Origin of the sequence: Bradyrhizobium sp. SZCCHNR2028 (assembly GCF_032380995.1) — a bacterium.
In the GTDB taxonomy this organism is placed as follows: Bacteria; Pseudomonadota; Alphaproteobacteria; order Rhizobiales; family Xanthobacteraceae; genus Bradyrhizobium.
Genome location: NZ_JAUHJF010000012.1, coordinates 113,905 through 169,664 on the forward strand (window position 1 = coordinate 113,905; position 55,760 = coordinate 169,664).

Sequence of the window (55,760 nt, forward strand, 5' to 3'; positions counted from 1 at the left end):
CTCCTCATCTCTGGACGGCGAGTTTAGGCGCGGCTAACATTCTCTCAAAATGAATACTTGAGAACTCTGCCATCGCAGATTCAAAACGGAGATTGGCCGTGGAGCTGAGCGACCTCCAGACTTTCGCGGCTGTTGCGCGCACCGGCGGTATCACGCGCGCGGCGGAAGCCCTCAACACGGTGCAGTCCAACGTGACCCAGCGGATCAAGGCGCTGGAGGCCGAGGTCGGCACCGCATTGTTCGAGCGGCACAGCCGCGGCATGACCCTGACCAATGCCGGACTGCGCCTGCTGCCTTATGCCGACCGGATCGCGGCGCTGTCGCGCGAAGCGCTGCTCGCGGCGCGCGACGACGGCGATCCCAAGGGACCGCTGATGATCGGCTCGATGGAAACGACCGCCGCCGTGCGGCTGCCGACGCTGCTCGCGGATTTTCATCGACGCTTCCCGGCGGTCGCCCTCGGCCTGCGCACGGCGCCAACTGCCGAGCTGGTGGCCGCAGTGCTCGACGGGACGCTCGAGGGTGCCTTCGTGGCCGGCCCGATCGACCATCCCGATCTCTCGGGCATCATCGCCTTCGAGGAAGAGCTGGTGCTGGTGACGGCCCGGCGCTTCGAAAGCCTGCCGGCTCTGCGTGCGGCGACAACGGCGTCCGGTCCGACGGCGCTGGTGTTCAGGGCCGGCTGCACCTACCGGCAGCGGCTGGAGCAGGTCTTCAACGATTTCGGCTGGCCCGCGGCAGCGCGCATCGAGCTCGGCACGCTCGACGGCATGATCGGCTGCGTCACCGCCGGCATGGGCGTCGCGCTGTTGCCACGCGCCGTATTGACGCGCAACGAGATGATCGGCAGCGTCAGCCTGCACACGCTCGATGCAGTTCATGCAAAGGTCGAAACACTGTTCATCCATCGCCGCGCGGCGCATCGCAGCAGCGCGCTCTCGGCCTTCATGGCCGGCCTCGCCGGCCGGGATCACGACATCGCGGCTTGAGCGGATTCACCCGGAGATTGTACTGAACGTTGCCGGCGAGCGTCACATTCCATTGCGCGAAATGACGTTCTCGACCATGAAACGCGGCCATTTCGACCGATGCGACTTTCGGGCGCTGTGCAGCGCACGCGCGCGAAAATAATTTTGTCGCGCCATCCTCTACTACGTTAGGATGTGGCGCTGGCCAGCGCGAAACACAACAAACGTCAACATGTCGGAGGAAATGCGATGCGCAACGCGTTCGTGTTGTGCTGCTCGATTGCCATGATGGGTGCGATCGGGACGGCCAATGCCCAGGACAAGACCCCGGATTGGACGAAATCGAAATGGGGCCCACAGGACGAGATCGGCGCGGCCAACTACATCACGCCGGAGCTCGTGGTCAAAGCCGCCTCGCTGGTGAAGACCGGCAAGACCTACCCGCTCGGCATGATCGTCGATTCCAAGACGCCGGCCTATCCGCCGCGTTCGTTCAAGATCACCGTGGTGCAGCCGGGCCAGGCCGGAATTCCCGGCCTCGGCCCGAACAAGGCGACCTACAATGACGACATCGTCGAAGGCTGGGTTGGCGTCGGCAGCCAGATCGACGGGCTCGGCCATCTCGGCATCGAGCACGTCTATTACAACGGCAACAAGCTGCTCGACTTCGCCGATCCGACCGGCCTGAAGAAGCTCGGCATCGAGAAGGTACCGCCATTGGTGGCGCGCGGCGTGCTGCTCGACATGGCCGCCTATTACAACACCGACGTGGTCAAGGAAGGCACGGCGTTCAACGTCAAGGAGATCGAGGAAGCTGCCAAGAAGCAGGGCGTCGAAATCCGCCAGGGCGATATCGTGATCTTCCACACCGGCTGGCTTGGTTTGATCGGCAAGGACGACAAGCGTTACGGCGCCGGCGAACCCGGTCTCGGCGTCGAAGGCGCCAAATACCTGACCTCGAAGGGTGTGGTCGCAGTCGGCGCCGACAACTGGGCGGTGGAGGCGATCCCGTTCGAGTCGTCGAACCTGTTCGAGGTGCACCAGATCCTGCTCGCCATGAACGGGACCTACATCCTGGAGAACATGGACACGGCGGAACTGGCCAAGGACAAGGGCTACGAGTTCCTGTTCGTGCTCGGCCAGCCACGCTGGCGCGGCGGCGTCCAGGGCATGATCAACCCGATCGCGATCCGTTAAGCTCCGCCGATCTCCTCGTGAGGGCGTGCCGGGAGCGCCGCGCCCTCACGAGGAGTCGGGAATCGTCCTGCGAAAGCAAGCCTTGGACAAGGAGCCCGCCACAGGCGCGCCTGAAGCTGGCCGACAGAGACCAGGGTCGGGGGGGCAGTCGATCAAGCCGCCCCTATCGGTCGTTAATGGAGGTAGCCGAGCAACAAGGCGCTCGCCATGTCTCGCGCACGCGGGGCGAGCGCCGCATCCGACAATTCGCCCGCAGTCCAGAAGGACAACACGCCGCGGAAACTGAAGGCGAGTTGCTCTGGAAGGCAGCGCAGGGCTTGTTCTCGCCGGCCGGCCCTCAGTCCCTCTCCCTTCCCCAAGGCCAGTGCCCAGAAGGCAGTGGATCGGGACAGCGTCTGACCGGGCGAAGCCTGGGCGGCACCCAGCCATCCCATCACGGTCCGGTTCACGTCTGGATTCTCCAACATCACTGCCACCGCCGTATCAATAGCCAATAGCACGCGGGCATTTGCATCTCTCGATGGTGGCGCGGCGGCGTACCGCACCTCCATGGTGTCGATCCGACGTATGGAGAGAGCCTGCATGATCGCGGCCTTGTTGCCGAACTGATTGAACGGCGTCGCGAAGCTGACCCCCGCCTCAGCGGCAAGGTCCCGCATCGAGAAATCGGCCCTGCCCTGACGAAGAAGCCGCTCTGCGGCATCGAGGACGTGCCGACGAAGCGGCTCGCCTCTCATGCCACTGGATGAATGTTCGGTCTTGCCACGTGCCATGCAGTATCTATATCATGATATAGATAACCTTGTCATGCGGAGTTGTACGATGGCGGCTGCCGATTCGAAGATCTTCCTCATCACTGGCGTCAGCTCGGGCTTGGGCCGAGCGTTCGCAAAGGGCGCGCTGGCCGCCGGCCATCGGGTGATCGGGACCGTGCGAAGGATCGGCGATGCCGAGGCTTTTGCCGCGCTTGCAGCGGGCAAGGCTCATCCTCTCGTGATCGATGTTACCGATTTCGATGCAATCCCGGCTGCGGTGGCAGAGGCCGAGAAGCAGATTGGCGCGATCGACGTACTGGTGAACAATGCCGGCTATGGTCACGAGGGCACGCTGGAGGAGTCCTCGCTCGACGATCTGCAGCGGCAGTTCGCCGCCAACGTGTTCGGCCCTGTCGCGATGATGAAGGCCGTGTTGCCGGGGATGCGCGCGAGGCGGCGCGGCCATATCGTCAATGTGACCTCCATGGGCGGCTTCATCACCATGCCCGGGATCAGCTTCTATTGCGGCAGCAAGTTCGCGCTGGAGGGCATCTCGGAGTCGCTCGGCAAGGAAGTGGCCGCCTTCGGCATCCGCGTCATTGCGCTTGCGCCCGGTCAGTTTCGGACCGATTGGGCGGGACGGTCCATGGATCGCACGCCGCGCAGCATTTCCGACTACGACGCCGTCATGGATCCGATTCGTGCCGCCCGATTGGCCAAGAGCGGAAACCAACCCGGCGATCCCGCGAAGGCCGCACAGGCATTGCTTGCCCTCGTGGAAGCCGAAAAACCGCCTGTACGGCTGTTCCTCGGTGAGGACGCGCTGGCCCTGGTCGAGCAGAAGATCGAGGGCATGAAAGCCGAAGTGAGTGCCTGGAACAAGCTCTCGCGCTCCACCAGCTTCGCTTGATGATCCGAAGCCGGCGCATCCGGGAAAGACTGCAACGCTCGACATCTGGGCCGGTCGACTCGCGTGCGCGAGCTTCATCGGGGCGGCGAAGCGATGCACGCCCTCACCTGCTGGCTCGCCACGCGCCTGCGTGTTAAGCGCATTGCCATGCCCGCCCCCACTCTCCCCCTTGTCGAAGCCGCCGGCCGCTGGCCCGAGCGCGGCGCGCTCGTCGGCCTCGATCTCGGCACCAAGACCATCGGCGTCGCCGTGTCCGATCCCGATCGCCGGCTCGCCACTGGCGTCGAGACGATCCAGCGCAAGGCCTTCAAGGCCGATGCCATCAGGCTGCTTGCCATTTGCGCCGAGCGCAAGGTGGTCGGCTTCGTGCTCGGCCTTCCCATCAACATGGATGGCAGCGAGGGGCCGCGGGCGCAATCGACCCGGGCGTTCGCGCGCAATCTCGCCGGCCTTACCGACTTGCCGATCGGCCTGTGGGACGAGCGGCTGTCGACGGCGGCGGTCGAGCGCGAGTTGATCGGCATGGATGTCAGCCGCGCCAAACGCGCCGAGGTGATCGATACGCATGCGGCGATCTTCATCCTGCAGGGTGCGCTCGACCGGCTGACGACGCTGCGCCGCTCGGGTCAGTAGTCGCATGGGCCCCGTCATCGCGGCGCTGGCGCCGGTGTTCCTGCTGATCGTGGTCGGCTTTGGCCTGCGGCGCAGCCTGATGCGGCTCGATACCCAGTGGCACGGGCTGGAGCGGTTGACCTACTACGTGCTGTTCCCCGCCCTGCTGCTGCAGAGCCTCGTCAAGGCGGATCTCAGCAAGGTGCCGGTGGCCGGCATCGGCGGTGCGCTGTTCCTGGCGATGCTGGCGATGTCCGCGCTCTGCCTCGCCCTGCGGCCGCTGCTCGCGCGCGCCGGCGTCGACGGACCGGCCTTCACCTCGATCTTCCAGGGCGCGACGCGCTGGCAGACCTACGTCGCGCTTAGCGTATCGGCCAGCCTGTTCGGCCCCACCGGCCTTGCGGTGGCGTCGGTCGCGATGATCGCGATCATCCCGATGGTCAACGTGTTCAGCGTCGCGGTGCTCGCCCATTATGCCTCGCCGAACCGCCGCTCGTTCCGCGAGATCCTCGCCACCATCGTGCGCAATCCGCTGATCTGGGCCTGCGTCCTCGGCCTCGCGCTCAACGTCGCGCGGGTGCCACTGCCTAAACTCTGGCATGATGCCGCCGACGCGCTCGGCCAGGCGTCGCTGCCGATCGGCCTCCTGGTGACCGGCGCCGGCCTGCACTTCGAAGGTTTGCGCCGCGCCGGCCCGGCCGCCGCGCTCGGCGTCGTGCTCAAGCTGGTCTTGATGCCCCTCCTCGCGATCGGGCTCGCCGGATGGTTCGGCGTCACCGGCCCGAGCCTCGTGGTGGTCGCGATCTGCGCGGCGGTGCCGACCTCGCCGAGCGCCTATGTGCTGGCCAAGCAGATGGGCGGCGATGCGCCGCTGCTGGCGCAGATCATCTCACTGCAGACCGTGCTGGCGGCGCTGACCATGCCGCTCGCGATCGCCTGGGCGAGCTGAACACCGCGCTCAGGAGTGGCCGCTGGCGAGCCACATGGTCTGCACGGTGGCGGCGAGGTTGTTGAGGCCATGCAGCACGACGGTCAGCCAGGTCGAATGGCTGACCGAGCGCAGATAGCCGAACCACAGGCCGAGCGCGAGCACCTCGAGGAAGAAGTACCAGTCATACTGCAGATGCATCGCGGTCCAGACCAGCGACGACAGGACGATCGCGCCCGGCACCCGCAGAAACGAATCCGACCAGCCGCGATAGAGGAAGCCGCGCGCGAACAATTCCTCGGACAGCGGCGCCGCGACGCAGAAGGCGAGCACCATCAGCCAGACCGTGCCGTCGCCCTTGGCCGTCTTCAGGACGTCCAACATGAAGCCCGGCGAGACCTCGCGCCCCGTCGCTCGTGACATCAGGTCCCAGGCGACGACGATCACCACCATGCCCACGATGCCGATGCCGACATACTTCCACGACGTCCAGCGCAGGCCGAGATATTCGGCGAAGGGCGTGCGGGTATGACGGACGGCGAAATAGACCGCCAGCAGCACGGCCGGCAGGCCCATGATCACCGACAGCGACAAGGTCAGCCCGCGGCTGGCGATGTGAACCAGCGCAGCGGCGTCGGTCGGCCCGTCCCGCATCAGCAGAAAATAGCCGACCACCGCAGCCTGGCCGGCGAACAGCGCGATGAAGATCACGAAGCCCCACAGCGCGGTCCACCAGAAGCCGAGCGTGCGCGGCTGGTGTTTCGCAGGCGCAACCTGTTGCGGTGGATTGGCCGGATCGAGCGAGTCCGCGACGGCGGCTTCAGGAGAATCGGTCAAGGCAGGGCGCGCTCCAGCAAGGCACGGATATCGGCGGGATCGAGATCGACCGCGCCATACATGCTCGGATGCACGGCGGCGAGCCGCGTGGCGGCGAACAGTTCGGCGTGAGCGGGCGTGACAGAATTGAGTGCGGCCGCGGCTGCCAGCAGCGCCAGCTTCTCGACCGCAAGCCGGGCAACGCGCTCGGAATCCGGCCGGCGGAAGCTGGTCTCGATGAAAGCGAGCGCCTCCGCCGCGCCGGGAAGCCCGCTGGTCTCTGCCTTCAGTTGCATCAGCACGTGCGCGGCCGCCTCCGCCTCGCGCGTCAGCGCCCGCAGCACGTCGAGGCACATCACGTTGCCCGAGCCCTCCCAGATCGCATTGACCGGCGACTCCCGGAAATGGCGCGCGAGAATGCCGTCCTCGACATAGCCGTTGCCGCCCAGGCATTCCATCGCCTCATACAGGAACGGCGACGCGCTCTTGCACACCCAGTATTTGATCGCCGGTGTCAGCAGCCGCACGTAGTTCGCCTCCCGCGGCGACAGAGGCGCACGATCGAACGCCTGACACAGCCGCATCACCAGCGCCACCGTCGCCTCGACATGGAGAGCCATGTCGGCGAGCACCGCCTGCATCAGCGGCTGGTCGGCGAGATGCTTCTGGAACACGCTGCGGTGGCGCGCGTGATGCAGCGCGTGCGCGAGCCCCGAGCGCATCAGGCCGGCCGACGAGATCGCGCAATCCTGCCGCGTCAATTGCACCATCTGGATGATGGTGCTGATGCCCCTGCCCTCGTCGCCGACCCGCTCGGCATAGCTGCCCGCGAACTCCACCTCCGACGAGGCATTGGAGCGGTTGCCGAGCTTGTCCTTCAAGCGTTGAAACTGGATCGCGTTCACCGAGCCATCCGGCTTGAAGCGCGGCATGAAGAAACAGGTCAGGCCACCTTCGGCCTGCGCCAGCACCAGGAAGGCGTCGCACATCGGCGCCGACATGAACCATTTGTGCCCCGTGATGCGATAGCCATCGGTCGTGCGCTCAGCGCGCGTCATGTTGGCGCGCACGTCGGTCCCGCCCTGCTTCTCGGTCATGCCCATGCCGAGCGTCATGCCGCGCTTCTGCCACCACGGCGCAAACGCCGGATCGTAGTCATCAGTCGCGATGACCGGCATCGCTCTTGCCAGCAGATCCGGCTGGGCGGCCAGCGCCGCCACCGAGGCCCGCGTCATCGTGATCGGACACAAATGGCCGCTCTCGACCTGCGAGGCGATGTAGAACTTCGCGGCGCGCACCACCTCCGAGCAGCCGCCGACGGGCTGGCCTTCTGCCGTCCATGTCGAATTGTGCAGGCCGGCCGCGGCCGAGCGCGACATCATCGCATGGTAGGCCGGATGAAATTCGACGACGTCTCGCCGAAAGCCCTTGGCGTCGAAGCTGCGCAGCTTCGGCGTGTTCTCATTGGCGAGCCGGCCCTGCTCGGCCATCTCGGCCGAGCCCCACAGCGCACCGAACGCAGACAGCTCCTGCTCGGCGCCAGCACCGCCATTGGTCTTCACCGCGTCGACCAGCGGCTGGTCTGCCGTGAACAGGTTGACGTCCTCGAATGGCGGCGACTGGTTGAAGACCTCATGGGTCGCGAAGGAAGACTGCGTCATGGCCGTGCCCTGCTACAGATCGATCATCGGCGCAGCCGAATGGGAAAAACATAAGTGGTCGCGCCAGCGCCCGGCAGCGAAAAGTGCCACCACTCCTTGGCATAGTTCACAAAACCTTGCCGCGCCATGGCCGAGAGCAGCTCATTGCGCCAGCGCCGCTGCTCGGGCGCCAATCCTTGCGCGGCGGTATGCGCCTTGGGATCTAGACAGTCGTAGCCGGTTCCCATGTCGACGCTGCCCTCGGGCGCGCGTAGCGCTGCGGGCGCGGTGCAGTCGGCATAGTCCTTGGCCGGATCGAACACCGCCGAATTGTCCGCCGCGAGCTCGACCAGCGTGAGATCGAGCGCCGCACCGGTCGAATGGCTCGAACGCACGGCGATATAGCCGAGACGGAACAGGTCCTGCTTGGCAATGCGCGGAGTGTAACGGCGACCGGCCGTGGTCTCGACGCCGTCCTGCGACCAGGCCAGCATCTCCGCCACGGCACGCACCGGCCGGTAGCAGTCGAGCATCTTCAGCGACAGGCCGCGCGGCCGCAGCTCGGCTTGGATAGCCTGCAGCCGCCGCGCCACGTCACGCGTCACGACGCATTCGGCCGCCTCGTAGCCCGGCAAAGGGCGGCCGACGAAATTGTTGCTGCCGGCATAACGGATGTCCTGAAGGATCGTCGGGTCGATGTCGCGGAGATAGACGAAATCGAACGGCAACGCGCCCGCACAGGCCGGCACGATCGCTGCCAGCAGGATCAGGGCATATCGGAGCGGACCTCCTCCGACGATGGCCCGCCAGCCGATGGTTTGGAGCCCCCTGAGAGGCTCGAAAGACGGAACGGGGGATAACTCGGAACCCCGGCTTTCGGCCTTGCCCCCCATGGAAACCGCGCCTATAGCTCTGGCTTTAATGGCAACCTCTCCGAAATCGACTTTCGTCCTCGGGCACCGGCATTTGCTGGGAATCGAGGGCCTTTCCGCCCACGACATCACCGGTCTCCTCGATCTGTCCGAGGAGTATGTCGAACTGAATCGTCAGGTCGACAAGAAGCGCACCGTGCTGCGCGGCCGGACCCAGGTCAACCTGTTCTTCGAGGCGTCGACGCGGACGCAGTCCTCGTTCGAGATCGCGGGCAAGCGGCTCGGCGCCGACGTCATGAACATGTCGGTGTCGTCCTCGTCCATGCGCAAGGGCGAGACCCTGATGGACACCGCGGTCACGCTGAACGCGATGCACCCGGACATCCTGGTGGTCCGCCACCATGCGTCCGGCGCGGTCGAGCTGCTCGCGCGCAAGGTTGACGGCTCCGTGATCAATGCCGGCGACGGCGCGCATGAGCATCCGACCCAGGCGCTGCTCGATGCGCTGACGATCCGCCGCAACAAGGGCCGCATCGAGGGGCTGGTGATCGCGATCTGCGGCGACGTGCTGCATTCGCGCGTCGCGCGCTCCAACATCCTGCTGCTGAATACGATGGGCGCCCGCGTCCGCATCGTCGCGCCCTCCACGCTGCTGCCGCCCGGCATCGAGCGGATGGGCGTCGAGGTCGCGCGCGACATGCGCGAGGGCCTCAACGGCGCCGACATCGTGATGATGCTGCGCCTGCAGCGCGAGCGCATGAACGGCTCGTTCGTGCCGTCGTCGTCGGAATATTTCCAGTATTTTGGGCTCGATCAGAAGAAGCTCGCTTACGCCAAGCCCGACGCGCTGGTCATGCATCCGGGACCGATGAACCGCGGCGTCGAGATCGAGTCCATCGTTGCCGATGGCGCACAATCGCTGATCCGGGAACAGGTCGAAATGGGGGTTGCCGTGCGCATGGCCGTGCTCGAAGCACTGGCCCGCAACCTGCCCAACGCGTGATACAGAAGTCGGGACAAAACGCCATGCTGACCGACCGCCGTCCGATCCTGCTCGCCAATGCGCGCGTGATCGATCCCTCCCGCGACTTCGACGGCCCCGGCGACGTGCTGATCGCCGACGGCGTCATCCGCGACCTCAAGCGCGGCATCGGCGCGGCCGGCGTGCCCGAGGGCACCGATGTCGTCAACTGCGCCGGCAAGATCGTCGCCCCCGGCCTGATCGACATGTGCGCCTTCGTCGGCGAGCCGGGTCTGGGCCATCGCGAGACCTTCGCCAGCGCCAGCCAGGCGGCGGCGACCGGCGGCATCACCACCATCATCTGCCAGCCCGGCACCGAGCCGGTCATCGACAACTCGGCGACCGTCGACTTCGTGCTGCGCCGCGCGCGCGACACCGCCATCGTCAACATCCAGCCGATGGCGGCGCTGACCAAGGGCCTGCGCGGCGAGGAGATGACCGAGATCGGGCTGCTGCGCGCTGCCGGCGCCGTCGCCTTCTCCAACGGCCACACCAGCGTGATGAACGCGCAGGTGATGCGCCGCACGCTGACCTACGCGCGGGATTTCGACGCCCTGATCGTGCATCACACCGAGGATCCCAATCTCGTCGGCGAAGGCGTCATGAACGAAGGCGAGTTCGCCTCGCGGCTCGGCCTCTACGGCATTCCGCCCGCAGCGGAAGCCGTCGTGCTCGAACGCGACATGCGCCTGGTGGCGCTCAGCAAGGGACGCTATCACGCGGCCGCGCTGAGCTCGATCGACTCGCTCGACATCCTCAGGCGCGCCCGCGAGGCAGGCCTCACGGTGAGCGCGTCGGTCTCGATCAACCACGTCACCCTGAACGAGAACGACATCGGCCCCTACCGCACCTTCCTGAAACTGACGCCGCCGCTGCGCACCGAGGTCGACCGCCGCGCGCTGGTCGAGGCGCTGGCCTCGGGCCTGATCGACGTCATCATGTCGGACCACACGCCGCAGGACGTCGAGGTCAAGCGGCTGCCGTTCGCGGAGGCTGCGAGCGGCGCGGTCGGCCTTGAGACCATGCTGCCGGCGGCGCTGCGGCTCGTACACAATGGCGAGCTGAGCTGGACGACCCTGATCCGCGCGATGTCGACCCGGCCCGCCGAGCTGCTCGGCCTGCCCGGCGGCACCTTGCGGGCGGGCGCGCCGGCCGACATCATCGTGATCGATCCCGACGTGCCCTGGATCCTCGATCCGGCCGACCTCAAATCGCTGTGCAAGAACACGCCGTTCGACGAAGCCCGCTTCACCGGCCGCGTGGTCCGCACCATCGTCGGCGGCCGCACCGTGTTCGAACATGTCTGACGCAAGGCCAAGCTCGGAAGGAGCGGTATGATGGGTTCCGAAGCCTTCCTGCCCCTCGCTCTCATCATCGGCTATCTCCTGGGGTCCATCCCGTTCGGCCTGATCCTGACCAGGCTGGCCGGCACGCAGGATCTGCGCAGCATCGGCTCCGGCAATATCGGCGCCACCAACGTGCTGCGCACCGGACGCAAGGGGCTCGCGGCAGCAACCCTGCTCGGCGACGCGCTGAAGGGCACGGCCGCGGTCATCATCTCCGGCTATCTCGGCGGCCCGAATGCAGCGATGATCGCGGGCCTCGGCGCCTTCCTCGGCCACTTGTTCCCGGTGTGGCTGAAGTTCCGCGGCGGCAAGGGCGTGGCGGTCTACATCGGTATTCTGATTGGCCTGTTCTGGCCCGGCGCCATCTTCTTCTGCCTGGTGTGGCTCACCACCGCGTTCGCGCTCCGCTACTCATCGCTCGCGGCACTCGTCGCGAGCGTGCTGACGCCGATCGTGCTGTGGGCTTTCGGTCACACCGCGCTGGCCGCCTTGTTCACCTTGCTCACACTGTTGCTCGTTTACATGCATCGCGAAAACATCAAGCGATTGCAGTCGGGCACCGAGAGCAAGATCGGGGCGAAGAAGTAATCACTCCGGACAAATACGGAAAACCTGTGTTGCGCCCTGATTTCACAGCGGCTGCGCAGCAACACCGGCGATTCATCAGCTAATAAGTTAACGCGGGACTCTGGCGTGAATCATGATTGCCTGTCATGATTCCTGCATGTGGTTACGCAAGACCAATTCCAGCGGTTCGTCGGCCACGCACGATGACCGTACTGATCAGGCTCCGGCGCAGCAGAAGGCGGCCCCGGCCCGATCGAATGCCAGCCTGCTGCTCTCGGCCGCCGAGATCTGGTCGACCGGCATCACGGCCGCTGCAGAACCAGCGCCGACGCCTGAGGCAGTCGCGCCTGCCGCGACGATCATGTCGGATGTCGCGCCGGCCGTTGCCGAGATGATCATGGCGGCCACGAGCGCACCCGTGATCAGCGAGACCAAGGCCGCGGAGACGCCCGAGCGAACGCTGGCGGAGACGATCGCAACGGTCACGCTGCCGCCACCACCCCGGACGTGGCCGCCGCGCAAGCTGTCGCTGGCCCTGCAGGGCGGCGGCACGTTCTCGGCCTTCACCTGGGGCGTGCTGGATCGCCTGCTCGAGGAGCCCGGTTGCGATTTCGACACCATCAGCGGCGCCAGCGCCGGCGCGGTCAACGCCGCGCTGCTCGCGAGCGGGCTCGCCAAGGGCGGCCGCGACGAAGCCCGCAACCGGCTCGCTTTGTTCTGGACCCGGCTGATGGAGGAGGCGTCGTTCCGATCGCTGTTGGTGATCGGCGCGTACTCGCCGGCGAGCAGCTCGGTGTCGTTCGGCGCGGGGCTGCGCGGCGGACGCGCCGACCCGCTCGATCTCGACCCGCTCCGCGACATCCTCCTCGAGACCATCGACTTCGACGCCGTGCAGGGCCCGGCCGCGCCCCGCCTGCTGATCGCGGCGACCCGGGCCCGTGACGGCCTGCCGCAGATCTTCCGCAATGCCGGCATCACGCCGGATGCGCTGCTCGCCTCCACCTGTCCCGCGCAACTGCACGCCGCTGTCGACATCGAGGGCGAGGCGTATTGGGACGGCAGTTACCTCACCAATCCGCCGCTGATCCAGATCGCGCATGAGTCCAGCGCCGCCGACCTGCTGGTCGTTCAGGTCACGCCCGCGCGCGACGGCAATGTCCCGATGACCTCGGCCGCGATCGATCGCCGTCTCGACCAGATCGCCGGCAATGCGGTCCTGAACGCCGAGCTCGCGGCGCTCGAATGGGCGCGCAGCGACGGCCTGCATCCGCCGCGCGTTCATCGGCTTGCCGCCGAGGACGAGATCGAGGCCCTGGCTCAGCGCGATGCGACCGATCTCGGCAGCAGCTTCATCGAGCTGCTGTACCAGCGCGGACGCGACGCCGCCGAGCGCTGGCTGCGCGAGGCTCCGGTCGGCACCACGCCGGCCATCCAGGGCGATCAGCCGGCGCTGTCGTCTCCGATATCCGCGTCCGAGGATGTGCGCGACGTCGCGCCGGCGTAGCGCGCCCTCTTCCCTGCGTCCTCGGGTTGCTCCATTCTAGTCCCCGGTAAAGGGGGCTTTGCGTGGATGCCATCAACACGACGATCGAGCTGAGCGACACCGAGCGGCGCGACCGGCTGCGCCTGATCCGGTCCGACAATGTCGGCCCGCGCACCTTCCGCTCGCTGCTCGACCATTTCGGCACCGCGCGCGTAGCGCTCGACCGGCTGCCCGATCTGGCACGCCGCGGCGGCGCGGCCGGAGCCGGCCGGATCTGCACGGTCGGCGAAGCCGAGGCCGAACTCGAAGCCTGCAAACGGCAAGGCGTCGAACTGCGGGCGCCGAACGAGGACGGCTATCCGCCCCGCCTCGCCACCTGCGAGGATGCGCCTCCGCTGCTCGCGGTGCGCGGCGCCCGCGAGACGTTGATGCGCCCGATGATCGCCATCGTCGGCTCGCGCAACGCTTCCGCCGCCGGACTCAAATTCGCCGGCCAGATCGCCCATGAGCTCGGTCAGGCCGGCTTCGTCATCATCTCCGGCCTCGCCCGTGGCATCGACCAGGCCGCCCATCGCGCGAGCCTCGGCAGCGGCACGGTCGCGGTGCTCGCCGGCGGCCATGACCGGATCTATCCGCCGGAGCACGTCGACCTGCTCGGCGCCATCATCAGTGGCAGCGGCGCCGCGATCTCCGAGATGCCGCTCGGACACGAGCCGCGCGCCCGCGACTTTCCCCGCCGCAACCGGCTGATCTCCGGCGCCTCGCTTGGCGTCGTCGTCGTCGAGGCCGCGCATCGCTCGGGCTCGCTGATCACGGCGCGCATGGCCGGCGAACAGGGCCGCGAGGTCTTCGCCGTCCCGGGCTCGCCGCTCGATCCCCGCTGCGCGGGCACCAACGATCTCATCAAGCAGGGCGCCGCGCTCGTCACCGAAGCCGCCGACATCATCCAGGCCGTCGGCCCGATCATGGAGCGGCCGCTGCCCTTTTCGCTGCGCGAGCCGGACGAGGAGTTGTTCGCCCCCGATCCCGAAAGCCACGACCGCGCGCAGATCACAGCCCTGCTCGGCCCGACGCCCGTCTCGATCGACGACCTGATCCGGATCAGCGGTCTGTCACCCGCCGTGCTGCGCATGGTGCTGCTCGAGCTGGAGCTGGCCGGCCGCCTGGAGCGCCACGGCGGCGGGATGGTGTCGCTCACCTAGCGCTCAGTCGGCATCCTTGCGTGCGTCGAAGTGCGTGCGTGCCCGCTCGATCTGCTCCTGGTGCTGGATGGCCCAGTGCCCGAGCGCCTGCACGGGCTGCGACAGGCCGCGGCCGAGATCGGTCAATTCATAGTCGACCCGCGGCGGGATGGTCGGAAACACCGTGCGCGTCACCAGCCCGTCGCGTTCGAGGCCGCGCAGGGTCAGGGTCAGCATGCGTTGGGAAATGCCGCCCACGAGGCGCTTGAGCTCGTTGAAGCGCTTCGGCCCGTCCTGCAGCATCATGATGACGAACACGCTCCATTTGTCGCCGACGCGCGCCAGGATCGAGGCGACGCCCCGGCAATCATTGTGCTCCGACTCCGCCGGCAGGTCAGGATCAGGGCTGTTCGCAGGTGTCATGGCTGTGCCCGAGTTTCAAAAATGTGCGTTCTTGTGGAGTTACAGCACAGTCACTCATAGTGCGCCAGTTACAAACCAATACCAAGGTGACTGACCGATGACCCAACTCCTTCATGTCGACTCCAGCGTGCTCGGCCCCCACTCCGTCAGCCGTCAGGTGTCCGCCGCAATCGTCGTGCGGCTCCGCCAGCTGACGCCGGACCTCGAGGTCACCTATCGGGATGTCGCCGCAGAACCGCTGTTGCATCTGTCGGGCGCGCATGTCGCGACCATGCGCGGAGGAGCGGCAGCGGATCCAGCCATCGAGGCGGACATCACGTCCGGTCAGGCGGTCCTTGAGGAGTTTCTCCGCGCCGATACCGTCGTGATCGGGGCTCCGATGTACAATTTCTCCATCCCGAGCCAGCTCAAGGCATGGATCGACCGCATCGCGGTCGCGGGCAAGACCTTCAAATATGGCCCGAACGGCCCGGAAGGGCTCGCCGGCGACAAGCGCGTGATCATCGCGATCTCGCGCGGCGGCCGTTATGGCGCGGATACGCCGATGGCCGCCTTCGAACATCTGGAGACCTATTTGCGCGGGGTCTTCAGCTTCATCGGCGTCAAGGATCTCACATTCATCGCGGCCGATGGTGTCCAGATCGGGCCGGAGCAGCGCGAGCAGGCGCTCGCGACGGCGCTTCAGACGGCCGGCGATCTCGCTGCCTGATCGAGACGGTGGCTGCCGCCGGCAGCCACCGTCTCTCACCGTGACGAGGCCTCGCCACAGGCTGCTCTCTGGCGCCTATCCCCGATAGATCGGCGCACCGGCCGGCGAGCTCGTGGCGCCGCCATCGACGAACAGCTCCTGCCCCTGGATGTGCGCGGCATCGTCCGACGCCAGGAACAGCACGGTGCTGGCGATATTCTCCGGCTCGCCGATATGGCCGAGCGGCGTGGTCGCCGCGATCCTTGCCTCGAACATCTTCTCAGCCTCGGGCGTCGCGACCGCGGCGCCCCAGATCGGCGTCCGGATCGCGCCCGGCGCAACCACGTTGACGCGGATGCCGCGCGGCGACAGCTCCGACGCCAGCACCCGGGCCATCGCGCGCACCCCAGCCTTGCTGGCGGCGTAGGCCGAATAGCCGGGATTGCCCAGCACCGAGATCACGGAGCCATTGAGGATGATCGAGGCGCCGTCCTTGAGATGAGGCAGCGCCGCCTGAACGGTGAAGAACACGCCCGTCAGATTGGTGCGGATCACCTGCTCGAACACCTCGGGCCTGGTTGCTCCGGCCGGGGTCGCGCCGGGGATGCCGGCATTGGCGAACAGGATGTCGAGCTTGCCGAAGCGCTCTGCGGCGCGGGCGGCCGCGGCCTCGGTCGCAGCGATGTCGGTGGCATCGGCCACCAGCGCCAGCGCGTTCGGCCCGAGCTCGCGCGCCGCAGCCTCCAGCCGCCCGGCATCGCGCCCGGTGATCGCGATCCTGGCGCCTTCCGCGACAAAACGGCGGGCGGTCGCAAGCCCGATGCCGCTACTGCCGCCGGTAATCAGTGCCGTCTTGTTTGCAAGCCTCACGCCCGCCTCCAAATGGTTGCATAATTAAACCGATAGACGACATAGGCCGATCGGTTTTATAATGCAACCACACAAGCGCGTGAGCAGACGCTGGTGCGGCCAGGCTACCAGCCGTCCCGCGGGTGACAGGACAAGGATGACGTGATGGTCAAGCGCACCAGTCTGGAAGGCGACGCCTGCCCGATCGCGCGGTCGCTGGATGCGATCGGCGACTGGTGGTCGCTGCTGATCATCCGCGATGCCTTTCTCGGCGTGCGCCGCTTCAGCGCATTTCAGCGCAGCCTCGGCATGGCGAAGAACATCCTTACGGTGCGACTGCGGGCGCTGGTCGATCGTGGCATCCTGACCACCGAGCCGGCCGCGGATGGCAGCTCCTATCGCGACTACGTGCTGACGCCGAAAGGCCGCGGCCTGTTTCCGATCCTGGTCGCACTACGACAGTGGAGCGAGGAATTCGACGAGCACCCGGACGAGATCGCCACCGCGCTCGTCGACCGCGCGAACCGCAGGCCGGTTCGCAAGCTGCTGCTGACTGCGGAGGACGGCCGGACGCTGGCGCCGGAGGAAACCGCTCTCGCCCCGCGCTGAGCGCGGCTGGCCGTCAGCAGAGCCTGTGGCGGCTGCGCAGCCTGAGATGCTCCTCGGCCTCCAGGTTCGCCATGCGCAGCAGGTAGTCGAGCATGTCGAGGTGATGGCGCTGCGCCAGATGCGACAGGCTGGCCGTCACCTCGGCGATCAGCGCCGCCGCGGCGTCGGGGTCCTCCACCGTCACCTCGACGTCCGGGTCGCTTTTGTCCACTGCCTTGGCCAACAACCGTCACCCAGCATAAGGAATTTGACGAAAAACAACCTCAAAAGAGCACGATTCTCATCGTGCTCCGTACAACCTGATAGGTACTTCGCCGGTCGAACGCAATCGCCTTTCAACATCCCTCGATTTGACAGGAACCCCCTCACCACCCATGTTCGGGTCAACGCAGCCGGCGCGAATCCCGCGAAGCCAGCTTCAATCCTTCCACTAAGCCATTGGAAATACATGAATATCGTCATCGTGGAGTCGCCTGCCAAGGCCAAGACGATCAATAAGTATCTGGGCTCCTCCTACGAGGTTCTGGCCTCTTTCGGTCATGTCCGCGACCTTCCGGCCAAGAACGGTTCCGTCGATCCGGACGAGAATTTCCGCATGATCTGGGAGATCGATCCCAAGGCGGCCGGCCGACTCAACGATATCGCCAAATCGCTGAAGGGCGCTGACCGGCTGATTCTCGCCACCGACCCTGATCGCGAGGGCGAAGCGATTTCCTGGCATGTGCTGGAGGTGTTGAAGGAGAAGCGTGCGCTCAAGGATCAGAAGATCGAGCGCGTCGTCTTCAACGCCATCACCAAGCAGGCCGTCTCGGAGGCGATGAAGCATCCGCGCCAAATCGACGGCGCGCTGGTCGACGCCTACATGGCGCGCCGCGCACTCGATTACCTCGTGGGCTTCACTCTCTCTCCCGTGCTGTGGCGCAAGCTGCCGGGCGCCCGCTCGGCCGGGCGCGTGCAGTCGGTCGCGCTGCGCCTCGTCTGCGATCGCGAGCTCGAGATCGAGAAGTTCGTCCCGCGCGAATACTGGTCGCTGATCGCGACCTTGGCGACGCCGCGCGGTGACACCTTCGAGGCGCGCCTCGTCGGCGCAGACGGCAAGAAGATCCAGCGGCTCGACATCGGCACCGGCGCAGAGGCCGAGGATTTCAAGAACGCGCTCAATGCGGCGAGCTACACGGTCGCGACCGTCGACGCCAAGCCCGCGCGGCGCAACCCGCAGGCCCCCTTCACCACCTCGACCCTGCAGCAGGAGGCGAGCCGCAAGCTCGGCTTCGCGCCGGCGCACACGATGCGCATCGCGCAGCGTCTCTATGAGGGCATCGACATCGGCGGCGAGACCACCGGTCTCATCACCTATATGCGAACCGACGGCGTGCAGATCGACGGTTCGGCGATCACCCAGGCCCGCAAGGTGATCGGCGAGATCTACGGCAACAAATATGTGCCGGAGAGCCCGCGCCAGTACCAGGCCAAGGCCAAGAACGCCCAGGAAGCGCATGAAGCGATCCGCCCGACCGACCTGTCGCGCAAGCCGGCCGATCTGCGCAAGCGGCTCGATGACGACCAGGCCAAGCTCTATGAGCTGATCTGGACCCGTACGATCGCGAGCCAGATGGAATCCGCCGAGCTGGAGCGCACCACCGTCGACATCATCGCCAAGGCGGGCGCCCGCACCCTGGAGCTGCGCGCGACTGGCCAGGTCATCAAGTTCGACGGCTTCCTCGCCCTCTATCAGGAAGGCCGCGACGACGAGGAGGACGAGGACGGCCGCCGCCTGCCGCAGATGAGCCCGAACGAGCCGCTCAAGCGACAGAATCTCGCGGTCACCCAGCATTTCACCGAGCCGCCGCCGCGCTTCTCCGAGGCCTCGCTGGTCAAGCGCATGGAGGAGCTCGGCATCGGCCGACCCTCGACCTATGCCTCGATCCTACAGGTGCTGAAGGACCGCGGCTATGTGAAGCTCGAGAAGAAGCGGCTGCACGGCGAGGACAAGGGCCGCGTCGTCGTCGCGTTCCTGGAGAACTTCTTCCGCCGCTACGTCGAGTATGATTTCACGGCGGATCTCGAGGAGCAGCTCGACCGCATCTCCAACAACGAGATCGCCTGGCAGCAGGTCCTGAAGGATTTCTGGACCGGCTTCATCGGCGCCGTCGACGACATCAAGGACCTGCGCGTGGCGCAGGTGCTCGACGCGCTCGACGAGATGCTCGGGCCCCACATCTATCCGCCGCGCGACGACGGTGGCGATGTCCGGCAGTGCCCGACCTGCGGCACCGGACGGCTCAACCTCAAGGCCGGCAAGTTCGGCGCCTTCGTCGGCTGCTCGAACTATCCGGAATGCCGCTACACCCGCCCGCTCGCCGCCGACAGCGAGGCGACGGCCGATCGCGTGCTCGGCCAGGATCCGGACACCGGCCTAGACGTCGTCGTCAAGGCCGGCCGCTTCGGCCCCTACATCCAGCTCGGCGAGCAGAAGGATTACGCCGAGGGCGAGAAGCCGAAGCGCGCGGGCATCCCGAAAGGGACGTCGCCCGCAAGCCTCGAGCTCGACTATGCGCTGAAGCTGCTGTCGCTGCCACGTGAGGTGGGCATCCATCCGGAGACGGGTCTGCCGATCATCGCCAATCTCGGCCGCTTCGGGCCGTTCGTGAAGCACGACAAGACCTATGCGAGCTTGGAGGCGGGCGACGAGGTGTTCGACATCGGCCTCAACCGCGCCGTCACCCTGATCGCCGAGAAGATCGCCAAGGGACCGAGCAAGCGCTTCGGCGCCGATCCCGGCAAGGCGCTCGGCGACCATCCGTCGCTCGGCCCCGTCGCCGTCAAGGCCGGCCGCTACGGCGCCTATGTCACCGCCGGCGGCGTCAACGCCACCATTCCCGGCGACAAGGAGAAGGACACGATCACGCTGGCGGAGGCGATTGCGCTGCTCGACGAGCGCGCCGCCAAGGGCGGCGGCAAGAAGGCCAAGGGCAAGGCTGCGAAGCCGGCCAAGGCTGCCGGCAAGGCCAAGCCGAAGACCGGCGGTGACGACGACACGCCGAAGCCGGCGAAAAAGGCCGTGGCGAAGAAGGCGGCCGCCAAACCGAAATCAGACTCCACCAGCAAGGCGCGTGCGCCCGTCGCCAAGGCCGCCAAGACCTCGGCCAAGCCTGCGACCAAGGCGACGCCCAAGAAAAGCGCCGGCAAGGCCCGCGGATGAGAAAATGACCCAAAAGCGCGACATCGGCTTCCCTTCGCGGGAGGTCATCGTCGCCTTCATCCGCGCCAATCCGGGCAAGGTTGGCACCAAGGACATCGCCCGCGCATTCGGCCTGAAGAATGCCGATCGCGTCGCGCTCAAGCAGTTGCTGCGCGAGCTCGTCGCCGACGGCACGGTGAAGAAGAGCGGCCGCAAGAAGGTCGTCGAGACCGCGACACTGCCGGCCACGCTGGTCGCCGACATCACCGGGCGCGACAGCGACGGCGAATTGATCGCCAAGCCGGCCGAATGGGACGAGGCCGAACAGTCCGAGCCGCCGCGCATCCGCATCCACACGCCGCGTCATGCCGGGCCGGGCTCGGCCGCCGGCGTCGGTGACCGCGCGCTGCTGCGGGTCGAGCCGATCAAGGATGCCGAAGGCGTGGCCTATCGCGGCCGCGTGCTCAAGGTGCTCGATCAGGCGCGGCCGCGCGTGCTGGGCATTTTCCGCAGCAATCCCGGCGGCGGCGGCCGCCTCATTCCGGTCGACAAGAAGCAGGCCGGCCGCGAGCTCTCCATCGCCCCCGCCGACACCAAGGACGCCAAGGACGGCGATCTCATCAGCGTCGACCTGCTGCGTGGCCGTGGCTATGGCCTGCCCGCAGGACGCGTGAAGGAGCGCTACGGCTCGGTCGCCACCGAGAAGGCGATCAGCCTGATCGCGATCCATGCCCACGAGATCCCGATGGACTTCTCGGCCGCGGCGGTGGCCGAAGCCGAAGCCGCGCAGCCCGCGACCTTGAAGGGCCGGGAGGACTGGCGCGAGCTGCCGCTGGTCACAATCGATCCGCCCGATGCCAAGGACCACGACGACGCCGTTCATGCCGCGCCCGACCCCGATCCGAACAATGTCGGCGGCTTCATTGTCCACGTCGCCATCGCCGACGTCGCCTACTACGTGCGGCCGGGCTCGGCGCTCGATCGCGACGCGCTGATCCGCGGCAACTCGGTCTACTTCCCCGACCGCGTGGTGCCCATGCTGCCGGAGCGCATCTCCAACAATCTGTGCTCGCTGGTGCCGGGCGAGGCGCGCGGCGCGCTCGCCGTGCGCATGGTGCTCGGCGCCGACGGCCGCAAGCGGTCGCACTCGTTCCACCGCGTGCTGATGCGCTCGGCCGCAAAACTGTCCTATGCGCAGGCGCAGGCCGCGATCGATGGCAAGCCGGACGACGTCACCGGTCCCCTGCTCGAGCCGATCCTCACGCCGCTTTATGCGGCCTATGAGGTCGCCAAGCGCGGCCGCGACGCGCGCGATCCGCTCGACCTCGACATCCCCGAGCGCAAGATCCTGCTCAAGACCGACGGCACCGTCGATCGCGTCGTCGTGCCGGAGCGCCTCGACGCCCACAGGCTGATCGAGGAGTTCATGATCTCGGCCAACGTCGCCGCGGCCGAACTGCTGGAGAAGAAGGCGCTGCCCCTGATCTACCGCGTGCATGACGAGCCGACGGTGGAGAAGATCCATGCGCTGCAGGAGTTCCTGAAGACCCTCGACGTGCCCTTCGCCAAGAGCGGCGCGCTCAGGCCCTCGCTGTTCAACCGCGTGCTGACCCTGGTCGCCGGCCAGGACTACGAGCATCTCGTCAACGAGGTCGTGCTGCGCTCGCAGGCGCAGGCGGAATATTCGACGGACAATTACGGACATTTCGGCCTGAACCTGCGCCGCTACGCCCACTTCACCTCGCCCATTCGCCGCTACGCGGACCTCGTCGTGCACCGCGGCCTGCTGCGCGCGCTGAACCTCGGCGACGGCGCCCTGCCCGACAGCGAGACGCCGGATCATCTCGCCGAGGTCGCGGCGCAGATCTCGGTCACCGAGCGGCGCGCGATGAAGGCCGAGCGCGAGACCGCCGACCGGCTGATCGCCCATCACTTGGCCGACCGCATCGGCGCTACCTTCCAGGGCCGCATCTCCGGCGTCACCCGCGCGGGCCTGTTCATCAAGCTCGACGAGACCGGCGCCGACGGCCTGGTTCCGATCAGGACCCTCGGCACGGAATATTTCGACTATGACGAGACGCGGCACGCGCTGATCGGCCAGCGCAGCGGTGCCATGCACCGGCTGGGTGACGTCGTCGACGTGCGTCTGGTAGAAGCTCAGCCGGTGGCCGGCGCGCTGCGCTTCGAGCTCCTGACCCAGGCGGATGTCCTCGTTTCGCGGCATGGCCGCCGCGACCGGTCGAAGAGCAAGACGACCGTCAAGGCGAAGAGCAAGGCGACCAAGCGGGCCAAATCCGAGGCTCGTCCGAAGCACGAAGAAAAAAGCCGCAAGAAAAGCCAAAAGGCAGGGGCAAAACGCAAGCCCGGCACATCGAAGAAAGGCAGATCATGGACGCCATGAGTTCAACGCCCCACGCAATGCCGCAAACCTGGACACGTGACACCGGCCTCGCCGAGAAGCGCGACGTCTGGACCGCGATGAAGCGCGGCCTGCGCTGCCGCTGCCCGCGCTGCGGTGAGGGCAAGCTGTTCCGCGCCTTCCTGAAAGTCGCCGACAACTGCGACCGCTGCGGCCAGGATTTTTCCGGCCATCGCGCCGACGATCTTCCCGCCTATCTCGTGATCGTCATCGTCGGCCACATCATCGTGCCGCTGGTGCTCTCGATCGAGACCAACTACGCGCCGCCAGTGGCGCTGCAACTCGCGATCTATCTGCCGGTGACCTTGGTCGCCGCGCTCGCCTTGATTCAGCCGGTCAAGGGCGCCGTCGTCGGGCTGCAATGGGCCTTCCGCATGCACGGCTTCGACGACAATCCGGTGGAGGGCATTCCACCGGTGTGAGCATTCGACCGATCGACGAGCAAGAAAAAGGCGGGGAGGACATGAGCGAGACGGCACAGGCGACCGGCGCGCCGGCGGGCAAGCCCGCCGAGAAGGAAGCGGACCACCATCCCTACACCAAGCCAAGGGATGCGGCGACGCTGATCCTGGTCGATCGCAGCAGCGCTGTGCCGAAGGTGCTGGTCGGCAAGCGCCACGACAAGGTCGTGTTCATGCCGGGCAAGTTCGTCTTCCCCGGCGGCCGCGTCGACAAGACGGATCACCGCATCCCGGTCGCAGCGCCCATGCCGGCCGAGCTCGAAGCCAATCTGTTCAAGGGCAAGCCACAGACGACGGCGTCGCGCGCGAAGTCGCTGGCCGTCGCCGCGATCCGCGAGGCCTGCGAGGAAACCGGTCTCTGCCTGGGACGCAGGGTCGACGGCCCCGCACTGAAGCTTGAAGGTCCTTGGGCGCCATTCGCGCAGGCCGGCCTCCTGCCCGATCCCTCCGGCCTGTTCCTGATCGCCCGCGCCATCACCCCGCCCGGCCGCATCAAACGCTTCGACACCCGCTTCTTCACCGCCGATGCCTCCGCCATCACCCACCGCGTCGACGGCGTGATCCACGCCGATGCCGAGCTGGTCGAGCTGGTCTGGGTCGAGCTCGGCTCCAAGCCGCTCGCCGACCTGCACCCGATGACCAGGAACGTTCTCCACGAGCTCGACCGCCGCCTCGCCACCGGCCCGCTCCGCCACGACGCGCCGGTGCCGTTCTTCCATTTCTACGGCGGCAAGATGCAGAAGGACGTGCTGGGCGGTTGAGGCAATCCCCGGTATAGCGCCGCTACGATGCTCGGTCGTGAATGATCGCGGTCACCTCGATCTCGACGCGCGCCGTCGCAGGCGTGAGGCCTGCGACCTTCACGAGCGTGCTTGCAGGCCGAATCGTCCCGAAGGCTTCGCTATGCGCAAGGGCCACCGCATCGGTATCCGCCATGTCGGTCAAGTACACGACCGTACGCACCACGTGACGGAGCTCCGCTCCCGCCTTCTGCAGCGCTTCGGCGATAAGGCCGATTACGCTTTGCGCCTGCGCGTAGACGTCGCGATCCAAATCAGGACCGCGCGCAGTCGTTCCGGAGACGAAGATTTGCTCGCCAACGCGGACCGCGCGCGCATAGCCATAGACGTCCTCGAACGGATAGCCTGAGGAGATGTTCAGCCGGTCTGACACGCCGATGGCTCCCTTGTGAATGAGTGCGAAAGGCACTGTTGCCGTTCGTCCCTGCCAGAGGAGCAGGATACTCGGTGGATGCTGGTCGCGGCGAGTGGGCGGTCCACCCCCACAACAAAGTGTCGTCCCAGCGAACGCCGGGACCCATACCGCGGAATCTTTCGATCGGCCCGGATGGTCGAGACTGTGCCTCACATTCCCTTCACGGAGTATGGATCCCGGCGTTCGCCGGGATGACACCGTTGTTTGGATCGCTTGCTCGGCACGTCATTGGAATGAGCGTGCTACGTCCGCCACCAAAAACGAAATCGTGTTCTGCCGCCGATTGCTGACACGCATGGGCCGAGTTCCTATCTGCCCAAGACAGCAACCATCCGCGGACGACCCTTCATGGCCCCACGTCAACTCAAGCTCGGCGCTTTCATGCGCCCGGTCTCCATCCACACCGGCGCGTGGCGCTATCCCGGCGCCTGGCCGGACGCCAATTTCAACTTCGCGCATCTGAAGCAGCTGATCCGCAAGCTCGAGGCCGGCAAGTTCGACGCCTTCTTCATGGCCGATCACCTGGCCGTGCTGAACATGCCGATCAATGCGCTGAAGCGCAGCCACACCGTGACCTCGTTCGAGCCGTTCACGCTGCTCTCGGCGCTGTCGGCGGTCACCGAGCACATCGGGCTGATCGCGACGGGATCCACCACCTTCGACGAGCCCTATCACGTCGCCCGCCGCTTCGCCTCGCTCGATCACATCTCCGGCGGCCGCGCCGGATGGAATATCGTCACGACGTCCAATCCGGACGCCGCGCTGAATTTCGGCCTCGACGATCACATGGAGCACGCCGAGCGCTACAAGCGCGCCCGCGAGTTCTACGACGTCGTCACCGGCCTGTGGGACTCGTTCGCCGACGATGCCTTCGTGCACGACGTCGAGCAGGGTCTGTTCTTCGATCCCGACAAGATGCATGTGCTCGATCACAAGGGCAAATATCTGAAAGTCCGCGGCCCGCTGAACATCGCCCGTCCCGTGCAGGGCTGGCCCGTCATCGTGCAGGCGGGCGCCTCGGAGGACGGCAAGCAGCTCGCGGCCGAGACGGCGGAGGCCGTGTTCACCGGCGGCGGTAGCCTCGCCGACGGACAAAAGCTCTATGCCGACATCAAGGGCCGCATGGAAAAGGTCGGCCGCGATCCGGAGCATCTGAAGATCCTGCCCGGCGCCTTCGTCGTGGTCGGCGACAGCGTCGACGAGGCCAGGGAGAAGCGCGCTCTGCTCGACAGCAAGGTGCATTACGACAGCGCCATCGCCTCGCTCTCGGTCATCCTCGGCACCGACGCCTCCGGCTTCGATCCCGACGGCCCGCTGCCTGATATCCCCGAGACCAACGCCTCCAAGAGCGGCCGCCAGCGCCTGGTCGATGTCGCCGCGCGCGACAAGCTCACGGTGCGGCAACTGGCGCTGCGGGTCGGCGGCTATGGCGGTCTGTCCTTCGTCGGCACCGCGAGGACGATCGCCGACCAGATGCAGGAGTGGCTGGAAAGCCGTGGGTCGGACGGTTTCAACATCATGTTCCCGTTCCTGCCGGCCGGGCTCGACGACTTCGTCGACAAGGTGATTCCCGAGCTGCAGCGCCGCGGGATCTTCCGGACGGCGTATGAGGGGCCGACCTTGCGGGACAATCTCGGCCTGCCCAGACCGAAAAACCGCTTCTTCGCGGCCTAGGGCCCCCAGAATCTGGCCCTCAAACCTTGACTTTGGGGGCTGGCTGGGTAGGTTGCCGGCCAACGGCGCCCCCTCTTTGGCCGGTGCCCACCCCCGATCCCGATTCCAGAGGTTCAAGACATGGCCAAAGCGGTCACCATCAAGGTCAAGCTCGTGTCGACGGCCGACACCGGCTTCTATTACGTTGCCAAGAAGAACTCGCGCACCATGACCGACAAGATGGTCAAGAAGAAGTATGACCCGGTTGCGCGCAAGCACGTCGAATTCCGCGAAGCCAAGATCAAGTAAGATCGCGGTCTGCTGCGACTTCAACGGGGCCGTTTCGGCCCCGTTTTTTATTGCGCGCGATGCAGCCACTGGATGCGGCCGGAGCCGTCCCGCATCGGATCGGTCCACTCGCCGCGGTCGAATCTCCGTTCCCGACTTAAGGAGCCATCAACCAAACCTGTGCGATTTTGGGGTAGCGACGCACCCGCGAGTCTCGCAGCGTCTCCCTCCTTATCTTACCGGCAGACCAGCGATGACCGATCTTCAGACTTTGCAATCCCGTCTCGATTTTATCGGCATCGACAATGCGACCAGAGAGGCGCTGCGGGAGCTGCGGCCGCTGATCGGCAAGGTGCTGCCTGGGCTGCTGGAGCAGTTCTACGCCCATGTCGGCAAGTACCCGCATCTCGCCAAGATGTTCTCCACCCCGGCCGCCATGCGGCACGCCAAGCAGGCCCAGCACGATCATTGGATGTCGCTGGCGACCGCGAAGTTCGACGATGCCTATGTGAAGTCGGTGACCCGGATCGGGATGGCCCACAACCGGATGGGGCTGGAGCCGCGCTGGTACATCGCCGGCTATTCGCTGATCGTCACCGGGCTGCAGAAGGCGATCGAGACGGAGATCGCGGACGGCTGGTTCGGGGGCCAGTCGGCCCGCGAGAAGAAGGCCGCACTGCAGGCTGCGATCACCAAGGCGGCGATGATCGACATGGATCTCGCCATCTCGGTCTATCTCGATGCGGCCAAGACGGAGCAGCACGTCGCGATGCAGCGCATGGCCGACGAGTTCGAAGCCACCGTCGGCCAGATCATCAACAAGGTTCATGCCGACGCGCGCACGCTCGAGGTCTCGGCCAACACGCTGACCAAGACCGCCGAGCAGACCCAGCAGCTGTCGTCCAGCGCCGCTTCCGCCTCGGGCCAGGTCTCGACCAACGTGCAATCGGTCGCCTCGGCCGCGGAGGAAATGACCTCCTCGGTCCATGAGATCGGCCGCCAGGTCAGGGAATCGACCACCATCGCCAAGGAGGCCGTGCGCCAGATCGAGCAGACGGACGTCGGCATCAGCGAGCTGTCACGCACCGCCGAGCGTATCGGCGACGTGCTCAAGCTGATCACCTCGATCGCCGCCCAGACCAACCTGCTGGCGCTGAACGCCACCATCGAGGCGGCGCGCGCCGGCGACGCCGGCCGCGGCTTCGCGGTGGTTGCCTCCGAGGTCAAGGCGCTGGCGTCGCAGACCGCCAAGGCCACCGAGGAGATCGGCCAGCAGATCGAAGGCATCCAGAACGCGACGCAGTCCTCGGTCGCCTCGATCAAGCAGATCGGCGGCACCATCCAGCAGATCTCGGAGATCGCCGCCGGCATCGCCGCCGCCGTCGAGCAGCAGGGCGCGGCGACGGGGCAGATCTCGCGCAACGTCCAGGAGGTCGCCGGCGGCACCGCGCGAGTCGCCGGCAACATCGACGACGTCAGCAAGGGGGCCAGCGCCACCGGCACCGCCTCGTCCCAGGTGCTGTCCTCCGCGCACTCGCTGTCGCGGGAGAGCGATCACCTCAAGGACGAGCTGGACAAGTTCCTGCGCAAGGTGCGCGCGGCGTAGCCGTGTTCAGCTGAACCGTCGAGCGCATCAGCGCGAGCGTCATAGCCACTCTTCCGCGCCGTAAGATCGGCGGATCACGCTGGGCTGATCCGCCGGACGCACCAGGCGTGCTACATCCCGTGGCTCTGGAACACCGCCGCGCAGCGCTTGCTCAGCTTGGCCCGATTCTGCGTCAGACAATTCTGGACCCCGAAGTCGTCGCCGAGCTGAGTGCGGCAGAAGCGCTTGGCGTCGGGTGCGCACGCCTTCTGCTCCTGCGGCGTGCCCATATGGGCCAGCGCGAATGACGGCAGAACGGACAGCGACACGGCAACCGCAAATATCAGCTTCTTCATCGGGGCTCCTCCTTGGGGCCCAGACAAACGCCTGCGGCGGCGGGCGGTTCCGACGACGTTCGATGCAGAACGGCCGCGCATCGCCCTGCGCTGGTCCGCTCCTCAGACCGCAACCGGACACGCGCGCGACAGCGCGGCGCGGGCGAGCAGCCGCGTCGAGTCCAACGTCGGCAAGGACGAGTTGGTGTCGTCGATGATGAGCGGAATTTCGGTACAGCCGAGCACGACCGCGTCGCAGCCCCGCGCCTTCAGCCGCACGATGATCGCCTGAAACGCGGCGATGGATGACGGCTCGAAGCGGCCGCAGACGAGCTCATCCATGATGATGCGGTTCGCCGTGATACGGTCGGCCTCGTCCGGGCGCTCGAAGGCGAGGCCGTTCGCGGCCAGGCTGTCGGGATAGACATTGCTATCGACCAGCCACTTCGTACCGGTGATGCCGACACGGCTGTAGCCTCTCCTGGCCGCCTCCTTGGCGACCTCGTCCGCGATGTGCAGCCACGGCAGCGGCGAGCGCGGCAGCACGAGCGGCAGCGCCTGGTGGATGGTGTTGTCCGGGCAGATCAGGAAATCCGCGCCGGCCGCCGCGAGCTTGCGGGCCGAGGCCAGCATCAGCTCGGCCACGCCTGCGAGATCGCCGCGATCGAGACATGTCACGTAGTCGGCGAGCGACGGCGTGTGCATCGACACCTCGGGATGCGCATGCGGCCCGAGGACGCCGGCTCCCTCCTTGCAGATGGTGCGATAGCAAAGCGCGGCGCCCTCGGCGGAGCAGCCGACGATCCCGATATGTTGCGTCATCTGACATGGCCTCCTCTCGCGATTCTCCGCGGATGATGGTCGAGAGACGCGCGATCTCTCCTCCCTCATTGCGAACGCAGCAATCCAGGCTCGTCCCGCAGACGGACTCTGGATTGCGTCGCTGCGCGCGCAAGGACGTTGTGGCAACGGCTCGCTGAGCAGGCAAGCCCGCGCTTTGGAACAAGCCATGGCATCGCGAGGGCGGATCACGCGGATCCGCCCTGCCGACGACCACCGTAACGTCGAGCGCCGGCTCGCGCGCAGCTACATCACGCCGCGGGACATCATCAGATGCGCCGTGCTCCGCTTGAACCGTTCGAGAGCGCGGTGCGCGGCGATGTGGTCGATGTCGCCTCGAGTCAGGCCGATATCAATCAGTTGCGCCTCGCTCAGGTCACGCAGATCGACTCTCATCCGCCTGAGCCGGCGGCCCTCCTGAAACACCAGCCAATAGCGCGCCAGCCGGCCGAGCAATCCCGGCGCTGCTGCGCCCGGCGGCCCGGCGGCGTCCTTTTCCGACACCGCATCACGCAGCACCGTGATGGACGCGGACGGTCGCGGCGCGGCTTGCACGCCACGTACAGCGTTCGTCGCTGCGGCCATGGGACGATCGAGACCGGGAGCGGCGCCATCGCGCGCGATCTCGGCAGTGAGGTTGGTCTGGGGCGGCATCGGATGCTCCTGCTGTTGTGCCGGCAGGGAGCGTGGCCAAACAAAAGGCCCCGTCCGATGCCGGCGGGGCCTGGTGGAATGATCGTGTCGTCGAAAACCTAGCGCACGACTCCTCCCACGGCCCGGCTGCAGCGGGTCGTATGTTTGCGGTTGGAGCGGCGCACGACATTGATCATGGTTTGTAGCTACCACGATGATTGCGCCAGATCAAGGCATGTAGTTCCTGCGCTCGCAGATGAGCACCTATGCGAGGCTTGTGTTCTGCCGAACTCCGCGCACACGACGTCTCCGGCAGAAAGTGTCCAGAAGGAAGCGCGATCTCACCTCCGTCATTGCGAGCGCAGCGAAGCAATCCAGCGTCGTGTGCGGGACCCTGGATTGCTTCGCTGACGCTCGCAATGACGTCGCGGCGACCATCTCGCGCTGTTGGTCGACCGTCCCTGCATCGCCACGGCCTGCGACCGACTACATTCCCCTCCGCGAGACGCCGCCCAGATATCGCGGGTCGTCCCTCAGGCTCTCGAGCATCCGCAGCGCGGCGATGTGCTCGATCTCGGCACGCGTGATGCCGATATCCGTGAGTTCGCGTTCGCTCAGCTCATACAGGCTGTCCCGCACAGTCTTGCGGCGCTGCCGTTCTTGAAGGGCGCGCCAGCACCAGCCGATCAGGCGGATGACCAGCCAAGTCGGCGTGGCCGGCGGACCGGCCGCGTCCTTTTCCGACAACACCTCTCGCAAGGCTGCGATCGACGCTTCGGACTGCGTCGATGGCTGCACGCTGCTGATCGCGCCGGTGACTGATGCGATCGAGAGATCGACGTTGAGCCCTGACACATGCGCAGCGTCGATCGTCGCGTTGGTCTGATGGGGTGGCATCCTGTGCTCCTGCTGTTATGCCGGCAGGGAGCGTGGCCAAACAAAAGGCCCCGTCCGATGCCGGCGGGGCCTGGTGAGAACATCGCGTCGTCGATCTCCTAGCGCGCGACTCCTTCCATGGCCCGGCCGAAGCCGGTCATGTGATCGAAGTTGACGATGCGGATCGATGTGCTCATGGGACCTGGATACCACCAATATCGGATAAAATCAAGAGCTGTTCCGTATGATGGCACATCTCTGAGGCGAGTATTTCGAACCGATGAGTTTGCGACGTGTCGTAGGGCGGATTAGCGCAGCGTAATCCGCCATTACACGGGCGGACAAGCGGCGGATTACGCTGCGCTAATCCGCCCTACGCAGTTTATCCGCCCAGCCGACGTTCGGGGCATCCCCTTGCAACCCACCCCGCAGCATCGCCCCAACCGATGACGACGTCGTGGTGATTACAGCAGAGGAGGTAACTGGCGTCCTTGTCGGAGACGTAAAATTCCATTGGCGGGCACTCCTCCAGGACACGTAGCAGATCCGCCCCGTTACGGAATGTCCAACACGCGCTCGCCCCCGCCACAATCATCACACATTCGCGCCTGCCGACATACGTCGGGATCAGTTGCCATCCGTCCGTCCTGTGCAGGCCCTGGGGCGCCTCGGAATTGTCCCAGGGCACGTGACCAAGAACATTCACACCGAGACGATCGCGTAGCAGCATCGCCATCGCACGCCGCTGCTCATCATCGAGCAAAGCAGCGACGACCTGTGTTTCGTTGATTGCCCGGGAGATATGGTCAAGCATCGTGATGCTGTTCCAACTGGCCCGATATCGCCTCGCAGGTGTTCCAGCGGATCACGCCGCGCAGATCCACCCTACGGCACTGCCCGAGTGGCTATGAAACGATCCTCGATGAAGCCAGCCAACCAGGCGGCAACACCTCCCAACAGTCCCATCACAAAGGGGTTGGCTTCGACGCCGAAGACGTGAAGGATCGGGAGTCCGCACACCATCAACCCACCAGTCAGAGCGCCAATACGAAGCGGCCTCATCTGTTTCCCCTGAGATCGCGGATGACCTTGGTAACGCATGTTAGCACGAGATAACTGAAGCTCGTAAGCCTATCAACGCCAGCGTGAAAATCATTGGTCATCCTGGAGCTTCGCGCGATCGGAAGTCGATCCTGTCCTCGGCAGTCTCCGGGACTGTCCTGCTCCGAAATACGAACTTCTCAAATAATCTCAACGTGATCGCCGTGGCCGCTCTCCGACCCGCATTTCTCACTTTCTTTTTTTCAGAATACATGCTACACGTCGCCCATCCCACCTCGCCACGAGGGGCGCATCGCGATCGTCACGAGCGTGAGGTGGGCTGCGGTGGGCGTGTCGGGGTGCAGCGTGGCTTGGCCGCGCGGACGAACATCCTGATGCGCACGGTGAAGCCGTGTGGTCCTGGCCTCCCGGTGCTGAGGCCAAGCGGGCGCTGCGACGAAGCGCGCTCGCGACGGGGGCAAGAACGCCGGTCCCCGGGGAGAGCGCGGAGTAAGCCGTAAAGCCATCGCGCAGGGAGGGCCGGATGTCCGGCTCGTACCTGTGGTTCTGCCGCGTGCTTTTTTCTGCACGCGGACCATGGGTGGTGTGCCGAGTATGAACGACAGCTTGGAGGTGGAAGTCCTCTATCCAGCCTGATGGCGGCGAAGGATTAGCGAAGCGCAAGGGCGTCATCGCGAGGTGGGGTCTGAAGACAGCGTGGAGCAAAGCCGCGGCCCGATGAACAAACATCGGATGTGAGGCCTACCCGGCCGGACGAGCGAGCCACCAATCGCGAAGTCCACGGTCATCAAGGGGCGGGGTGGTAGATCCGACGGGCATGCGGTGAAGGCGGTCGGTCTTACCTCGGGAGATCTGCGTCGTGTCCCGGCAACGGGACTGAGGTCGTTGCAAGGCGATCTGAACGCGACGCAGAAGTCAGCAGAGGGCATAGTAGGCGGCAGCGTACCGCCGAAGGCCCGAACGATGGAAGTTCTGGTGGAGCGGTGATCTCGCACGACCCAATGCGGCAGGAAGCTCAGAGCAATCTGAACCCTCGCCCCGGACCGAGGGGTGAAGCCCCGCGGGCCGGCGCCGGGGCGGCCGAAGCTCGCGCGGCGAAAGCCTGTCTCGATCAGACGGCGGTCGCGGGACCGTCGATGGAAAGGATCGTCGCACGTGAGAACCTGAAGAAGGCATTGGACCGAGTGAAGCGCAACAAGGGCGCGGCGGGGGTCGACGGGATGACCGTGGATGATCTGCCGGCCTACCTGAAGGTGAACTGGCTCGCGATCCGCGCCCAACTGCTCGACGGCACCTACAAGCCGCAGCCGGTGCGGCGTGTCGAGATTCCGAAGGCATCGGGCGGCGTCAGGCTGCTCGGCATCCCGACGGTGCTCGACCGCTTCATCCAGCAGGCGGTTCTGCAGGTGCTGCAAAGCGAATGGGATCGGACGTTCTCCGAGACGAGCTTCGGCTTCCGGCCGGGCCGCTCGGCGCATCAGGCGGTGGCGAAGGCGCAGACCTACATTGCGTCCCGGCACGCGGTCGTGGTGGATATCGATCTGGAGAAGTTCTTCGACCGGGTCAATCACGACATCCTGATGGGGCTGGTCGCCAAGCGGGTTGCCGACAAGCGACTCCTGAAGCTGATCCGCGGCTTCCTGACTGCGGGCGTGCTGGAGGGAGGGCTGGTCAGCCCGACGGAGGAAGGAACGCCGCAAGGCGGGCCGCTCTCGCCGCTGCTGTCGAACCTGATGCTGGACGTGCTGGACAAGGAGCTGGAGAGGCGAGGTCATCGCTTCGTGCGCTATGCCGACGACTGCAACATCTATGTGCGCAGTCGGAAGGCGGGCGAGCGGGTGATGGCGAGCATCGAGAGATTCCTGGAACGGCGCCTCGAGCTCAAGGTGAACAGGGCCAAGAGCGCGGTCGCCAGACCGAGCCACCGCAAGTTCCTGGGCTTCAGCTTTACGCAGGGGAAGAAGCCGCGCCGGCGCATCGCGCCTGAGGCCATTGCCCGTTGCAAGGCGAGAGTTCGGGAGCTGACGGGGCGACAGTCTGGCCGAAGCCTGGAGCAGATCATCGAGAAGCTGGCGCTGTATCTGAAGGGATGGCGCGGCTACTTCGGGTTCTGCGAGACGCCGTCGGTGTTGCGCAAGCTCGATGAGTGGATCAGGCGGCGGTTGCGCGCCGTCGTCTGGACCCAATGGAAGTGCGGTCCTACTCGCTTCGACGAGCTGCGACGCCGCGGCGTCGACCGGGAGACGGCGCTTAAAACCGCCGGCAACCCACGTGGTCCCTGGCGGCTCGCCAACAGCGCCGCACTGGCCAACGCTCTGCCAAGGTCCTTGTTCGCCTCACTCGGCCTGCCTTTCCTCGCAGCCCGCAAAGCCGCTTAATCCGCCGAACCGCCGTATACGTGATCCGTATGTACGGTGGTGTGGGAGGGGTGGAGTCGCGAGACTCCCCCCTATCCCGATAGGCCTTCACCCGGCATTCCCTGCGCCCTCTGTTCTCGACGAGGGCTTTGAATGGCAAAGCTCGGGCGCGGATGCGTGGCGAGGACGACATGTCATGTACGGAAGCCTGCCGTCCGACCCCGCCGTTACTTTGGCGCAACGACGTCGTACGCACGCCCGATAACCTGCAGCGCGCGTGGCCGTCCTTCGAGACGCAGGCCTGCGGCGTGCTCCTCAGGACGAGATCCGTGGTCTTGGCGCGGTCTTTGAGAGATCTTGGCGAAGCTCTCAACCCTCATGCTGAGGAGCGCCGCTTGCGGCGCGTCTCGAAGCACGAGGCCCGGAGCGGCTCGATGGCAGATGGAGGCCGTTGGACAGATGCGCCGCAGCTTCAGCCGAGGACAGAAAGATCGGAGCCGCCCTGCCCCTCAGCGGCCGCGGCCGGCGGCTTGCGGCAGGAACGGCGCCGGCTGATGCACGGGGGCGATCGCCACCGCGCGGTTGCGGCCCTCGTTCTTGGCGCGGTAGAGCGCGGTGTCGGCGCGCTTCATGACGTCGGCGATCGGCTCGCCCTTCTGCTCCAGGGTCGACAGCCCGATCGAGGTCGTGACCTCGATGCGCTTCTCGCCCTTGTGCACCGAGAACGGCTCGTTGGCGACCGAGCGCCGCAGCCGCTCGGCGACCATGCCGGCGACGTGCAAATCGGTCTCGGGCATCACGATCACGAACTCCTCGCCGCCATAGCGGCAGGCGAGATCGATGCCGCGGATCGACTTGCGCACGCGCATGGCGAACTCGCGCAGCACGTCGTCCCCGGCATCATGGCCGTAGTTGTCGTTGATCGACTTGAAGTAGTCGATATCGAGCATCATCAGCGCCAGCGGTTTGCCGCGGCTCGCCGCCTGGTCGGCCAAGGTCGCCAGATGCGTCTCCATGTAGCGGCGATTATGCAGGCCGGTCAGCGCGTCGGTGATCGCCATCTCGATCGAGTTCTGCACGTTGTCGCGCAGGTGGTCGGTGTAACGGCGCTTGCGGATCTGGGTGCGCGCCCGCGCCATCAGCTCGTTCTTGTCGACCGGGCGCAAGAGATAGTCATTGACCCCGATTTCCAAGCCGCGCAGCAACCGCGAATTGTTCTCCGCCTCGGCGATGGCGAGGATCGGCACGTGCCGGGTGCGCTCCAGCGAGCGCAGCTGGCTGCACAGCCGCAGGCCGTCGTAGTCGTTCAGGTCGAGCGAGACGATGACGAGGTCATAATTGCCTTCGGCGGCGTTGAACACGGCCTCGGCGGGATTGGTCTCGACATCGACGGCATGCTCGGTCGCCAGCATCGGCCCGAGCCGCTCGTAGGACGACGGCCGGTCGTCGACCAGCAGCACCTTGCCGCCCCTGCCGCCGTCGGCGACCGCATTGCGCTCGGGCGCCTGCACGCCGATCTCAAGCGAGGTCAGCGCGCGCATGCGCAGCTCGTCCGTCATCATCTTCAGCCGCGTCAGCGAGCGCACGCGCGCGATCAGCACGACGTCGGAGACGGGCTTGGTCAGGAAGTCGTCGGCGCCGGCCTCCAGGCCGCGCACGCGGTCGGACGGGCTGTCGAGCGCCGTCACCATGACAACCGGAATGAAATGCGTGGCCGGATTCGTCTTCAGCCGGCGGCAGACCTCGAAGCCGTCCATGTCCGGCATCATGACGTCGAGCAGGATGATGTCGCATTCGGCGCGCTGGCAGATCTGCAGCGCCTCGGCGCCGTTCGCGGCGGTCAGCACGTCGAAATACTCGGCCGACAGCCGCGCCTCCAACAGCTTGACGTTGGCCGGGACGTCGTCGACCACAAGGATACGCGCGGACACTGCAGAAACTCCTTAGCCGATGAAGCGGCGTACCGTTTCAATGAATTTTCCGACCGAGATCGGTTTGGAAAGATAGGCTTCGCAGCCACCCTCGCGGATGCGCTCCTCGTCGCCCTTCATGGCAAAGGCCGTCACTGCCACCACCGGGATGGCACGCAAATCCGGATCGTCCTTGATCCATTTCGTCACTTCCAGGCCCGAGACCTGCGGCAGCTGGATGTCCATCAGGATCAGATCGGGGCGAGTCCGGCGCACGATGTCGAGCGCCTCCACGCCGCTGGACGTCCCGGACGTCTGGTACCCGTGGGCTTCCAACAGATCGCGGAAGAGCTTCATGTTGAGCTCGTTGTCCTCCACGATCAGGACGGTCTTGCCCATCCGCCCCTCCGAATCACTGACACCGGCATGCCCTCTGGCGGACGCCTGTCCACCGCTACTCATCTAATTCAAACTAGCCCCAGATTCGTTCTAACCCGTTAAGTCGGTATTCGATCTTTCCCCGAGATGGTTTCCACTTGCTTGAACCCATTCCGAAGACTCGGGCATGATGGGCGCAAAGTAGAGCCGACAAGTTAACGGAAAGGCAAATCCGCCGTTGAAAAAGCCCGTTCGAAATCCGCGCGAAGTCGCTGAAATCGTTGCAGTTCAGGCCCTCGGCTTCCTGGCCGGCGAACCGGAGCGGCTGGGCCGGTTCCTGGCCGAGACCGGGATTGGGCCGGAGACGCTGCGATCCTCGGCCGCCGACCCCAATTTCCTGGTCAGCGTGCTCGATTTCGTGCTGCGCGACGACGAGACGGTAAAGGCTTTTGCCGCCAGCTCCAAGTTACATCCAACCAATATCATGGCGGCGCGGCAGGTATTGGGCGACCGGCAGTGGGAGCGCGACGTGCCGTGACCGCTTCCGCGCCAGAAGGAGCGTCGCGCGCGGTCAGCGGGCCGACCTGCTTCTGCCGCGACTGCCTGACGGATCTGGATGACAGCGCGCGCCGCTGCACGGCCTGCGGCTCGCCGCGCCTCGTCCGCCATCGCGCCCTGCCCGCGCTGACGCTGGCCCATATCGATTGCGACGCGTTCTATGCGACCGTCGAGAAACGCGACAATCCCGAGGTCGCCGACCGGCCCGTCATCATCGGCGGCGGCAAGCGCGGAGTGGTGTCGGCGGCCTGCTACATCGCCCGCACCTATGGCGTGCGCTCGGCGATGCCGATGTTCAAGGCGCTGGAGCTGTGTCCCTCGGCGGTCGTCATTCCTCCGGACATGGCGAAATACGTCCGGGTCGGCCGCGAGGTGCGCCAGGCGATGCAGGCGCTGACGCCGCTGGTCGAACCGCTCTCGATCGACGAGGCGTTCCTCGACCTCTCCGGAACCGAGCGCGTCCACGGCATGGTCCCCGCAAAGGTGCTGGCGCGCTTCGCCCGTGAGGTCGAGCAGACCATCGGCATCACCGTCTCGGTCGGCCTGTCCTGCAACAAGTTCCTCGCCAAGATCGCCTCCGACCTCGACAAGCCCCGCGGCTTCGCCGCACTCGACCAGGAGGAAGCGCGCAACATGCTGGCCGACAAGCCGGTCGGCTTCATCTTCGGCGTCGGTCCCGCCACGCAGCAACGGCTGGCGAACCAGGGCTTCCGCACCATCGCCGACCTGCAGCGTGCCGACGAGATCGAGCTGATGAAGCAGTTCGGCGGCGACGGCCGCAGGCTGTGGCGGCTGGCGCGCGGCATCGACGACCGCAAGGTGGTGGCCGACCGCCGCGCCAAGACGATTTCCAGCGAGACCACCTTCGACACCGACATCCGCGACTACGCGACCCTGGAAAAGATGCTGTGGCGGCTGTCGGAGAAGGTCTCGTCGCGGCTGAAGGCGAGCCAGCTGGCCGGCTCGACCGTCACCTTGAAGCTGAAGACCGCGGACTTCCGCCAGCGCACCCGCTCGCAATCGATCGCGGCGCCGACGCAGCTCGCCGGCAAGATCTTCGCAATCTGCAAGGAGATGCTGGCGCGCGAGACCGACGGCACGGCGTTCCGGCTGATGGGCGCCGGCGTCAGCGCGCTGCGCCCGGGCTCGGAGGCCTCCGACACCGACATGCTCGATCGCCGTTCGGCCTCGGCCGAGCGCGCGATCGATGCGCTACGCAAGAAGTTCGGCCAGGCCGCGGTGATCCGCGGCATCGCCTATGACGGCCCGGAGCAGACGGAATGACGCCCCGATCAATTGCCGCAGGGTTTGCCGTCCTTCGCGTCCTTGACGTCGAACTTGCCGAGCGCGCCGGCGATGACGAAATCATTGTAGTCGAGCACGAGCGCGCGCGAGACGCCGTTCTCGTACAGCTCGAACGACATCGCGTAGACCGGCGTCTGCTCGCCCTCGGCCCGCTTGGCGTCGCGGTCATAATAGCTGACCGTTACCGGCCAGCGCGTCATCTTCTTCATCTCGTCGTTGTCAGTCGAGGCATCGGGCTTGGCGGCCGCCTTGTCGGCCGACACGGCTGCTCCGATCACGGTCAGCGTGTTGTAGACCTTCTCGCCATTGTCCGAGCCGTCGTAGACCGTCAGCTCAAGCAGCGACTTGCCCTCGCGCGCGGCGGCGATGATGCGATGGATCTGCTCGGTCGGAAACACGGTCGAGCCGTCGAGCGTGAAGGTCTTCGCCTCCGGCTGCTTGAGCTTGACGGTGATGTGATCGCCGGTGCGCTCGGCGATGCCGTCGACCGGGCTGGAGGCCTGATCGTTCATGCGCGAGTCGATCTTGAAGCGATAGCTCTTGCCGGCGCCGTCCTCCCAGGCAGTCGAGCGCAGGTCGCTCAGGGTCACCTTGCCCTCGCCGAGATCGAGCTCCGACACTTGGCGGAATTCCGAGGTGTAGCCGTTGCAGGCGTTGCCGGAGAAATTGTAGAGGATGCGGCCGCGCGCGCTGTTGACGGGGCTCGATCCGCGCGACTTGACCAGGCTCAGGTCATAGAGCGCCTGATGCGGCAGGAACGGCACGGCCGCCCCGGCCGGCGCCGGACCGAATGTGATCGCCGCCACGGCGAGCGCTCCCATCGACAGTCGAAACGAATGAGCCATGAGTTTTCCTCGGAGGACGTATCGCTAAACCGTCACATTAAAGACCGCTGCATTACGTCGCAACTGCGGCTGGCTCACGGAAACGTGCGGTCAAAGCGGCGGATTGGCGTCGGCGCTGGCTGCTTGCATGTCACTAGCAACTGCGCCAAACAGGGCCGCGGTCCGGCACGGGATCGGCTTTCAGACGACAGAACGGGGATTTCAGATGGCGGGTACGGTTGAACAGAATCTGACGGCACAGGGCATCACGTTGCCGGCACCAAAGGCGCCGGTGGCCAACTACGTCCCGTTCGTGCGCACCGGCAACCTGCTGTTCGTGTCGGGCCAGGTCTGCCTCGGCGCCGACGGCAAGATGATCGCTTCCGGCAAGCTCGGCGGCGGCGTGTCGCTCGAGGACGGCTATGCGGCCGCGAAGGGCTGCGGCGTCAACCTGCTGGCGCAGGTCAAGGCGGCGATCGGCGACCTCGACAAGGTCGTGCGCGTCGTCCGTCTCGGCGGCTTCGTCAATTCGGCGCCGGACTTCCTCGACGGGCCGAAGGTCCTCAACGGCGCCTCCGACCTGATGGTCGCCGCTTTCGGCGACAAGGGCCGCCACGCCCGCACCACCGTCGGCGTCTCGGCCCTGCCGTCCGATGCGGCGGTGGAAGTCGAAGGCGTGTTCGAGGTTGAGTGAGAGAGAGCGCATGATCCGGAAAAGTGCGAAACGGTTTTCCGACGAGATCATGCGCCAGCAAAATGGACGGGGCGAATGCGCGCACCTGACTGGCTGACGGCCCGCCCCGTCGCCCATCGCGGCCTGCATGATGCTGTCAGCGGCATCATCGAGAACATGCCGGCCGCCGCGCGCGGCGCCGTGGCCGGCAACTTCGCCATCGAATGCGACATCCAGCTGTCGGCCGATGGCGAGGCCATGGTGCATCACGACTATGATCTCGGACGCCTCACCGAGGGCACCGGCCCGCTGATCGAGAAGACCGCAGCTGAGCTGAAAGCGATCAAGTTCAAGCAGACCGACGAGCGGATGATGACGCTCGGCGACCTCTGCAACCTGATCGCCGGGCGCGTGCCGCTGGTCGTCGAGGTCAAGAGCACGTTCCAGGGCGATCACCGGCTGGTCCGGCGCATGGCCGAGGTGCTGGCGTCCTATTCCGGGCCGGTGGTCGGCATGTCGTTCGATCCGGACCAGGTGCTGGCGCTGCGCGAAACCATGCCCGAGCTGACGCGCGGCATCGTCGCGCAGCGCAGCTACGAGGACGGCTACTGGGCCAAGCTGACCCAGGCGCAACGCGACAGCATGCTGCATCTCAAGCATGGCTTCAGCAGCCAGCCGCATTTCGTCGCCTATTGGGTCGAGCAGCTGCCTGCGCCTGCCCCCTGGATCGCGCGCAACGTGTTCGGCTGCCCGCTGCTGACCTGGACCGTCCGCACCCCCGAGCAGCGCGCCGCCGCAGCCCGCTATGCGGATCAGATGATCTTCGAAGGGTTTACGCCGGAGACGTGACGCCGGCCTTGAACTCGCTGCTGCGATGCACGATCTTGAGGGACCGGCCATTCGAGCGTCGCCGCCGCCGGGACGCCGCTCGTTAGGTTCTCTTAAGGACTCGACTTTCAAGGACTCGATGGCATCACCTGAGATCACGCTCGAAGCCGTCCCCGGGGTCGGCGAAATCCCGGCTGCAGCATGGGACGCCTGTGCCAATCCGGACGGTCGCGTGAGTCCCGGCTCATCTCCCGCCTGCGGCCGCGGCTACAATCCGTTCATCTCACACGCATTTTTCTCGGCGCTCGAAGCCTCCGGCTCGGCCACCCTGCGCACCGGCTGGGCGCCGCGCCATCTGGTGGCGAAAATGGGCGACGAGGTCCTCGGCGTCGTGCCCTGCTATCTCAAGTCCCACTCGCAGGGCGAATATGTCTTCGACCGCGGCTGGGCTGATGCCTATGAGCGCGCCGGCGGGCGCTATTATCCGAAGCTCCAGGTCTCCGTCCCATTCACGCCTGCCAGTGGGCCGCGGCTGCTGATCCGCGCCGACCAGGACCGGGAGTTGATAGGCAACGCCCTCGCCCAGGGCCTGAAGGCGTTGTGCGGGATCAGCGAGGCGTCGTCGGTGCACGTCACCTTCGCCCGTGAATCCGAATGGCAGCTGCTCGCAGCGCAGGGTTTCCTGCAACGCACCGACCAGCAGTTCCACTGGCACAATCAGGGTTTTTCCAGCTTCGACGATTTCCTGGCGACGATGAATTCGCGCCACCGCAAGGCGATCAAGCGCGAGCGCCGCGATGCGCTGAGCTCCGGCATCAGCATCCATTGGCTGACCGGCAAGGACATCACCGAGGATGCCTGGGACGCCTTCTTCGATTTCTACATGGAGACCGGCTCACGCAAATGGGGCCGGCCGTATCTGACCCGCAAGTTCTTCGCGCTGATCGGCGAGAGCATGGCCGAAGACGTGCTGCTGGTGATGGCCAAGCGCGACGGACGCTGGATCGCCGGCGCCATCAACTTCATCGGCTCGGACACGCTGTTCGGCCGCAACTGGGGCGCCATCGAGCATCACCCGTTCCTGCATTTCGAGGTCTGCTACTACCAAGCGATCGATTTCGCGATCCAGCACAAGCTGGGGGTGGTCGAGGCCGGCGCCCAGGGCGAGCACAAGATCGCGCGCGGCTACCTGCCGCAGACCACCTACTCCGCGCACTACATCGCCGACCGCGGCCTGCGCCGGGCCATCGACGACTATCTCAAGCGCGAGCGCGCCTATGTCGAGGAGGCCGGCCGCGAGCTCGCCGAATCCGGACCGTTCCGGAAAGGGATGGACGAGCCGTCTTGACCGGCGACACGTGCCGGTGAGAGTAAGGCGCACCAAGAGGAACCGCTTAAGGGACTGCCCATGACCGCCTACGATCCCAACAATCCGTTCGCGAAGATCCTGCGCGGCGAATTCCCCTGCACCAAGGTCTATGAGAACGACCACGTGCTGGCGTTCCTCGACATCATGCCGCGCGTGCCCGGCCACACCCTGGTGATCCCGAAGGCCGCTGCACGCAACATCCTCGACATCACCGAGGAGGACTATCTCCACGTCGGCCGTGCCGTGCGCACCATCGCGCGCGCCGCCAAGACCGCGTTCGCCGCCGACGGCATCACCGTGCAGCAGTTCAACGAGCATGCCGGCGGGCAGATGGTGTTCCACCTCCACGTCCATATCATGCCGCGCCACAACGGCGATTCCCTGCTGCCGCCCGCGAGCCGTAAGGAAGATCCGAAGGTGCTGGAGGAGAATGCCGCGAAGCTGATCGCCGTGCTCAAGGGCTGATCACGCCTCGTCGAGCCCGATGTCCAGCGCGGCCGACGAATGCGTGATCCAGCCGACCGAGATCAGGTCGACGCCGGCCGCGGCGATCGCGGGTGCGGTCTCCACGGTGATCCGGCCCGAGGCTTCCGCGATGGCCTTGCCGCTGATCATGCCGACGGCGGCTTCGAGCTCCGCCGGCGTCATGTTGTCGAGCAGCACCGCATCGACGCCCAGCGTCAGCGCCTGCTCGAGCTGCGCCAGAGTATCGACCTCGACCTCGATCTTGACGAGATGGCCGGCATGGGCCTTTGCGCGTGTGATTGCAGCCTTGATGCCGCCGGCGATGGCGATGTGGTTGTCCTTGATCAGGACCGCGTCATCGAGCCCGAAGCGGTGATTGCCGCCGCCGCCCGCGCGCACCGCATATTTCTCCAGCGCGCGCAGGCCCGGCGTGGTCTTCCGGGTGCAGACGATCTGCGCCTTGGTCCCTTTCACCGCGGCGACCAGGGACGCCGTCGCGCTGGCGACCCCGCTCAAACGGCAGAGGAAGTTGAGCGCGACGCGCTCGCCGGTCAGGAGCGCCCGTGCCGGGCCGCTGATGGTCGCGATCGCGTCTCCCGGCGTCACGACGCTGCCGTCCGGTCGCACGATCTCCATGCGCACGTCCGGCGAGACGGTCTGGAAGGCGCAGCGCGCCACATCGAGACCTGCGATCACCCCGTGCTGGCGCGCCCGCAGCTTCAGCGAGGCGCGCTGCTCGGCGGGGACGATGGCATCGGTGGTGATGTCGCCGGCGCGGCCGAGATCCTCGAGCAGAGCCATGCGCACCAGCGGCTCGTAGAGCAAGGGCGAGAGAGGATTGAGAGTCATGGCACTGCGCTCCTGAACGGCGTCTGCTCCGCCTCGACAATGTCGCGTGCAACGGCGACCGCCTCGGACAGAGTGAAGCTGGACGGCTGCGCGACGCGCAGCGTGTCCGGACGATCGCTGCGGAAATGCGCGCCGCGGCTCTCCTCACGGGCATGGGCCGCGACCGCAAGCATCAGGCCGACCAGCGCAGGATCAGCCGCGGGCCCGGCCTGCTCTGCCAGCGGAAGCAGGCTGCTGACGGCAGCCGCGATCGTGCGACGCTCGCGCATCACGCCGAGCGCATGCGACAGCAGCGGCCGTACGGCCGACGGATCGGACGCCGGCGGAATTGCCGCCACCTCGCACGGCTTGCCTGCACGCTGCGGCGCGCCGGCCACGCTTTCGGCCACCCATTGCGCGCAGACGATCGCTTCCATCAGCGAGTTGCTGGCGAGCCTGTTGGCGCCGTGCAGGCCGGTGCGGCTGGCCTCGCCACAGGCCCACAAGCCCTCGACCGTGCTGCGTCCCATCGCGTCAACAGCGATGCCGCCCATATGATAGTGCACGGCCGGCCGCACGGGGATCGGATCGCGCGCGGGATCGATGCCCGCCATGCGGCAGAAGGCGCTGATCACGGGATAGCGCGCAGCGAAATCCTTGCCAGGCTTCTCGCGCGCATCGAGGAACACGCGGTGGCCTTGCGCACGGCGGCGCCATACCGCCCGCGCCACCACGTCGCGCGGCGCCAGCTCAGCGCCGGGCTCGTCGGCCATGAAGCGCGTGCCGGTGTCGTCGATCAGGACGGCGCCATCGCCGCGGATCGCCTCGGTGAGCAGCGGCAGCGGCCGCGACGGCCCGTCGAACGCCGTCGGGTGAAACTGCACGAATTCGAGGTCGGACAGCACCGCACCAGCCCGCGCCGCGAGCGCGAGGCCCTGGCCGAAACAGCCGGCCGGATTGGTGCTGTCGAGGAACAGGCCGCCGATGCCGCCGGTTGCGATCACGACGCGTGTCGTGCCGAGGATCAGAGCCTCACCGCCGCGCGCCGCAGCCACGCCCTGGATCGCGTTGTCATTGACAATCAGCCGGCGCGCCTCGACGCCTTCGAGCAAGGTCACCGAAGCACAACGCCGCACAGCCACGATCAGTGCGCGCATGATCTCGCGTCCCGTGCCGTCGCCGGTCGCATGCACGATCCGGTTGCGGCTGTGTGCGGCCTCCAGGCCCAGACGCCAACGTCCATCCGCACCTCGGTCGAACGCAACGCCAAGCTGCGCGAGGCGCTCGACCGCGGCCGGAGCTGCTTCGATGATGCGGCGCGCAGCGGCCTCGTCGCACAATCCCGCTCCGGCGGCGAGCGTGTCCTTCAGATGCAGCCCCGGATCATCGTCATCGCCAACCGCCGCGGCCAGTCCACCCTGCGCCCACATGCTCGACGCCTCCGCGCCGAGCGGCGACTTCGACAACAGCACGACGGGCTCGGGTGCAAGCGCAAGCGCCGTCATCAGACCTGCGGCACCGCCGCCGATGATCACGGGACGGCCGATCAACGCCGAAACATCGATGCTCACGACGCCAGCATCCTTTCCACTGCACGCCGCGCGCGCTCGGCCATCGCGGGATCGATCGTGACCTCGTGCGTGTTGGTCTCGAGCGCATGGCGGATGTTCTTCAGGGTGATCCGCTTCATGTGCGGGCACAGGTTGCAGGGGCGGATGAACTCGATGTCGGGATGGAGCACGGCGACGTTGTCGCTCATCGAGCATTCCGTCAGCAGCACCACCCGGGTCGGCTTTCTTGCTCCGACGAAGTCCGACATCGCCGCGGTGGAGCCGGCGAAGTCGGCCTCCGCCACGACCTCCGGCGGACACTCCGGATGCGCGAGCACGGTGACACCAGGATGGTTGTCGCGCAGCGTCCGGACGTCGCCGGCGCTGAAGCGCTCATGCACCTCGCAATGCCCCTTCCAGGCCGTGATCCTGACCTTCGTCTGCGCGGCGACGTTCCGCGCGAGATATTCATCCGGCAGCATGATGACGTGATCGACGCCGAGCGACTCGACCACCGCGCGTGCGTTGCCGGACGTGCAGCAGACGTCGGACTCGGCCTTCACCGCCACCGACGTGTTGACATAGGCGACCACGGGCACGCCGGGGTGGCGCGCGCGCATCAGCCGCACGTCGTCGGCGGTGATCGATTCCGCCAATGAGCAGCCCGCCTTTACGTCAGGGATCAACACCGTCTTGTCAGGATTGAGCAGCTTGGCGGTCTCGGCCATGAAGTGGACGCCGGCGAGCACGATCACCTCGGCATCGACCTTGGTCGCTTCGCGCGCCAGCAGCAGGCTGTCGCCGACGATGTCGGCGACGCCGTGATAGATCTCGGGCGTCTGATAGTTGTGCGCCAGCACCACGGCATTGCGCTGGCGCTTCAGCGCCAGAATGGCTGCGACGTCGTCCTCGAAGACGGCCCATTCCGGCGGCGGGATCACCCGCCTCAGACGCTCAGCAAGCGGTGCATTCGGCGCGACGGCAGGCAGGACAAGCTCGGCCATTTATACTCTCCGTGAGCATAAGATGCCTTATACTTATCCTGAGCATAAGCCTTGTCAAGAGCGGGAGATCAAGACCGCGAGAGCGGCAGCTTGGTTCCGACCACCGCCCGCTCGGCCAGAACGCCCTGCCTGAAGCGAAACAGCTTGGCCGGCCGACCGATCGTGTCGGCAGCGATTGCGCCTGTCTCTTCAACCAGTTCCTGCTGCTCGATGAGGCGGCGGAAGTTCTGCTTGTGCACGAGCCGGCCGGCCAGTGCCTCGACGCTGCGCTGCAATTGCAGCAGTGTAAATTCTTCCGGCATCAACTCGAACACGACCGGCCGGTATTTGATCTTGGCGCGCAGGCGGGCAATTCCGGTGGCGAGAATCCGACGGTGATCACCGATCATGGCGCGGCCGGGCACCTCCGCTTGGCTGGCCTCCTTCTCGCGCGTACTCTCGGGAATCAGCGCAGCCTCGTACAGCAGCTCATAGCGCTGCAGCGCCAATTCCTCGTTCCACTCGCGGCCATCGAGACCGAAAGTGATCGCGGCGCGCTGCCACCTTGTCTTCTGCAGCGCCGGCTGGTCGGCGGCTCGCGCCCAGGCCTTCAGCTTCGGCGCGATGATCTTGGCCAGGATCGTCGGCGGTCCGTCGCGATGATCCTCCCACGGGAAGTAGTCGTACCATGACGACCATTGCGCATCCGCGCCCTCGCGCCCCTCTTCCTCGCGTGTCAGGCCGAGATAGCTGATGGAGATACGATGCGGCGCGTCGGGATCGCCGCCGCGACCGCGGTCGGCGAAGGTGTAGAGCTGCTCGACATAGCCGAGCGGATGGCCGGTCTGCGCCTTGACCCAGGCGCGCAGGCCCATCTGCAGCGAGCGGTGCGCGAACTGAAACGGTCCGCTCGGCAGCGCCGCAGCGTGCTCGATCGTCATGATCTTCGGATGGCCGTCGGTCACCGCCACCAGCACGGCGACGAGGTCCGCCGTGATCGCATCCAGAGCCGTCACCGTCTTCTGCGGCCGCTTGTTCACCTTCGACATCCGGATCCGTCGGTCCTATTTGTCATCCTCACCCGCCGCTGCCGGCGTGAATACGCAATGATCCGGCTTCAGGTCGATCAGCGGCGTCTCGTCGAGGCAGTCGAGACCGCGCACCAGCACGGTGTTGCCCTCCAGCGCGATGAAGCGGACCGTCGACACGCCGATCGGATTGGGACGCACCGGCGAGCGCAGCGCGAAGGTGCCCCGGGTCTCGCCGTCATGATGGCGCGGGCTCTGCTTCACGAGATTCCGGCGCGCCCGGTTGAGCCAGTACAGCACCTGGAGATGGCTGAAGGCGTCGATGCCCTGCAGCGCCGGGACCCAGGGCTCGAAGATCTCGAGCCGGCATACCGGCCCCTCGAAGCTGCCCTGCCGCGGCGTCTCGAGCCGCGAGGTCCAGGGCGTGCGGATGCGGCCGATGAAATACAGCGTGGCGTCGCGCGGCTGGGGCGCGTCGACGGCGACTTCTCCCGGGCGGAGATCGGTATCAGTGGTCATTGCGGAGTCCTTGGGTCTTCCCGGCAATCTATCCGAACCTCGGCTCACCGCAATTGCGGTTGCGCAAGATCGCGCAACTCAGCCGAACCACCATTTGCCGACCAGCATGACGGCCTCGCCGCAGACGACACCGGCAAAGATCGAGCGGCGGCTCGCCATGAAGGCCGCAAGGCCGGCAACGACCGCGCCGTAGCGCAGGCCCCATGGCACGCTGGCGAGCGCGCCCGGCGGCTGCACCAGGATCTGGGCGATGACCCCAGCCAAGATGGCGGTCGCGACCGCCTTGACCCACATCAGCAGGTCCGAGCCCTCGTCGAGCCCGCTGCCGAACCACAGCCCGAGCAGGCGCCAGATCTGGTTGGGGATCACGCCCGCCACCAGCAGCACCACGAGCGCATGCCAATCGCCGATGAAGTCGCTCATGCCGGCCCCCGCCGCTCGCGCCATTTGTGCGCGCCGAACGCGAGCGTTCCGGCGACGACGCCGCTGACCAGGATATCGACGCCGCTGTTGAGCTGGGCCGCCACGGGATACAGCACGAGGCCAAGGCCGAGCGCGAGCACGTCGGCCAGCTCCCTGGCGTTGCGCAGGGTCGAGAACAGGAACGCCAGCGGCGTCAGCAAGAGCACCGCGGCGCCGAAGGTCTGCGACAAGTTGGCGGCGAGAAGATAGCCGATGATGGTCGCGATCAGCGCAATCCCCATCAGGCCGGTACCGAGCCCATGCACGAAGGCGATGCGGCGCTCGCGCGGCACATGCGGCAGGAAGCGATAGCATTCGACCCACAGGGTCACGGCGGTGAAATGCGCGATCAGCACCAGGTGCCGCCGCTTGGTCTGCGGCGAGCGGATCAGCGGCAGCACCGCCACCACCATCGGAAACAGCCGGATCGCGCTCATCGTGACCGCGATCGCCGATTGCAGAATGGTCTGGCCGGAGCCGAGCGTGGAGACCAGGATGATCTGCGCCGGCCCGGCCCAAACCAGCACCGTGCTCAGGATCGCCCAGAGCATGCTGAAACGGGTGTCGTGGGCGAGCGCGCCGATGCCGATGAAGGTGACGAACAGCACCACTGACAGGATGGTCGCTGACGTCGCGCGCAGCCCCCAGCCGAAGGCGCGCACTGAACCATGCCATTGCGGCGAATCGAGCGGAGGAAGTGTCACGGGCGGCCCAGCGGAACGAACCGCGATAAGGCTGGCGAAAGCCGCTCGCGTCAACCGCCATCAGGCGCGCGCGGGTCTGCGTCCGGCGCAGCCATTCCCACCATCCCCACGCGCGGCGCCGCACGAGCTCTATCCGGAGCGATTGCGCAGCACGAAGCAGGCGCCACCGGCTCCGCGGATCCGGCTGCAGAGCGCGTCGGCCTCGGCCCGAGTCTCGGCGCCGATTCGCACCTGGTAGAAGGCGCGGCTGCCGCGCGAGCGCATCACCGACGACAGCAGGCTCGGGTCGCGGTCGCCGATGACCGGGCCAAGCCCCTTGATCGCCCGCGAATACATCGCGAGCGCCTTGTTGCGGTCGAAGCCTGCAGCCAGTTGGACGCCCCATGGTTTCGCGGCCGACAGCGCCACATGCTGCTCGAGCTCCGTGACGAACGGATTCGGCGCGCGCTTCAACATCGCCATCAGCTGACGACACGAGGTCGGCGGCGGGCTCGGCGGCGCCTTGCCGCCGTTACCGGCGGCCGCCCACTCATCGATCGTGGCTCCCGTGATGGCCGAGACGTAGTTGCGGGTCTCCCAGGGCATCTGCCCCTTGCCGGCGAGCCAGTCCTGCACCCGGCGCGGCCCCGCATTGTAGGCCGCCGCCGCGAGCCCGAGATTGCCGAACTGATCGCGCAGCTCGGCCAGGAACTGCGCCGACTTCGGCAGCGCCTGAACCGGATCGAACGGATCGAGCAACTGGCGCTGGTTCGCCGTGCCCGGCATGAACTGCGCAATTCCCTGCGCGCGCTGGCCGTTGCGCGTGACCGGCCCGACTGCATCGCTCTGAAAGCGGCTTTCCTGCCAGATCACGCGGGCGAAGAATTCGAGCGGCAGATCATTCGCCTTGGCTGCGGATTCGATCATCAGGCAGATCGCCTCGCGGGTGCCGCTCTCCTTGGACTCCTCGGCCTTGATCTCCGAGCCCTCTGCCGCAGGCTTTGCCGGCTTCGCAGTCTCGTGCGGCGCGTCCTGCTGCGCGCCGTCCTTCGGATCAGCCGGCACGGCAACGTCCCGGTCTGAGCCCTGCTCCGCCGCCACGCCGGACAACGGCCCGGTCAGGATCAGGGCAAGGCCGAGACAGGCAATGCGAGCAATCGAAACCATGGAAGGCATCGTGAGCGCGGTGCAATGGTTGGAATTCTGCCGACAGACAAAGCCCAGGACCATGCGGGGTTCCACCGCGCGGCGCCTTGACACAGCGAATGAGCGGGCTAGCAATCCTCACGTCCTGCAGGGAGCGCGACGGATGACCGCACCGACCGACGACAGACTCGGCTTCGCGCCCGAAAGCGATGCGCCCTTGTCCTACATGGCGCGCACGCGCGACTACTATCTCGCGATCGGCTATGACACGCCCTATCGCTGGGCTCACTACACGTCGGCGCCGTTCCATCCGTTGCGCAAGCCGCTCGCGCAGTCGCGCGTCACCATCGTCACCACGGCCGCGCCTTTCGATCCCGCCAAAGGCGATCAAGGCCCCGGCGCGCCCTACAATGGTGGCGCCAAGTTCTACTCCGTCTATGACGGCGACACGTCGGCGGAGCACGACCTGCGCATTTCCCACATCGCCTATGATCGCGCGCACACCAGCGCCGAGGATCCCGGCACCTGGTTTCCGCTTCCACAGCTCATCAGGCTGGCGCGTGAGGGCCGCATCGGCGCGGTCGGACCGCGCTTCTTCGGCGCGCCGACCAATCGCAGCCAGCGCGTGACGATCGAGACCGATGCGCCGGAGATTCTTGCGCGCTGCCGCACCGACGAGATCGACGCCGTCGTGCTGGTGCCGAACTGTCCGGTGTGCCACCAGACCGTGAGCCTGGTGGCCCGGCATCTCGAAGCGAACGGCATCGCGACCGTCGTCATGGGCTGCGCCAAGGACATCGTCGAGCACGCCGCAGCACCGCGCTTCCTGTTCTCGGATTTTCCGCTCGGCAATTCCGCCGGCAAGCCGCACGACGCGGCCTCACAGGCCTTCACGCTCGAGCTCGCCTTGCGTATCCTCGAGAGTTCACCAGCCGCACGGACGACCGTACAATCGCCTTTGCAGTGGAGCGACGATCACGGCTGGAAGCGCGACTACAGCAATCCGGCCATGCTCGCGCCGGAAGAGCTGGCGCGGCGGCGCGCCGAGTTCGATGCGCAGAAGGCGATCGCGCGGCAGGTTCGTGGAAAGCAGGTGTGAAAGCCACACTCGCGTGAAACTCGCCCGGGAATTTCTTCGGATAATGCTGATTGCGCTTGCCGTCCCGCTCCAGTTGCGCTTGAGTTCCCCCGGGTTTCAAGGGGGCAGTACCAAATGAGAGTTGTAGCGTTCGTAGCGCTGTGCGCCGCGCTGGGAGGTTGCGCGTCCGTAACGCGGGGTACAACCGAGACGATCAGTGTCGCGTCGACACCGTCCGGGGCCGAGGCCACGATCGCCGGTCTCGAAGCGCCGATGACCTGCACGACGCCCTGCTCGTTCGTCGCCAAGCGCAATGCCGACATCTCCGTCACGATCGAAAAACCGGGCTACGAGACCCAGATCATCCCGTTGACCAAGGACATCCCGGCGACCGGCGCGGCCGGCTTCGCCGGCAACATCTTAGCGGGCGGCCTGATCGGCATGGGTGTGGACGCCGCGACTGGCGCGGCGACCGACCACAAGCCAAACCCGGTGATCGTCACCTTGCAGCCGCGCATGGCGGCGCCGGCAGGCCGTGCGCAGCGGCCGCCGCGGCGGTCGGCCCCGCCGCCGGCACAACCGGAGGCCGGGACCTAGCGCCCACCAAGCCCGTCAGCCAGCCGCCGATTGCGCCTCGCCGGGCGTGACCGCGTCGACCGGCAGCGCGAAGGCCTCGACCCGGTTGAGCGGCTTCTTGTTGAGCAGCAGCCGGGTCACGTCGGGGCGAGAATAGTGTCCCGCCGGATCGGCGGCGTTCTTGGCGATGCCGATCATGCCGAGATCGATCTCGGCGATCAGCAACCCCTCCTGCTCCGGCGGCAGCTTCTCCGCGAGCGAAGAGCCATCCGGACCAAAGATCGCGGCGTGGCCGCCGCCGACATGCAGCAGCGCGTGCTTGTCGGGCCGGTCACACAGCTCGTCGATCATCGCCGGCGAGACGGTGGCGCACGGCGCCAGCACGAAGCACGAGCCCTCGACGGCATAGACGCGCGAGGCGGCGTTGTTGACCTCGGCGCCGAGCGCCGGCGCGAACGGATCGTACAGCGAGAAGCTCGGCCAGGCCGCGACATGCACCTGCTCGTTCTGGGCATACATCGCGTATTTCGACAGCGGCTGCAGATGCTCCCAGCAGCACAGCGCACCGATCCGGCCGATGTCAGGCCGGTCGTGCACAGCGAGATCGCTGCCGTCGCCCTCGCCATAGACGGTGCGCTCGGCATGGGTCGGCCGCAGCTTGCGGCGCCGGGCGATGGTCTCGCCGTCCGGGCCGATCAGCCATTGCGCGATGTAGAGGCTGCCGCCGTCGCGCTCGGACAGTCCCAGCACGGCCGTGAGCCTGGCCTCGCGCACGGCGGCGCGCAGCGCCTCGGCCTGCGGGCTGTCATAGGCCAGCGAATTGTCGAAATAGCGCTGCACGAAGCCACGGCCGATGCACCAGGCCGGCGAGTCCATCCAGATGTGCCAGGGATAGCCGGGGATGAAGACCTCCGGAAATGCGATCAGCTTGGCACCTTTGTCGGCCGCCTCCTCGATCAGGCCGACGGTCTTCTTGATCGAGGCGTCCAGGTCGAGCCAGGCCGGCGCCGCCTGCACCACCGCCACCTTGTATTTCGGATGTGCCAGTCCCATCCCGCGTCTCCCCTCTTCCGGATCGGCGGCGCCGCGCGCCGCATTCGCAGGGGAGTATTGACCTCGGCGATCATTCGCGCTCGTCTTGGAGGGAACGAAAACTCGACTGCGGCCGCCAGCGAGAGACCAGCCGGCCCAGAGCTTGCTGCATTTCCGACGATCCACGCGACACAGAGGCGGAGGGAGACGGAGCGATGCCGGTCCTGTTCACCACGGAAGGAAGCCCGGGCCACCGCCGGCTGGCGCTGTGGCAGGACATCGTCTGCGACGTCTACGTCGGCCTCGACTGCACGTCTGATCTCGGCAGCGCGTTTCGGGGCTCGGTGACCCACACCGCGTTGGGACGGGCCGTCTGCTCCGAGGTCGCCTCGGACCGGCAGCGCGTGCACCGGACCTCGCAGCGAATCTCCCGGGCGGATGCCGACTTCGTCCTCGTCGCGCTCGGGCGAGAGGGAATCGGCGGCGTCGTTCAGGATGGCCGCGACACCGTGATCCGGCCCGGCGAGTTCGCGATCTACGACACGACCCGCCCCTACGAGCTGCAGTTCGACGCCGCGTTCAAGCAGATCGTGTTCAAGCTCCCGCGCGAGATGCTGCAGCGCCGGATCGGCCCGACGGAGACCGTGACGGCGATCAGCTTCGGCCCCGATAGCCCGCTCCAGCCGCTCGCCCATGATTTCATCGTCAGGCTCTGCGAACGCGCCGAGCACATCGGCCCCGAGCATGCCGAACCTCTGGCCGACCAGGCTGCCGACCTGCTCGCCATGACCTTGGCCGAGCGGCTTCGCACACAGCCCCTGCCCGCCTCGAGCCATCGCGCAGCGCTGCTTTATCGCATCAAGGCGCACATCCGCACCCGGCTGCCCGACGCCGACCTCTCACTGCCGAAGATCGCACGCGAGCTCGGGCTATCGGCGCGCTACGTCAACGATCTGTTCTCGGACGAGGAGACGTCGTTCCAGCGCTTCGTGCTGGCTGCGCGGCTCAAGCAGTGCCGGCGCGATCTCGGCTCGCCGATGCTCGCGCATCGTCAGATCAGCGAAATCGCCTTGTCCTGGGGCTTCAACGATCTCTCGCATTTCGGCCGCGTGTTCCGCGAGCAGTTCGGCCTGTCGCCGCGCGAGTGGCGGCGCAGCGCCGTAAAGCGCTGAGCTGGCCGCAACGCGCCCGCCTCACGCGCTCGTGGCGCTGTTCGCGCCCTCGACTTGTGCGGTGGCGACCGGCCGTCAGCGCGGCGGATCGGCGCGCAAGGCATCGACCAGCCAGTCACGAAAGGCACGCATGCCGGACGTCGGTTCTTTCGACTTCAACCAGGTCAGCCAATAAGAACCGGCGGCGACCTCAGCCGCAAACGGCCGGACCAGCCGACCCGTCTCGAGCTCGCAGTTGAACATGGCGATCGGAACCAGGCCAACGCCGACGCCGCGCGCGGCCGCTTCGGCCATCGCGACGGAGCTGTCGAAGATCGGCCCCTGGATCATCGGGCATAGAGCGCCCGCGACTGCAAACCATAATGGCCATTCCTCGGCGCGATACGACCGCAGGAGATTTTCGTCCGCGAGGTCCGACGGCGCGCGCAGACGACTCGCGACATCGGGATGACAGACGGGCGACAGCGGGGCAGACATCAGATGGATGGCCTCAGTGCCGTGCCAGGAGCCGTCGCCGAAGCGAAGCGCGATGTCGAGCCCGTCTCCGGCGATATCGATGCGGTTGTTGTTGGTGAGGAGGCGCAGGTCGATATGGGGGTGCGTATCTCGAAAACCGTCGAGGCGTTGCAACAGCCATCCCGTTGCAAAGGTGCCGACACAGCCGACGGTCACGACCTCGCGGGTTCCCTTCGCTTCGATGCGATCGATCGCGCCGCTGATGCGACTGAACGCATCGTTGAGGACGGGAAACAGAGCCAGGGCTTCGTCGGTCAACGTGAGGCCACGCGGCAGGCGCCGGAACAGGTGAGCGCCCAACATCTGCTCGAGCTGTTTCACCTGGTGACTGATCGCGGTCTGCGTGACCCTGAGCTCCAAGCCTGCCTTGGTGAAGCTCAGATGCCGGGCGGATGCTTCGAAGGCCCGCAAGGCGTTCAAAGGGAGATGGCTGCGGATGGGCATGATGACCAAGTTCTGCTCATGGCTCGACGAATAAATGATCGTTTGTCAGTCGTCACCTCGTTCGGCAGGTTCGCGCAGTCACTGGAGAATGAACATGCTGACGAGACGGCATCTGGGTTTTGGAATCCTCGGGATGGCGGCTGCGGCGAGCGGACTGCCATCACCTGCGGCGAAGGCGGCGGCCGACCGAAGGGCGCATCTGGAAGGGGAACTCGCCCGCATCGAGCGCGAGAGCCTCGGACGGCTCGGCATCGCCGTCCTCGACTCCGAAAGCGGGTTCGAGGCGGGCCTGCGCTCGGCCGAGCGCTTTCCGATGTGCAGCACGTTCAAGTGTCTGGCTTCCGCGGCTGTCCTGAAGCGCGTCGACGCCGGCGAACTGCATCTCGACACGCGCGTCCCGTTCGAGGCGAAGGATCTCGTAACATATTCGCCGGTGACCAAGGAGCACGTCGGCCGCGGCATGACACTCGCCGAGCTCTGCGAAGCCGCGCTCACCCAGAGCGACAACACCGCGGGAAATCTCCTGTTGCGGCAGATCGGCGGTCCTGCGGGTCTGACGCGTTTTGCCCGATCGATCGGCGACGAGATCAGCCGCCTGGACCGCTGGGAAGTTGAGCTCAACGAGGCGCTGGCCGACGACCCTCGCGACACGACCAGTCCGGCCGCCATGCTACAGAACCTGCGCCGCGTGCTCCTTGGCGAGGTCTTGTCGACGAATATGCGCCAGCGATTGACGGACTGGATGATCGCCAACAAGACCGGCGACACTCGGCTTCGCGCCGGTGTGCCGCGTGACTGGCGCGTCGCCGACAAGACGGGCGCTGGGGACCGCGGCACGACCAACGACGTCGGCATTCTCTGGCCCCCGGGCCGCAAACCGGTTCTGGTCACGGCCTATCTGACTGGTTCACAGGCGTCTCCCGAGGATCGCAACGCAACGATCGCGAAAGTCGCGCGGGCGGTTGCAGACGTCGTGATGGGACAGGCTGGGTAGTTCGACCATCCGGCTTCCGAGCCCCTCCGGAAGCCGGACATCAGACCCAAGATGTTCGCCATGGCGGCGCAACGATTGGGCAGGCTAAGCTACGGCCGGCCCACGTCATCGGAATGTGCGGCCGCTGCCGGGATCGATCCGATGCGCCGCTTTGCCATGAAGGCCCTGTTCTCCCTGCTGACCTTGCAGCGGGACGACGAGACACAGCTGCGCTGGGACCGGATCGTCCTGATCGGCTCGACCCTGGTGACGATCGGGCTGATCGCCCTATATGCCTATAGCAAGGCCGAGGGCCGCTGGTAGCCGGGCGCAAGACACGCGAGAACGAGTTCATGAGACGACGAATGGGGTCCGCCTGCCTGCTACTGGCGTTCGCGTCGACCGCCAGCCATGCGCTGGACAGCGAGCAGAAGCGTGGAAAAGCGCTCTTGCAAAGCCTTTGCAGCCGATGCCATGCGGTAGGTCTCACAGGCGCCAGCCGGCACCCCGACGCGCCCCCGTTCAGGACCTTCGGTGACAGCAAGCTCTACGACGAGGATTTTGCCCAGCGGCTGCAGACCGGCCTGTCGACCATTCACAAGGACATGCCGAGCTTCCAGTTCGAGCGGCCCGAGGCGGAAGCCGCGGTCAATTATCTCAGGACCATTCAGGCCCGCCCCAAACGGCGGT

At 66.4% G+C, this 55,760-nt stretch carries 58 protein-coding genes (1 of these 58 running past the window's edge); 32 read left to right on the top strand and 26 right to left on the bottom strand.

Annotated elements, in window-relative coordinates:
- The first annotated feature begins 98 nt into the window (after nt 1-98).
- Nucleotides 99-989, top strand: coding sequence for a LysR family transcriptional regulator (locus tag QX121_RS19735; RefSeq protein WP_315740279.1), 891 nt, complete (start codon nt 99-101; stop codon nt 987-989).
- A 228-nt stretch (nt 990-1,217) separates the two neighbouring features.
- A complete protein-coding gene (locus QX121_RS19740; protein WP_315740280.1) occupies nt 1,218-2,165 on the top strand; it encodes a cyclase family protein in 948 nt (315 codons plus the stop codon).
- Between the two features lie 173 nt (nt 2,166-2,338).
- Here QX121_RS19740 and QX121_RS19745 read toward each other — a convergent pair whose 3' ends face one another.
- Nucleotides 2,339-2,938 carry a TetR/AcrR family transcriptional regulator gene (locus QX121_RS19745; protein ID WP_315812814.1) on the bottom strand — a complete coding sequence of 200 codons (600 nt, stop codon included), beginning with the start codon at nt 2,936-2,938 and terminating at the stop codon, nt 2,339-2,341.
- Nucleotides 2,939-2,987: 49 nt separating this feature from the next.
- Between QX121_RS19745 and QX121_RS19750 the strand changes: the two genes are divergently transcribed.
- From QX121_RS19750 to QX121_RS19760, 3 genes are all read left to right on the top strand, one after another.
- Nucleotides 2,988-3,830, top strand: coding sequence for an oxidoreductase (locus tag QX121_RS19750; RefSeq protein ID WP_315812815.1), 843 nt, complete (start codon nt 2,988-2,990; stop codon nt 3,828-3,830).
- A gap of 147 nt (nt 3,831-3,977) precedes the next feature.
- Nucleotides 3,978-4,463, top strand: coding sequence for a Holliday junction resolvase RuvX (gene ruvX, locus QX121_RS19755; RefSeq protein ID WP_315812816.1), 486 nt, complete (start codon nt 3,978-3,980; stop codon nt 4,461-4,463).
- A gap of 4 nt (nt 4,464-4,467) precedes the next feature.
- Nucleotides 4,468-5,391, top strand: a complete 924-nt coding sequence (locus QX121_RS19760) for an AEC family transporter (protein WP_315812817.1) — start codon at nt 4,468-4,470, stop codon at nt 5,389-5,391.
- Nucleotides 5,392-5,400: 9 nt separating this feature from the next.
- On the opposite strand, the gene QX121_RS19765 is transcribed toward QX121_RS19760, so the two are convergent.
- The 3 genes from QX121_RS19765 to QX121_RS19775 are packed head-to-tail and all read right to left on the bottom strand — an operon-like array spanning nt 5,401 to nt 8,596.
- Nucleotides 5,401-6,207: a CPBP family intramembrane glutamic endopeptidase gene (locus tag QX121_RS19765; protein ID WP_315784495.1), complete on the bottom strand. Its 807-nt coding sequence runs from the start codon at nt 6,205-6,207 to the stop codon at nt 5,401-5,403.
- The gene (locus QX121_RS19770; protein ID WP_315812818.1) at nt 6,204-7,847 is read right to left on the bottom strand and encodes an acyl-CoA dehydrogenase family protein; all 1,644 of its coding nucleotides are present in this window, start codon (nt 7,845-7,847) and stop codon (nt 6,204-6,206) included. Before QX121_RS19770 ends, QX121_RS19765 begins: the two co-directional genes overlap by 4 nt.
- A 23-nt stretch (nt 7,848-7,870) precedes the next feature.
- Nucleotides 7,871-8,596: a M15 family metallopeptidase gene (locus QX121_RS19775; protein WP_409999357.1), complete on the bottom strand. Its 726-nt coding sequence runs from the start codon at nt 8,594-8,596 to the stop codon at nt 7,871-7,873.
- A 151-nt stretch (nt 8,597-8,747) separates the two neighbouring features.
- Between QX121_RS19775 and QX121_RS19780 the strand changes: the two genes are divergently transcribed.
- The 5 genes from QX121_RS19780 to dprA all read left to right on the top strand — a co-directional run bounded on the left by QX121_RS19780 (nt 8,748) and on the right by dprA (nt 14,317).
- Nucleotides 8,748-9,701 (top strand): aspartate carbamoyltransferase catalytic subunit, encoded by a 954-nt coding sequence (locus QX121_RS19780; RefSeq protein WP_315740287.1) that lies wholly within the window; start codon nt 8,748-8,750, stop codon nt 9,699-9,701.
- 23 nt (nt 9,702-9,724) lie between these two features.
- Nucleotides 9,725-11,026: a dihydroorotase gene (locus tag QX121_RS19785; RefSeq protein ID WP_315798004.1), complete on the top strand. Its 1,302-nt coding sequence runs from the start codon at nt 9,725-9,727 to the stop codon at nt 11,024-11,026.
- Nucleotides 11,027-11,056: 30 nt separating this feature from the next.
- On the top strand, nt 11,057-11,653 hold the full coding sequence (gene plsY / locus QX121_RS19790; RefSeq protein WP_315784501.1) for a glycerol-3-phosphate 1-O-acyltransferase PlsY: 597 nt from the start codon (nt 11,057-11,059) through the stop codon (nt 11,651-11,653).
- A 136-nt stretch (nt 11,654-11,789) separates the two neighbouring features.
- On the top strand, nt 11,790-13,136 hold the full coding sequence (locus tag QX121_RS19795; protein ID WP_315812819.1) for a patatin-like phospholipase family protein: 1,347 nt from the start codon (nt 11,790-11,792) through the stop codon (nt 13,134-13,136).
- Between the two features lie 62 nt (nt 13,137-13,198).
- Nucleotides 13,199-14,317: a DNA-processing protein DprA gene (dprA, locus tag QX121_RS19800; RefSeq protein ID WP_315812820.1), complete on the top strand. Its 1,119-nt coding sequence runs from the start codon at nt 13,199-13,201 to the stop codon at nt 14,315-14,317.
- Between the two features lie 3 nt (nt 14,318-14,320).
- Here the strand turns inward: dprA and QX121_RS19805 are convergent, their stop codons facing one another.
- The gene (locus QX121_RS19805; RefSeq protein ID WP_315812821.1) at nt 14,321-14,719 is read right to left on the bottom strand and encodes a helix-turn-helix domain-containing protein; all 399 of its coding nucleotides are present in this window, start codon (nt 14,717-14,719) and stop codon (nt 14,321-14,323) included.
- Between the two features lie 97 nt (nt 14,720-14,816).
- On the opposite strand from QX121_RS19805, the gene QX121_RS19810 reads away from it, so the two are divergent.
- Nucleotides 14,817-15,428 carry an FMN-dependent NADH-azoreductase gene (locus tag QX121_RS19810; RefSeq protein ID WP_315812822.1) on the top strand — a complete coding sequence of 204 codons (612 nt, stop codon included), beginning with the start codon at nt 14,817-14,819 and terminating at the stop codon, nt 15,426-15,428.
- 75 nt (nt 15,429-15,503) lie between these two features.
- Here QX121_RS19810 and QX121_RS19815 read toward each other — a convergent pair whose 3' ends face one another.
- On the bottom strand, nt 15,504-16,277 hold the full coding sequence (locus tag QX121_RS19815; protein WP_315775218.1) for a glucose 1-dehydrogenase: 774 nt from the start codon (nt 16,275-16,277) through the stop codon (nt 15,504-15,506).
- 144 nt (nt 16,278-16,421) lie between these two features.
- Between QX121_RS19815 and QX121_RS19820 the strand changes: the two genes are divergently transcribed.
- Nucleotides 16,422-16,865: a helix-turn-helix domain-containing protein gene (locus QX121_RS19820; protein ID WP_315740295.1), complete on the top strand. Its 444-nt coding sequence runs from the start codon at nt 16,422-16,424 to the stop codon at nt 16,863-16,865.
- 13 nt (nt 16,866-16,878) lie between these two features.
- Here QX121_RS19820 and QX121_RS19825 read toward each other — a convergent pair whose 3' ends face one another.
- Entirely contained in the window at nt 16,879-17,088 is a 210-nt protein-coding gene (locus tag QX121_RS19825; RefSeq protein WP_315740362.1) for a hypothetical protein, read from the bottom strand.
- Nucleotides 17,089-17,313: 225 nt separating this feature from the next.
- On the opposite strand from QX121_RS19825, the gene topA reads away from it, so the two are divergent.
- From topA to QX121_RS19845, 4 genes are read left to right on the top strand one after another with little or no spacing between them, the layout of a single operon-like run.
- Entirely contained in the window at nt 17,314-20,067 is a 2,754-nt protein-coding gene (gene topA / locus QX121_RS19830; protein WP_315812823.1) for a type I DNA topoisomerase, read from the top strand.
- 4 nt (nt 20,068-20,071) lie between these two features.
- Complete coding sequence (gene rnr / locus QX121_RS19835; protein ID WP_315812824.1) at nt 20,072-22,447, top strand: ribonuclease R; 2,376 nt, start codon at nt 20,072-20,074, stop codon at nt 22,445-22,447.
- The gene (locus tag QX121_RS19840; RefSeq protein ID WP_315740298.1) at nt 22,444-22,887 is read left to right on the top strand and encodes a DUF983 domain-containing protein; all 444 of its coding nucleotides are present in this window, start codon (nt 22,444-22,446) and stop codon (nt 22,885-22,887) included. The genes rnr and QX121_RS19840 overlap by 4 nt, the downstream gene beginning before the upstream one ends.
- A 41-nt stretch (nt 22,888-22,928) precedes the next feature.
- Entirely contained in the window at nt 22,929-23,687 is a 759-nt protein-coding gene (locus tag QX121_RS19845; protein WP_315740299.1) for an NUDIX domain-containing protein, read from the top strand.
- A gap of 22 nt (nt 23,688-23,709) precedes the next feature.
- Here QX121_RS19845 and QX121_RS19850 read toward each other — a convergent pair whose 3' ends face one another.
- Nucleotides 23,710-24,099, bottom strand: coding sequence for a RidA family protein (locus QX121_RS19850; RefSeq protein WP_315740300.1), 390 nt, complete (start codon nt 24,097-24,099; stop codon nt 23,710-23,712).
- A gap of 390 nt (nt 24,100-24,489) precedes the next feature.
- Between QX121_RS19850 and QX121_RS19855 the strand changes: the two genes are divergently transcribed.
- From QX121_RS19855 to QX121_RS19865, 3 genes are all read left to right on the top strand, one after another.
- On the top strand, nt 24,490-25,815 hold the full coding sequence (locus QX121_RS19855; RefSeq protein WP_315775221.1) for an LLM class flavin-dependent oxidoreductase: 1,326 nt from the start codon (nt 24,490-24,492) through the stop codon (nt 25,813-25,815).
- 120 nt (nt 25,816-25,935) lie between these two features.
- On the top strand, nt 25,936-26,103 hold the full coding sequence (gene rpmG / locus QX121_RS19860) for a 50S ribosomal protein L33 (protein WP_015666342.1): 168 nt from the start codon (nt 25,936-25,938) through the stop codon (nt 26,101-26,103).
- A 232-nt stretch (nt 26,104-26,335) separates the two neighbouring features.
- The gene (locus QX121_RS19865; protein ID WP_315773121.1) at nt 26,336-27,688 is read left to right on the top strand and encodes a globin-coupled sensor protein; all 1,353 of its coding nucleotides are present in this window, start codon (nt 26,336-26,338) and stop codon (nt 27,686-27,688) included.
- A 110-nt stretch (nt 27,689-27,798) separates the two neighbouring features.
- On the opposite strand, the gene QX121_RS19870 is transcribed toward QX121_RS19865, so the two are convergent.
- The 5 genes from QX121_RS19870 to QX121_RS19890 all read right to left on the bottom strand — a co-directional run bounded on the left by QX121_RS19870 (nt 27,799) and on the right by QX121_RS19890 (nt 31,165).
- A complete protein-coding gene (locus QX121_RS19870) occupies nt 27,799-28,023 on the bottom strand; it encodes a hypothetical protein (RefSeq protein WP_315812825.1) in 225 nt (74 codons plus the stop codon).
- Between the two features lie 102 nt (nt 28,024-28,125).
- Nucleotides 28,126-28,824, bottom strand: coding sequence for an aspartate/glutamate racemase family protein (locus QX121_RS19875; protein ID WP_315812826.1), 699 nt, complete (start codon nt 28,822-28,824; stop codon nt 28,126-28,128).
- Between the two features lie 264 nt (nt 28,825-29,088).
- On the bottom strand, nt 29,089-29,496 hold the full coding sequence (locus QX121_RS19880) for a DUF1127 domain-containing protein (RefSeq protein ID WP_315740305.1): 408 nt from the start codon (nt 29,494-29,496) through the stop codon (nt 29,089-29,091).
- Between the two features lie 465 nt (nt 29,497-29,961).
- Nucleotides 29,962-30,372, bottom strand: a complete 411-nt coding sequence (locus tag QX121_RS19885; protein WP_315759657.1) for a DUF1127 domain-containing protein — start codon at nt 30,370-30,372, stop codon at nt 29,962-29,964.
- Between the two features lie 361 nt (nt 30,373-30,733).
- Entirely contained in the window at nt 30,734-31,165 is a 432-nt protein-coding gene (locus tag QX121_RS19890; protein WP_315797995.1) for a hypothetical protein, read from the bottom strand.
- A gap of 1,249 nt (nt 31,166-32,414) precedes the next feature.
- Between QX121_RS19890 and ltrA the strand changes: the two genes are divergently transcribed.
- The gene (gene ltrA / locus QX121_RS19895) at nt 32,415-33,791 is read left to right on the top strand and encodes a group II intron reverse transcriptase/maturase (RefSeq protein WP_409997696.1); all 1,377 of its coding nucleotides are present in this window, start codon (nt 32,415-32,417) and stop codon (nt 33,789-33,791) included.
- A gap of 488 nt (nt 33,792-34,279) precedes the next feature.
- Here the strand turns inward: ltrA and QX121_RS19900 are convergent, their stop codons facing one another.
- Together QX121_RS19900 and QX121_RS19905 are read right to left on the bottom strand one after the other, a co-directional pair.
- On the bottom strand, nt 34,280-35,701 hold the full coding sequence (locus QX121_RS19900) for a PleD family two-component system response regulator (RefSeq protein WP_315812827.1): 1,422 nt from the start codon (nt 35,699-35,701) through the stop codon (nt 34,280-34,282).
- Between the two features lie 12 nt (nt 35,702-35,713).
- Nucleotides 35,714-36,079, bottom strand: a complete 366-nt coding sequence (locus tag QX121_RS19905) for a response regulator (protein WP_008964019.1) — start codon at nt 36,077-36,079, stop codon at nt 35,714-35,716.
- A 217-nt stretch (nt 36,080-36,296) separates the two neighbouring features.
- Here QX121_RS19905 and QX121_RS19910 point away from each other — a divergent pair, with 217 nt between their 5' ends.
- A complete protein-coding gene (locus tag QX121_RS19910) occupies nt 36,297-36,596 on the top strand; it encodes a DUF3572 domain-containing protein (RefSeq protein ID WP_315740308.1) in 300 nt (99 codons plus the stop codon).
- The gene (locus tag QX121_RS19915; RefSeq protein ID WP_315812828.1) at nt 36,593-37,900 is read left to right on the top strand and encodes a DNA polymerase IV; all 1,308 of its coding nucleotides are present in this window, start codon (nt 36,593-36,595) and stop codon (nt 37,898-37,900) included. Before QX121_RS19910 ends, QX121_RS19915 begins: the two co-directional genes overlap by 4 nt.
- Before the next feature lie 8 nt (nt 37,901-37,908).
- Here the strand turns inward: QX121_RS19915 and QX121_RS19920 are convergent, their stop codons facing one another.
- On the bottom strand, nt 37,909-38,766 hold the full coding sequence (locus QX121_RS19920; RefSeq protein WP_315740310.1) for a cell envelope integrity EipB family protein: 858 nt from the start codon (nt 38,764-38,766) through the stop codon (nt 37,909-37,911).
- Between the two features lie 205 nt (nt 38,767-38,971).
- Between QX121_RS19920 and QX121_RS19925 the strand changes: the two genes are divergently transcribed.
- The 4 genes from QX121_RS19925 to QX121_RS19940 all read left to right on the top strand — a co-directional run bounded on the left by QX121_RS19925 (nt 38,972) and on the right by QX121_RS19940 (nt 42,080).
- The gene (locus QX121_RS19925) at nt 38,972-39,439 is read left to right on the top strand and encodes a RidA family protein (protein WP_315812829.1); all 468 of its coding nucleotides are present in this window, start codon (nt 38,972-38,974) and stop codon (nt 39,437-39,439) included.
- Nucleotides 39,440-39,514: 75 nt separating this feature from the next.
- Nucleotides 39,515-40,267 (top strand): glycerophosphodiester phosphodiesterase, encoded by a 753-nt coding sequence (locus tag QX121_RS19930; protein WP_315812830.1) that lies wholly within the window; start codon nt 39,515-39,517, stop codon nt 40,265-40,267.
- 118 nt (nt 40,268-40,385) lie between these two features.
- A complete protein-coding gene (locus QX121_RS19935; protein WP_315812831.1) occupies nt 40,386-41,594 on the top strand; it encodes a GNAT family N-acetyltransferase in 1,209 nt (402 codons plus the stop codon).
- 60 nt (nt 41,595-41,654) lie between these two features.
- On the top strand, nt 41,655-42,080 hold the full coding sequence (locus tag QX121_RS19940; protein WP_315775233.1) for an HIT family protein: 426 nt from the start codon (nt 41,655-41,657) through the stop codon (nt 42,078-42,080).
- Here the strand turns inward: QX121_RS19940 and nadC are convergent, their stop codons facing one another.
- The 8 genes from nadC to QX121_RS19980 form a co-directional block, all read right to left on the bottom strand.
- Nucleotides 42,081-42,929 (bottom strand): carboxylating nicotinate-nucleotide diphosphorylase, encoded by an 849-nt coding sequence (gene nadC, locus QX121_RS19945; RefSeq protein WP_315740315.1) that lies wholly within the window; start codon nt 42,927-42,929, stop codon nt 42,081-42,083.
- On the bottom strand, nt 42,926-44,479 hold the full coding sequence (locus tag QX121_RS19950; RefSeq protein WP_315812832.1) for an L-aspartate oxidase: 1,554 nt from the start codon (nt 44,477-44,479) through the stop codon (nt 42,926-42,928). The genes nadC and QX121_RS19950 overlap by 4 nt, the downstream gene beginning before the upstream one ends.
- Nucleotides 44,476-45,462, bottom strand: coding sequence for a quinolinate synthase NadA (gene nadA, locus QX121_RS19955; protein ID WP_315812833.1), 987 nt, complete (start codon nt 45,460-45,462; stop codon nt 44,476-44,478). The genes QX121_RS19950 and nadA overlap by 4 nt, the downstream gene beginning before the upstream one ends.
- Before the next feature lie 68 nt (nt 45,463-45,530).
- Nucleotides 45,531-46,490, bottom strand: coding sequence for an NrtR DNA-binding winged helix domain-containing protein (locus QX121_RS19960; RefSeq protein WP_315812834.1), 960 nt, complete (start codon nt 46,488-46,490; stop codon nt 45,531-45,533).
- A gap of 15 nt (nt 46,491-46,505) precedes the next feature.
- A complete protein-coding gene (gene tsaA / locus QX121_RS19965) occupies nt 46,506-46,988 on the bottom strand; it encodes a tRNA (N6-threonylcarbamoyladenosine(37)-N6)-methyltransferase TrmO (RefSeq protein ID WP_315812835.1) in 483 nt (160 codons plus the stop codon).
- Between the two features lie 78 nt (nt 46,989-47,066).
- Entirely contained in the window at nt 47,067-47,411 is a 345-nt protein-coding gene (locus tag QX121_RS19970) for an AzlD domain-containing protein (protein ID WP_315812836.1), read from the bottom strand.
- Nucleotides 47,408-48,154: an AzlC family ABC transporter permease gene (locus tag QX121_RS19975; RefSeq protein ID WP_315812837.1), complete on the bottom strand. Its 747-nt coding sequence runs from the start codon at nt 48,152-48,154 to the stop codon at nt 47,408-47,410. The genes QX121_RS19970 and QX121_RS19975 overlap by 4 nt, the downstream gene beginning before the upstream one ends.
- A 129-nt stretch (nt 48,155-48,283) precedes the next feature.
- A complete protein-coding gene (locus tag QX121_RS19980; protein ID WP_409999356.1) occupies nt 48,284-49,300 on the bottom strand; it encodes a transglycosylase SLT domain-containing protein in 1,017 nt (338 codons plus the stop codon).
- A gap of 142 nt (nt 49,301-49,442) precedes the next feature.
- On the opposite strand from QX121_RS19980, the gene QX121_RS19985 reads away from it, so the two are divergent.
- Nucleotides 49,443-50,378 (top strand): glycine reductase, encoded by a 936-nt coding sequence (locus QX121_RS19985; RefSeq protein ID WP_315812839.1) that lies wholly within the window; start codon nt 49,443-49,445, stop codon nt 50,376-50,378.
- 114 nt (nt 50,379-50,492) lie between these two features.
- Nucleotides 50,493-50,954, top strand: a complete 462-nt coding sequence (locus QX121_RS19990; RefSeq protein ID WP_315740324.1) for a PEGA domain-containing protein — start codon at nt 50,493-50,495, stop codon at nt 50,952-50,954.
- A gap of 15 nt (nt 50,955-50,969) precedes the next feature.
- On the opposite strand, the gene QX121_RS19995 is transcribed toward QX121_RS19990, so the two are convergent.
- The gene (locus QX121_RS19995; RefSeq protein WP_315812840.1) at nt 50,970-51,986 is read right to left on the bottom strand and encodes a carbon-nitrogen hydrolase family protein; all 1,017 of its coding nucleotides are present in this window, start codon (nt 51,984-51,986) and stop codon (nt 50,970-50,972) included.
- 194 nt (nt 51,987-52,180) lie between these two features.
- Here QX121_RS19995 and QX121_RS20000 point away from each other — a divergent pair, with 194 nt between their 5' ends.
- Complete coding sequence (locus QX121_RS20000) at nt 52,181-53,137, top strand: helix-turn-helix domain-containing protein (protein WP_315812841.1); 957 nt, start codon at nt 52,181-52,183, stop codon at nt 53,135-53,137.
- A 75-nt stretch (nt 53,138-53,212) separates the two neighbouring features.
- Here the strand turns inward: QX121_RS20000 and QX121_RS20005 are convergent, their stop codons facing one another.
- Complete coding sequence (locus QX121_RS20005; protein ID WP_315812842.1) at nt 53,213-54,097, bottom strand: LysR family transcriptional regulator; 885 nt, start codon at nt 54,095-54,097, stop codon at nt 53,213-53,215.
- A 94-nt stretch (nt 54,098-54,191) separates the two neighbouring features.
- On the opposite strand from QX121_RS20005, the gene bla reads away from it, so the two are divergent.
- The 3 genes from bla to QX121_RS20020 form a co-directional block, all read left to right on the top strand.
- Complete coding sequence (gene bla, locus QX121_RS20010) at nt 54,192-55,091, top strand: class A beta-lactamase (protein ID WP_315775247.1); 900 nt, start codon at nt 54,192-54,194, stop codon at nt 55,089-55,091.
- A gap of 141 nt (nt 55,092-55,232) precedes the next feature.
- Nucleotides 55,233-55,394: a hypothetical protein gene (locus QX121_RS20015; protein ID WP_315718376.1), complete on the top strand. Its 162-nt coding sequence runs from the start codon at nt 55,233-55,235 to the stop codon at nt 55,392-55,394.
- Between the two features lie 41 nt (nt 55,395-55,435).
- Nucleotides 55,436-55,760 carry the 5' portion of a cytochrome c gene (locus QX121_RS20020; RefSeq protein WP_315740328.1) on the top strand. It continues 2 nt past the right edge of the window, so only the first 325 of its 327 coding nucleotides appear in the window; it begins with the start codon at nt 55,436-55,438; its stop codon straddles the right edge of the window (only 1 of its three bases is visible, at nt 55,760).

Coding starts and splice junctions, on each gene's coding strand:
- QX121_RS19880 (WP_315740305.1), bottom strand. CDS start 29,496: ATGCCGCCCCAGACCAACCTCACTGCCGAGATCGCGCGCGATGGCGCC.
- QX121_RS19935 (WP_315812831.1), top strand. CDS start 40,386: ATGGCATCACCTGAGATCACGCTCGAAGCCGTCCCCGGGGTCGGCGAA.
- QX121_RS20015 (WP_315718376.1), top strand. CDS start 55,233: ATGCGCCGCTTTGCCATGAAGGCCCTGTTCTCCCTGCTGACCTTGCAG.
- QX121_RS19985 (WP_315812839.1), top strand. CDS start 49,443: ATGACCGCACCGACCGACGACAGACTCGGCTTCGCGCCCGAAAGCGAT.
- nadA (WP_315812833.1), bottom strand. CDS start 45,462: ATGGCCGAGCTTGTCCTGCCTGCCGTCGCGCCGAATGCACCGCTTGCT.
- QX121_RS19905 (WP_008964019.1), bottom strand. CDS start 36,079: ATGGGCAAGACCGTCCTGATCGTGGAGGACAACGAGCTCAACATGAAG.
- QX121_RS19995 (WP_315812840.1), bottom strand. CDS start 51,986: ATGGGACTGGCACATCCGAAATACAAGGTGGCGGTGGTGCAGGCGGCG.
- QX121_RS19885 (WP_315759657.1), bottom strand. CDS start 30,372: ATGCCACCCCATCAGACCAACGCGACGATCGACGCTGCGCATGTGTCA.
- QX121_RS19870 (WP_315812825.1), bottom strand. CDS start 28,023: ATGAAGAAGCTGATATTTGCGGTTGCCGTGTCGCTGTCCGTTCTGCCG.
- QX121_RS19810 (WP_315812822.1), top strand. CDS start 14,817: ATGACCCAACTCCTTCATGTCGACTCCAGCGTGCTCGGCCCCCACTCC.
- QX121_RS19805 (WP_315812821.1), bottom strand. CDS start 14,719: ATGACACCTGCGAACAGCCCTGATCCTGACCTGCCGGCGGAGTCGGAG.
- QX121_RS19890 (WP_315797995.1), bottom strand. CDS start 31,165: ATGCTTGACCATATCTCCCGGGCAATCAACGAAACACAGGTCGTCGCT.
- QX121_RS19990 (WP_315740324.1), top strand. CDS start 50,493: ATGAGAGTTGTAGCGTTCGTAGCGCTGTGCGCCGCGCTGGGAGGTTGC.
- QX121_RS19745 (WP_315812814.1), bottom strand. CDS start 2,938: ATGGCACGTGGCAAGACCGAACATTCATCCAGTGGCATGAGAGGCGAG.
- rpmG (WP_015666342.1), top strand. CDS start 25,936: ATGGCCAAAGCGGTCACCATCAAGGTCAAGCTCGTGTCGACGGCCGAC.
- QX121_RS19845 (WP_315740299.1), top strand. CDS start 22,929: ATGAGCGAGACGGCACAGGCGACCGGCGCGCCGGCGGGCAAGCCCGCC.
- QX121_RS19770 (WP_315812818.1), bottom strand. CDS start 7,847: ATGACGCAGTCTTCCTTCGCGACCCATGAGGTCTTCAACCAGTCGCCG.
- topA (WP_315812823.1), top strand. CDS start 17,314: ATGAATATCGTCATCGTGGAGTCGCCTGCCAAGGCCAAGACGATCAAT.
- QX121_RS19795 (WP_315812819.1), top strand. CDS start 11,790: ATGTGGTTACGCAAGACCAATTCCAGCGGTTCGTCGGCCACGCACGAT.
- QX121_RS20000 (WP_315812841.1), top strand. CDS start 52,181: ATGCCGGTCCTGTTCACCACGGAAGGAAGCCCGGGCCACCGCCGGCTG.
- QX121_RS19820 (WP_315740295.1), top strand. CDS start 16,422: ATGGTCAAGCGCACCAGTCTGGAAGGCGACGCCTGCCCGATCGCGCGG.
- QX121_RS19930 (WP_315812830.1), top strand. CDS start 39,515: ATGCGCGCACCTGACTGGCTGACGGCCCGCCCCGTCGCCCATCGCGGC.
- ltrA (WP_409997696.1), top strand. CDS start 32,415: ATGCGGCAGGAAGCTCAGAGCAATCTGAACCCTCGCCCCGGACCGAGG.
- QX121_RS19875 (WP_315812826.1), bottom strand. CDS start 28,824: ATGACGCAACATATCGGGATCGTCGGCTGCTCCGCCGAGGGCGCCGCG.
- ruvX (WP_315812816.1), top strand. CDS start 3,978: ATGCCCGCCCCCACTCTCCCCCTTGTCGAAGCCGCCGGCCGCTGGCCC.
- tsaA (WP_315812835.1), bottom strand. CDS start 46,988: ATGACCACTGATACCGATCTCCGCCCGGGAGAAGTCGCCGTCGACGCG.
- QX121_RS19785 (WP_315798004.1), top strand. CDS start 9,725: ATGCTGACCGACCGCCGTCCGATCCTGCTCGCCAATGCGCGCGTGATC.
- QX121_RS19920 (WP_315740310.1), bottom strand. CDS start 38,766: ATGGCTCATTCGTTTCGACTGTCGATGGGAGCGCTCGCCGTGGCGGCG.
- QX121_RS19740 (WP_315740280.1), top strand. CDS start 1,218: ATGCGCAACGCGTTCGTGTTGTGCTGCTCGATTGCCATGATGGGTGCG.
- QX121_RS19970 (WP_315812836.1), bottom strand. CDS start 47,411: ATGAGCGACTTCATCGGCGATTGGCATGCGCTCGTGGTGCTGCTGGTG.
- QX121_RS19925 (WP_315812829.1), top strand. CDS start 38,972: ATGGCGGGTACGGTTGAACAGAATCTGACGGCACAGGGCATCACGTTG.
- QX121_RS19750 (WP_315812815.1), top strand. CDS start 2,988: ATGGCGGCTGCCGATTCGAAGATCTTCCTCATCACTGGCGTCAGCTCG.
- QX121_RS19855 (WP_315775221.1), top strand. CDS start 24,490: ATGGCCCCACGTCAACTCAAGCTCGGCGCTTTCATGCGCCCGGTCTCC.
- QX121_RS19865 (WP_315773121.1), top strand. CDS start 26,336: ATGACCGATCTTCAGACTTTGCAATCCCGTCTCGATTTTATCGGCATC.
- QX121_RS19940 (WP_315775233.1), top strand. CDS start 41,655: ATGACCGCCTACGATCCCAACAATCCGTTCGCGAAGATCCTGCGCGGC.
- plsY (WP_315784501.1), top strand. CDS start 11,057: ATGGGTTCCGAAGCCTTCCTGCCCCTCGCTCTCATCATCGGCTATCTC.
- QX121_RS19840 (WP_315740298.1), top strand. CDS start 22,444: ATGAGTTCAACGCCCCACGCAATGCCGCAAACCTGGACACGTGACACC.
- nadC (WP_315740315.1), bottom strand. CDS start 42,929: ATGACTCTCAATCCTCTCTCGCCCTTGCTCTACGAGCCGCTGGTGCGC.
- QX121_RS19760 (WP_315812817.1), top strand. CDS start 4,468: ATGGGCCCCGTCATCGCGGCGCTGGCGCCGGTGTTCCTGCTGATCGTG.
- rnr (WP_315812824.1), top strand. CDS start 20,072: ATGACCCAAAAGCGCGACATCGGCTTCCCTTCGCGGGAGGTCATCGTC.
- QX121_RS19980 (WP_409999356.1), bottom strand. CDS start 49,300: ATGGTTTCGATTGCTCGCATTGCCTGTCTCGGCCTTGCCCTGATCCTG.
- QX121_RS19960 (WP_315812834.1), bottom strand. CDS start 46,490: ATGTCGAAGGTGAACAAGCGGCCGCAGAAGACGGTGACGGCTCTGGAT.
- bla (WP_315775247.1), top strand. CDS start 54,192: ATGCTGACGAGACGGCATCTGGGTTTTGGAATCCTCGGGATGGCGGCT.
- QX121_RS20005 (WP_315812842.1), bottom strand. CDS start 54,097: ATGCCCATCCGCAGCCATCTCCCTTTGAACGCCTTGCGGGCCTTCGAA.
- QX121_RS19780 (WP_315740287.1), top strand. CDS start 8,748: ATGGCAACCTCTCCGAAATCGACTTTCGTCCTCGGGCACCGGCATTTG.